The 55696-nt window shown below is 60.9% G+C and carries 56 protein-coding genes, 2 tRNA genes and 1 pseudogene (1 of these 59 only partly in view); 26 read left to right on the top strand and 33 right to left on the bottom strand.

Annotated features, from left to right (window positions below):
• Positions 1-76 (bottom strand) — tRNA-Lys (locus RLDS_RS50205).
• Between the two features lie 62 nt (positions 77-138).
• Positions 139-225, bottom strand: a tRNA-Tyr gene (locus tag RLDS_RS50200).
• 103 nt (positions 226-328) lie between these two features.
• On the opposite strand from RLDS_RS50200, the gene rlmB reads away from it, so the two are divergent.
• A complete protein-coding gene (gene rlmB, locus RLDS_RS50195; RefSeq protein WP_021228009.1) occupies positions 329-1078 on the top strand; it encodes a 23S rRNA (guanosine(2251)-2'-O)-methyltransferase RlmB in 750 nt (249 codons plus the stop codon).
• Between the two features lie 11 nt (positions 1079-1089).
• Positions 1090-1821, top strand: coding sequence for a hypothetical protein (locus RLDS_RS50190; RefSeq protein ID WP_021228008.1), 732 nt, complete (start codon positions 1090-1092; stop codon positions 1819-1821).
• 7 nt (positions 1822-1828) lie between these two features.
• On the opposite strand, the gene RLDS_RS50185 is transcribed toward RLDS_RS50190, so the two are convergent.
• Positions 1829-2146 carry a 2Fe-2S iron-sulfur cluster-binding protein gene (locus RLDS_RS50185; RefSeq protein WP_021228007.1) on the bottom strand — a complete coding sequence of 106 codons (318 nt, stop codon included), beginning with the start codon at positions 2144-2146 and terminating at the stop codon, positions 1829-1831.
• A gap of 77 nt (positions 2147-2223) precedes the next feature.
• On the opposite strand from RLDS_RS50185, the gene RLDS_RS50180 reads away from it, so the two are divergent.
• Positions 2224-2853, top strand: coding sequence for a DNA-3-methyladenine glycosylase family protein (locus RLDS_RS50180; RefSeq protein WP_031298926.1), 630 nt, complete (start codon positions 2224-2226; stop codon positions 2851-2853).
• Between the two features lie 106 nt (positions 2854-2959).
• On the opposite strand, the gene RLDS_RS56115 is transcribed toward RLDS_RS50180, so the two are convergent.
• Together RLDS_RS56115 and RLDS_RS50175 are read right to left on the bottom strand one after the other, a co-directional pair.
• Entirely contained in the window at positions 2960-3298 is a 339-nt protein-coding gene (locus RLDS_RS56115; RefSeq protein WP_152528123.1) for a hypothetical protein, read from the bottom strand.
• A 57-nt stretch (positions 3299-3355) separates the two neighbouring features.
• Positions 3356-4807 (bottom strand): hypothetical protein, encoded by a 1452-nt coding sequence (locus tag RLDS_RS50175; protein ID WP_021228004.1) that lies wholly within the window; start codon positions 4805-4807, stop codon positions 3356-3358.
• 126 nt (positions 4808-4933) lie between these two features.
• Between RLDS_RS50175 and RLDS_RS50170 the strand changes: the two genes are divergently transcribed.
• The 7 genes from RLDS_RS50170 (at position 4934) to RLDS_RS50140 (ending at position 10521) form a co-directional block, all read left to right on the top strand.
• The gene (locus RLDS_RS50170; protein ID WP_021228003.1) at positions 4934-6490 is read left to right on the top strand and encodes a hypothetical protein; all 1557 of its coding nucleotides are present in this window, start codon (positions 4934-4936) and stop codon (positions 6488-6490) included.
• Between the two features lies 1 nt (position 6491).
• Positions 6492-7235, top strand: coding sequence for a hypothetical protein (locus RLDS_RS50165; RefSeq protein ID WP_021228002.1), 744 nt, complete (start codon positions 6492-6494; stop codon positions 7233-7235).
• A gap of 217 nt (positions 7236-7452) precedes the next feature.
• On the top strand, positions 7453-8658 hold the full coding sequence (locus tag RLDS_RS50160; protein ID WP_021228001.1) for a hypothetical protein: 1206 nt from the start codon (positions 7453-7455) through the stop codon (positions 8656-8658).
• 211 nt (positions 8659-8869) lie between these two features.
• Complete coding sequence (locus RLDS_RS50155) at positions 8870-9424, top strand: recombinase family protein (protein WP_021228000.1); 555 nt, start codon at positions 8870-8872, stop codon at positions 9422-9424.
• A gap of 121 nt (positions 9425-9545) precedes the next feature.
• Positions 9546-10004, top strand: coding sequence for a hypothetical protein (locus RLDS_RS50150; protein ID WP_021227999.1), 459 nt, complete (start codon positions 9546-9548; stop codon positions 10002-10004).
• Positions 10001-10339: a DUF3768 domain-containing protein gene (locus RLDS_RS50145; protein WP_021227998.1), complete on the top strand. Its 339-nt coding sequence runs from the start codon at positions 10001-10003 to the stop codon at positions 10337-10339. The genes RLDS_RS50150 and RLDS_RS50145 overlap by 4 nt, the downstream gene beginning before the upstream one ends.
• A gap of 2 nt (positions 10340-10341) precedes the next feature.
• Entirely contained in the window at positions 10342-10521 is a 180-nt protein-coding gene (locus RLDS_RS50140) for a hypothetical protein (RefSeq protein ID WP_021227997.1), read from the top strand.
• Between the two features lie 9 nt (positions 10522-10530).
• Here RLDS_RS50140 and RLDS_RS50135 read toward each other — a convergent pair whose 3' ends face one another.
• The 6 genes and pseudogenes from RLDS_RS50135 to RLDS_RS50105 all read right to left on the bottom strand — a co-directional run bounded on the left by RLDS_RS50135 (position 10531) and on the right by RLDS_RS50105 (position 22408).
• Positions 10531-13215, bottom strand: coding sequence for a DEAD/DEAH box helicase family protein (locus RLDS_RS50135; RefSeq protein ID WP_040603921.1), 2685 nt, complete (start codon positions 13213-13215; stop codon positions 10531-10533).
• Positions 13216-13228: 13 nt separating this feature from the next.
• Positions 13229-15052 (bottom strand): site-specific DNA-methyltransferase, encoded by a 1824-nt coding sequence (locus RLDS_RS55545; RefSeq protein WP_021227995.1) that lies wholly within the window; start codon positions 15050-15052, stop codon positions 13229-13231.
• Entirely contained in the window at positions 15049-16518 is a 1470-nt protein-coding gene (locus RLDS_RS57050; protein WP_021227994.1) for a GcrA family cell cycle regulator, read from the bottom strand. Before RLDS_RS57050 ends, RLDS_RS55545 begins: the two co-directional genes overlap by 4 nt.
• 4 nt (positions 16519-16522) lie before the next feature.
• Positions 16523-19267, bottom strand: coding sequence for an SNF2-related protein (locus tag RLDS_RS50120; RefSeq protein ID WP_021227993.1), 2745 nt, complete (start codon positions 19265-19267; stop codon positions 16523-16525).
• A gap of 287 nt (positions 19268-19554) precedes the next feature.
• A pseudogene (locus tag RLDS_RS55535) lies at positions 19555-20312 on the bottom strand (IS5 family transposase).
• 470 nt (positions 20313-20782) lie between these two features.
• Positions 20783-22408: a recombinase family protein gene (locus RLDS_RS50105; protein ID WP_021227990.1), complete on the bottom strand. Its 1626-nt coding sequence runs from the start codon at positions 22406-22408 to the stop codon at positions 20783-20785.
• Between the two features lie 98 nt (positions 22409-22506).
• Here RLDS_RS50105 and RLDS_RS50100 point away from each other — a divergent pair, with 98 nt between their 5' ends.
• Together RLDS_RS50100 and RLDS_RS50095 are read left to right on the top strand one after the other, a co-directional pair.
• Complete coding sequence (locus RLDS_RS50100) at positions 22507-22725, top strand: hypothetical protein (protein WP_021227989.1); 219 nt, start codon at positions 22507-22509, stop codon at positions 22723-22725.
• Between the two features lie 97 nt (positions 22726-22822).
• Positions 22823-23257 (top strand): response regulator, encoded by a 435-nt coding sequence (locus tag RLDS_RS50095; RefSeq protein ID WP_021227988.1) that lies wholly within the window; start codon positions 22823-22825, stop codon positions 23255-23257.
• On the opposite strand, the gene RLDS_RS50090 is transcribed toward RLDS_RS50095, so the two are convergent.
• Positions 23205-24731, bottom strand: a complete 1527-nt coding sequence (locus tag RLDS_RS50090) for a PAS domain-containing protein (protein ID WP_021227987.1) — start codon at positions 24729-24731, stop codon at positions 23205-23207. The two genes, RLDS_RS50095 and RLDS_RS50090, sit on opposite strands and share 53 nt — an antisense overlap.
• Positions 24724-26007 carry a UDP-N-acetylglucosamine 1-carboxyvinyltransferase gene (gene murA / locus RLDS_RS50085; RefSeq protein ID WP_021227986.1) on the bottom strand — a complete coding sequence of 428 codons (1284 nt, stop codon included), beginning with the start codon at positions 26005-26007 and terminating at the stop codon, positions 24724-24726. The genes RLDS_RS50090 and murA overlap by 8 nt, the downstream gene beginning before the upstream one ends.
• A gap of 195 nt (positions 26008-26202) precedes the next feature.
• On the opposite strand from murA, the gene RLDS_RS50080 reads away from it, so the two are divergent.
• Positions 26203-26940, top strand: coding sequence for a Crp/Fnr family transcriptional regulator (locus RLDS_RS50080; RefSeq protein WP_021227985.1), 738 nt, complete (start codon positions 26203-26205; stop codon positions 26938-26940).
• A 16-nt stretch (positions 26941-26956) separates the two neighbouring features.
• Here RLDS_RS50080 and RLDS_RS50075 read toward each other — a convergent pair whose 3' ends face one another.
• Positions 26957-27523, bottom strand: a complete 567-nt coding sequence (locus RLDS_RS50075) for an HNH endonuclease (protein ID WP_021227984.1) — start codon at positions 27521-27523, stop codon at positions 26957-26959.
• Between the two features lie 95 nt (positions 27524-27618).
• Between RLDS_RS50075 and gluQRS the strand changes: the two genes are divergently transcribed.
• From gluQRS to egtD, 6 genes are all read left to right on the top strand, one after another.
• On the top strand, positions 27619-28509 hold the full coding sequence (gene gluQRS, locus RLDS_RS50070) for a tRNA glutamyl-Q(34) synthetase GluQRS (protein ID WP_021227983.1): 891 nt from the start codon (positions 27619-27621) through the stop codon (positions 28507-28509).
• 9 nt (positions 28510-28518) lie between these two features.
• Positions 28519-28755 carry a twin transmembrane helix small protein gene (locus tag RLDS_RS50065; RefSeq protein WP_021227982.1) on the top strand — a complete coding sequence of 79 codons (237 nt, stop codon included), beginning with the start codon at positions 28519-28521 and terminating at the stop codon, positions 28753-28755.
• Between the two features lie 18 nt (positions 28756-28773).
• Positions 28774-29343, top strand: a complete 570-nt coding sequence (locus RLDS_RS50060; protein WP_021227981.1) for a cob(I)yrinic acid a,c-diamide adenosyltransferase — start codon at positions 28774-28776, stop codon at positions 29341-29343.
• A 128-nt stretch (positions 29344-29471) separates the two neighbouring features.
• Positions 29472-30332 carry a GGDEF domain-containing protein gene (locus RLDS_RS50055; RefSeq protein WP_021227980.1) on the top strand — a complete coding sequence of 287 codons (861 nt, stop codon included), beginning with the start codon at positions 29472-29474 and terminating at the stop codon, positions 30330-30332.
• 73 nt (positions 30333-30405) lie between these two features.
• Positions 30406-31674, top strand: a complete 1269-nt coding sequence (gene egtB / locus RLDS_RS50050) for an ergothioneine biosynthesis protein EgtB (RefSeq protein WP_021227979.1) — start codon at positions 30406-30408, stop codon at positions 31672-31674.
• A gap of 2 nt (positions 31675-31676) precedes the next feature.
• Positions 31677-32636 carry an L-histidine N(alpha)-methyltransferase gene (gene egtD / locus RLDS_RS50045; protein ID WP_021227978.1) on the top strand — a complete coding sequence of 320 codons (960 nt, stop codon included), beginning with the start codon at positions 31677-31679 and terminating at the stop codon, positions 32634-32636.
• A gap of 18 nt (positions 32637-32654) precedes the next feature.
• On the opposite strand, the gene RLDS_RS50040 is transcribed toward egtD, so the two are convergent.
• The 3 genes from RLDS_RS50040 to RLDS_RS50030 all read right to left on the bottom strand — a co-directional run bounded on the left by RLDS_RS50040 (position 32655) and on the right by RLDS_RS50030 (position 35849).
• Entirely contained in the window at positions 32655-33380 is a 726-nt protein-coding gene (locus tag RLDS_RS50040) for an HAD family hydrolase (RefSeq protein WP_021227977.1), read from the bottom strand.
• 34 nt (positions 33381-33414) lie between these two features.
• The gene (locus RLDS_RS50035; RefSeq protein ID WP_031298918.1) at positions 33415-34461 is read right to left on the bottom strand and encodes a DUF1176 domain-containing protein; all 1047 of its coding nucleotides are present in this window, start codon (positions 34459-34461) and stop codon (positions 33415-33417) included.
• 68 nt (positions 34462-34529) lie between these two features.
• The gene (locus RLDS_RS50030; RefSeq protein WP_021227975.1) at positions 34530-35849 is read right to left on the bottom strand and encodes a NupC/NupG family nucleoside CNT transporter; all 1320 of its coding nucleotides are present in this window, start codon (positions 35847-35849) and stop codon (positions 34530-34532) included.
• A 180-nt stretch (positions 35850-36029) separates the two neighbouring features.
• Here RLDS_RS50030 and RLDS_RS50025 point away from each other — a divergent pair, with 180 nt between their 5' ends.
• Genes RLDS_RS50025 through RLDS_RS50015 form a run of 3 tightly spaced genes read left to right on the top strand, consistent with a single transcriptional unit; the run spans position 36030 to position 39018 of the window.
• Positions 36030-36926 carry a dioxygenase family protein gene (locus RLDS_RS50025; protein WP_021227974.1) on the top strand — a complete coding sequence of 299 codons (897 nt, stop codon included), beginning with the start codon at positions 36030-36032 and terminating at the stop codon, positions 36924-36926.
• A gap of 41 nt (positions 36927-36967) precedes the next feature.
• Positions 36968-37708, top strand: coding sequence for a response regulator (locus tag RLDS_RS50020; RefSeq protein WP_021227973.1), 741 nt, complete (start codon positions 36968-36970; stop codon positions 37706-37708).
• Positions 37705-39018: an ATP-binding protein gene (locus RLDS_RS50015; protein ID WP_021227972.1), complete on the top strand. Its 1314-nt coding sequence runs from the start codon at positions 37705-37707 to the stop codon at positions 39016-39018. The genes RLDS_RS50020 and RLDS_RS50015 overlap by 4 nt, the downstream gene beginning before the upstream one ends.
• Positions 39019-39022: 4 nt before the next feature.
• On the opposite strand, the gene RLDS_RS50010 is transcribed toward RLDS_RS50015, so the two are convergent.
• The 5 genes from RLDS_RS50010 to typA all read right to left on the bottom strand — a co-directional run bounded on the left by RLDS_RS50010 (position 39023) and on the right by typA (position 42949).
• Positions 39023-39508: a helix-turn-helix domain-containing protein gene (locus RLDS_RS50010; protein WP_031298917.1), complete on the bottom strand. Its 486-nt coding sequence runs from the start codon at positions 39506-39508 to the stop codon at positions 39023-39025.
• On the bottom strand, positions 39486-39905 hold the full coding sequence (locus RLDS_RS50005) for a hypothetical protein (RefSeq protein ID WP_021227970.1): 420 nt from the start codon (positions 39903-39905) through the stop codon (positions 39486-39488). The genes RLDS_RS50010 and RLDS_RS50005 overlap by 23 nt, the downstream gene beginning before the upstream one ends.
• A gap of 61 nt (positions 39906-39966) precedes the next feature.
• Entirely contained in the window at positions 39967-40317 is a 351-nt protein-coding gene (locus RLDS_RS50000) for a hypothetical protein (protein ID WP_021227969.1), read from the bottom strand.
• Positions 40318-40383: 66 nt separating this feature from the next.
• Entirely contained in the window at positions 40384-40875 is a 492-nt protein-coding gene (locus RLDS_RS49995) for a LuxR C-terminal-related transcriptional regulator (RefSeq protein WP_021227968.1), read from the bottom strand.
• Positions 40876-41128: 253 nt separating this feature from the next.
• Complete coding sequence (typA, locus tag RLDS_RS49990; RefSeq protein ID WP_021227967.1) at positions 41129-42949, bottom strand: translational GTPase TypA; 1821 nt, start codon at positions 42947-42949, stop codon at positions 41129-41131.
• 204 nt (positions 42950-43153) lie between these two features.
• Between typA and RLDS_RS49985 the strand changes: the two genes are divergently transcribed.
• Positions 43154-44704, top strand: coding sequence for a S10 family peptidase (locus RLDS_RS49985; protein ID WP_021227966.1), 1551 nt, complete (start codon positions 43154-43156; stop codon positions 44702-44704).
• Between the two features lie 36 nt (positions 44705-44740).
• Here the strand turns inward: RLDS_RS49985 and RLDS_RS49980 are convergent, their stop codons facing one another.
• Both RLDS_RS49980 and RLDS_RS49975 read right to left on the bottom strand, forming a co-directional pair.
• Entirely contained in the window at positions 44741-46435 is a 1695-nt protein-coding gene (locus tag RLDS_RS49980; RefSeq protein WP_021227965.1) for a cation acetate symporter, read from the bottom strand.
• Positions 46432-46749 carry a DUF485 domain-containing protein gene (locus RLDS_RS49975; RefSeq protein WP_021227964.1) on the bottom strand — a complete coding sequence of 106 codons (318 nt, stop codon included), beginning with the start codon at positions 46747-46749 and terminating at the stop codon, positions 46432-46434. The genes RLDS_RS49980 and RLDS_RS49975 overlap by 4 nt, the downstream gene beginning before the upstream one ends.
• 191 nt (positions 46750-46940) lie before the next feature.
• On the opposite strand from RLDS_RS49975, the gene RLDS_RS49970 reads away from it, so the two are divergent.
• From RLDS_RS49970 to RLDS_RS56575, 3 genes are all read left to right on the top strand, one after another.
• The gene (locus RLDS_RS49970) at positions 46941-48152 is read left to right on the top strand and encodes a toxic anion resistance protein (protein ID WP_021227963.1); all 1212 of its coding nucleotides are present in this window, start codon (positions 46941-46943) and stop codon (positions 48150-48152) included.
• A 115-nt stretch (positions 48153-48267) separates the two neighbouring features.
• Positions 48268-48978 (top strand): hypothetical protein, encoded by a 711-nt coding sequence (locus tag RLDS_RS49965; RefSeq protein WP_021227962.1) that lies wholly within the window; start codon positions 48268-48270, stop codon positions 48976-48978.
• Between the two features lie 18 nt (positions 48979-48996).
• On the top strand, positions 48997-49152 hold the full coding sequence (locus RLDS_RS56575; protein WP_009822724.1) for a hypothetical protein: 156 nt from the start codon (positions 48997-48999) through the stop codon (positions 49150-49152).
• Here the strand turns inward: RLDS_RS56575 and RLDS_RS0128875 are convergent, their stop codons facing one another.
• From RLDS_RS0128875 to RLDS_RS49930, 9 genes are all read right to left on the bottom strand, one after another.
• A complete protein-coding gene (locus RLDS_RS0128875) occupies positions 49153-49461 on the bottom strand; it encodes a PilZ domain-containing protein (protein WP_052034199.1) in 309 nt (102 codons plus the stop codon).
• A gap of 79 nt (positions 49462-49540) precedes the next feature.
• The gene (locus RLDS_RS49960) at positions 49541-50266 is read right to left on the bottom strand and encodes a class I SAM-dependent methyltransferase (RefSeq protein WP_021227960.1); all 726 of its coding nucleotides are present in this window, start codon (positions 50264-50266) and stop codon (positions 49541-49543) included.
• Entirely contained in the window at positions 50266-51393 is a 1128-nt protein-coding gene (gene prfB, locus RLDS_RS49955; protein ID WP_031298914.1) for a peptide chain release factor 2, read from the bottom strand. The genes RLDS_RS49960 and prfB overlap by 1 nt, the downstream gene beginning before the upstream one ends.
• Positions 51394-51502: 109 nt before the next feature.
• A complete protein-coding gene (yihA, locus tag RLDS_RS49950) occupies positions 51503-52150 on the bottom strand; it encodes a ribosome biogenesis GTP-binding protein YihA/YsxC (RefSeq protein ID WP_031298913.1) in 648 nt (215 codons plus the stop codon).
• 139 nt (positions 52151-52289) lie between these two features.
• On the bottom strand, positions 52290-53996 hold the full coding sequence (gene yidC / locus RLDS_RS49945; protein ID WP_021227957.1) for a membrane protein insertase YidC: 1707 nt from the start codon (positions 53994-53996) through the stop codon (positions 52290-52292).
• A 34-nt stretch (positions 53997-54030) separates the two neighbouring features.
• Entirely contained in the window at positions 54031-54243 is a 213-nt protein-coding gene (gene yidD, locus RLDS_RS49940) for a membrane protein insertion efficiency factor YidD (protein WP_021227956.1), read from the bottom strand.
• The gene (gene rnpA / locus RLDS_RS49935; RefSeq protein ID WP_021227955.1) at positions 54240-54635 is read right to left on the bottom strand and encodes a ribonuclease P protein component; all 396 of its coding nucleotides are present in this window, start codon (positions 54633-54635) and stop codon (positions 54240-54242) included. The genes yidD and rnpA overlap by 4 nt, the downstream gene beginning before the upstream one ends.
• A gap of 35 nt (positions 54636-54670) precedes the next feature.
• Complete coding sequence (gene rpmH, locus RLDS_RS55530) at positions 54671-54805, bottom strand: 50S ribosomal protein L34 (protein WP_021227954.1); 135 nt, start codon at positions 54803-54805, stop codon at positions 54671-54673.
• A 171-nt stretch (positions 54806-54976) separates the two neighbouring features.
• On the bottom strand, positions 54977-55696 hold the 3' portion of the coding sequence (locus RLDS_RS49930) for a DsbA family protein (RefSeq protein WP_021227953.1). It continues 48 nt past the right edge of the window; only the last 720 of its 768 coding nucleotides appear in the window; its start codon lies off the right edge, out of view; its stop codon occupies positions 54977-54979.

Here is a 55696-nt window from a genome sequence, read left to right as displayed (position 1 = left end):
TGGTGGACGCACTAGGGCTCGAACCTAGGACCCGCTGATTAAGAGTCAGCTGCTCTACCAACTGAGCTATGCGTCCACACTGGCCTGTCTGTTTTCCGCCCCAGCCGTGAGGAGGGATGGCTGCACCGGCCGATGCAGTGGTGGACAGGGCTGGATTCGAACCAGCGTACGGGAAACCCGGGCAGATTTACAGTCTGCTGCCTTTAACCACTCGGCCACCTGTCCAGTGCCCTGCGCGTCGAAGAAAGCCTTCCTCGCCGCGCTGGAGGCGGCCTAATGGCGAATGGAGGCTTGCCTGTCAATGGCCTGATGTGAAAAGAGCGGAGCCATGAAAAAGACGCATCGTTCCGCCAAGCCCAAGGGCGCCTTCCCTCGATTCTATGGCCGCCACGCCGTGACGGCGGCGCTCGCCAACCCCAACCGCACCGTACGCAAGATATGGGGCACGCGCGAGGCGCTGGGCGCGCTCGACCTGCCGCCGGTGCTGCCCATCGTCTATTCCGACGTCGCCGACATGGGGCGGATGGTGCCGTCCGACGCGCCGCATCAGGGGATCGTGGCGGAGGTCGAGCCGCTGGACGATGTCTGGCTGGGCGATGTGCTGGAACAGGGGCAGGACGACAAAAGGCCGATCTTGGTACTGGATCAGGTGACGGACCCCCATAATGTCGGCGCCATCCTGCGGTCGGCGGCTGCGTTCGACGCGCTGTGCATCGTGACGCAGGACCGGCATGCGCCACCCGAATCCGGCGTGCTGGCGCGCGCGGCGTCGGGCGCTCTGGAAATTGTGCCCTGGGTGCGGGTAGTGAACCTGGCCCGCGCGCTGGATGAGATCGCCGAAGCGGGCTATTGGCGCATCGGCCTGGACGGCGAAGCGGACACGACGATCGGCGAGGCGATCGGCCAGTCGCGCGTGGCGCTGGTACTGGGAGCCGAGGGCGAAGGGCTGCGCCACAACAGCATCGCCCATTGCGACATCATCGCCAAGCTGCCGATCAGCCCGCGCATGGAGAGCCTGAACGTATCCAATGCGGCGGCGATCGCGCTCTATGCGGCGACCAATCGTCAGGACGGGTAGAGGGGAAAGAGATGCGGGGGCTCGCGCGGATCGCCGGAGCGTTGGCGGGACTGCTGACGCTGTCGGCATGCCTGGTGACGCCGGGGCAATTTGAATCCAGCCTCGACATCCGCGCCGACCGCCGCTTCGCCTTTGCCTATAAGGGCGAGATATTGGCGTCGGACACGAGCCCGGCGGGATGGACCGGAGTCGATCCGGACGCGGATATGCAGGACGGCGAGGCGGCCGAACCCACGTTCTTGCCAGTCGCGGCACAGGCGGAAGAGGATTTCAGCGCGAACGGCGCAGACGATGACGATGCGCAAATGCAGGCGATTGCCGCGGCCTTGTCACGCGAAAAGGGATTCCGCTCTGCCCGCTATCTGGGCGATCACACGTTCGCGATCGACTATGCGACGAGCGGGCGGCTGGACCATGCCTTCCTCTTCCCGTTCAACATCGACGCGCAGATCATATTACCCTTCGTCGCGGTGGAATTGCGCGGTGACGACAAGGTGCGGGTGAAAGCGCCGGGCTTTGCCGCCGACTTTGACAAGAGCCAGGGGCCAGGCGGCCTGGGCGGCGCGGGTGACAAGGCGGCAAAGGCGCTGAACGGACGCTTCATCCTGACAACCGATGCGCAGATCATCAGCCAGAATCAGGAAGAGGGCGCGCAGGACACGCCAGGGGGCCAGCGCATCGTCTGGACGGTTACGCCGCTGAGCAGCGACGCGCCGATGGCGACGCTGCGCCTGGCCCCCTGAAATCTGATCAGTCTTCCGGCGCGATGGTGACGCGCAGGCCGTCCAGTTCGTCGCTCAATACGACCTGGCAGGACAGGCGGCTGGCATCGGTGCGATGGTCGGAACTGTCGAGCAGATCATTTTCGTCCTCGCTCATCGCCGGCAGCGCGTCGGCAAAGGCGGGATCGACATAGACATGGCAGGTCGCGCATGAACAGCAACCGCCGCACAGCGCCAGCAATTCGTCAAAGCCATTGTCGCGGATGACCTCCATCACCGACAGGCCCTTGTCGCCATCGACAGCCTGTTCCTCACCCGCACGGTTGACCACGATCAGTTTCGGCATCTATCCAATCCCCTAGAATTTTCTTCGCCGCTGTGGCGGAGGGACGCCGCGAAATCAAGGGCTCGCTGGACGCAGAGATGGTGACGACGGCAGAACAGATGCGCGAAAGCCTGGACGCGATCGCGGCGGTGGAGCCTGGCTTTGCAGCGGCGATCGCGCGGGTGGGCTATCCTGCGCCCCGCGTCCGGGCGCCGGGCTATGAGACATTGCTGCGAACGATCGTGGGGCAGCAGGTGAGCGTGGCGTCGGCGGCCGCCGTCTGGCGCAAGCTGGAGGCGGAACTGGGCGAAGGCTGTGCGCCGCAAGCGCTGCTGGCGCGCGACTTCGACGCGCTGCGGGCTTGCGGCCTGTCGCGGCAGAAACAGGGCTATGCCCGCAGCCTGGCGGAATTGGTGGTGTCGGGCGGCATTGACCTGCATGCCCTGCCCGCCGATGATGAGGAGGCGATCGCGCAGCTGGTTCAGATCAAGGGCATTGGCCGCTGGTCGGCGGAAATCTATTTGCTGTTCGCCGAAGGCCGCCCCGACATCTGGCCGGCGGGCGACCTGGCCGTGCAGATCGAGATCGGGCGCATTCTGGGCCTGCCCGATCGGCCGAGCGAAGCGTTGACCCGACAGGTTGCTGAAGGCTGGCGCCCGCATCGCGGCGCGGCCGCCATCATGGCCTGGCACCATTATAATAACGGCATTGATATGTTAAGCAGTTGAATTGAGCTAATTTATATTTTCTTATGCATAAGCAAGCACATCGCTTCGAGCGCCTGCATATTCCGCCGCTGAGTAATTTTGTCATCTCGCCGACCAGCGAAGTGATTTATGGCTGAATTGCAACCTTTGCTAAAACCCGCCACTTGTCCTCTCGAAATTCGTTAAAATCACGCGCAACTATGTAGCGATGGGCGGCATCTAAAGAATCCTGATAGATTGCCATGTTAGACCTGTAGCTCCTCTGGCGATTTTCAGGCCATTGATCCATACCCTCACACTCTTTTGCGAACCTCCATATTGCGGCCTTATTTACCAACCACTCGTCAGGAGAGATATTTCTAAGATTGGTTGGAATAATACCTCGCTCATTTGCCATGAACGGCATTAGAGGATTAATTTTCTCAACAAATTCAGCAAGCAATTTTTCCAAATTATGGTCATTCATTCTGTAAAATTTCCTTCTCTCAGATAGGAATTATAACGCGATCGAAATTTTATTTGACTATGCCGCTTGCCCTATATTGTAGCCTATCCGTGATGTTGGCCGTGTGCGTTGAATCGCAAGCCTATCGAGCCAAATTTGGCACCGCTTGATATGGCTAATTGGATCGCGAACTGGCGCGTAAACGACGCCGCCCATGGCGCTCGTAATCGGCTCCCCTCTAAACATCACATCAATGGCGCCCGCGATGCTTAATGTGTCGAGCGGTATCCGCCATTGCTCCGGCCCGAAGAACACCTCATGCGCCTTTGCATGTGCTGTGACGAAAGCCTGCACATTATGGTACATCAGGAGATAGCTGCCATCGACATCAAGGCCAGATCGGTCACGCTGCCCCGCAATCTTGGCTTTACCGACACACAAATCAGCCATGCCGATCCTGTTTCCGGTAGCGGTGCGGGCTGCGATCATCTCACGCCCGAGGCGATCAGTTTTCCTGTGAAGCTTGGAAGTACAGAAATCGCTGACCGATAACGGCAAGTCATTGCTCCCGACTGTGGCAATGCCAGCAGTGCGGATCGTCCAGCCGTAAGCGTCCAGCGTCTGCCCAATAATCATTCCATTATTGGCGGCGTTGATGAACGGGCTGGCGCTGTCGAAGCTGATCTGGAAATCGGGATAGCCCCAGTGTTCCCGGACGCACCGCTGCACCTTGGTCAGCAGGCAACCGATGTCGAGGGTCGAGACGCCCAGAACGTGGACCCACGCACATTTTTGCAGTTGGCCGTCGATGTGAAGATCATAGAGACGGCGCAGCAATAAGCTGAAATGATTCTGGTGTGCACCCGCAAACGCGATGCCTTCAAACGGATAATGTTTGACTGCCTCATACCACGCCTTGCTCTCGGCTTCGTTTCGTCCTTGTAGCACGTTGAGCAGGCCGGTAGCCCCTGCCGTGCGCTCAGCCACAAACTGGTCGTTGTTGATTTGGGTCTGGAGCAGACAGGCATTGAAATCGAGGGACTGGCCATTGGCCTTGCACATCGCTGAGAGATCATGCCCCTCCGCAATCAGACGTTCGACATGGGGCTTCATGAAACCGGGACCGATGCCGCCGGTTGGAAAGTCCATAACCATGGACCAGTCGGCCACGCCCTCCATCCATTTCAGCATCCGGCGTGCCGTTGTGTCCTTCTCGAATTCAATGGTGCCACGAGACACCTGAAAGCCGCCGCTGTCACCCAGGACGATAGTTTCATTGCGATCTCGCTGAGCCACCATACAGGCCTTGGGCAGCTTATTGGGCGTGCGGATTACCTGCCCCGCGCTGTAGAGTGCGAAAGGGTAGGCAAAATAGCGATTCGATGGATCGAGGAAATCAAGATCGGCAGGGATCAGGCCACCAACCTTGCGCTTGAAGGCCCCGTTCCTCGCGAAATTAGCATAGTTGGCACTGATCGCGGGTAGATAGATTGCGCGGTTCTGGGCCAACAGGTCAGCTTTGGTCAGCATGGGTGACGTCTCCTTCGATGGCCTGCCATGCCCGTGCGCAGATTTAAAAATCGTAAGCGTAACGACTGCAACCCTTTGAAAAGATTTTAGCCGGTAGAGATTCTGAGGACATCATCCGAGGACCACATGCCGCTTGTATTGAAAAGCAACTCACCCGACGCGCAGTTTGACGAACTGCAAGACGCCTTCGCTGCAATCCGGCAAAAGGCGCAGGACTATGAGCAGCATGAGAAAGGCACGGTTGCCAAACTGTATGCCACGTTGGCCGATCTTTATGATTTCGGGGAGATGGCGCGCGCCATATTCGACGGGAAAGATCGGCCGTTAACGCAACAGTTTATCGAGCATCGCAACGGCAAATGGAATAAACCCGCACAGGGCAATCCCTATATCGCCTTGTTACCCTATACGTTCACGGACCTGTCCGCCTCGCTCAAATCCCAATATGCCCAAGTATTACACCACGCGCACCAGATGAAGGTGTCCGTGGAAGATTTTCGGCAGTGGCTGATGGACAAAGGCATAAAAGCGCGGCTGGAAGAAGCGGCGGAATTCGCCAACAGCACGGCCCGACAGATCAACGCCAGCGCCAAGCAATCGCGGCTGGAGCGAGCTGGATCAGTGCTGACGAGCGGGCCGCGCTCCCCATCTGTCGCCATGCCCGAGGCGACGCAGCATAAAGGCTTTGCCACTGTGCTGGTGGAAATTGACGGCAGCAATAATGCGTCGATCCTGCGGCTGCTCGACACGGACAGCAGCAAGATTGATCCGCTGTTGTTGAAACTGGTGCCGACGCAAGCCACCCAGCAGGAGAAATCGGCAGAGCGACCGCTGGGCCGCCTGCATCGCGCCATCGACCTCATCTTGGGGCTAACCGATGCTCAAGGCCTCAGCGACTACTATTTGCGGATTGTCAATCGCATGGAGCGTGGAAAAGCAACCTGCCATGTCGATGCGGTTTCCACAGCCTATAGCTTTATGTGGGCGGGGATGGTGCTGGAAGGGCATCTTCCAACCCTTCCCATCGATCATGCGGTTGCGCTTGGCCTCGTCGAAGCACAGGATTTGCAGGCTAACTTCGGCCGATTTGATGGCTGGAGTATTGCCAAGAACAGCGGCGACACAGAAGCTTACACCCTGACTGCAACGACGCCCACGCATAAGGTCATTTCCCTTGCTCCGCTTTCAGCGGACAAGACGTTCCGCATGGGCGCGCCGATCATGAAGGGCCAGCATGGCGTTTCTCTCAACCATGCCGTTCTCCCCAATATTCTGGCCTTTATCGATTTATGGCGAGCTGACACGAAACGGCTAAACGCGCAGCGCAAAGTGCTGCGGAATCCGCCCCGCCGATTGGCGATGAATCTGAATGGAAAGGCGCTGCAAATCGTTAGGGAAGATGCCCCTAACATTGCAGCCGATTTCCTGAGCACTACGCGAAAGACCGAATTTGTCGAACCTCGTTGGCTTGCCATCACCGATGTCGAGCGCATTTGTCGAACGCTCAGCAGCTGCGAGTGCGATGCCACGGGCTGGTTTCTGAACAGCGATGTCGCGGATGCAACCATTCAGTTCAATGTCGCTTTCCCGGCAGATGGCGACAAGCATGACATGCTGATGACACTCCTGCCCATGGTCATCAGCAACGGCATGCATTATGCGCAAGTATGCAAGGAAATATGACATGCAGCAGATGAACGGTTTGCTGCACAGGCAGGGCGCGGAACTCGTAGGCAAGGAACTGGCACGCTGGCTTCCAAAGCTCAGGCACATATACACCGCAAACCATAAGCTCAGCGCTAAATTTCCTGGAACTGCGCCTGAAAAGAACATCGCCTTTCGCAAGGAAATGCATGAAAAATGGCGCAACGCTTCGGCTAAACGTGATATGGCTGAACGAATTGCGCTTGCGAAACATTATGTTAGCGATTGGGGTGGCGTAAAATCAAATAACCCTGAAACCCTCGAACGATATTCTGGCATGCGCTCTCGCGATCTCATCGGTCTTGGCATGCAGGGCGTTTCTTCGTGGTCTAAGATCATATCCATCCACAGTCCCCGTACGTATCCGATTTACGACGCGCGGGTAGCGCTGTCGCTCAATGCCATTCAGGCTGTGATACTTGGAGAAATACGGGTTTGGTTCCGCATCCCGTCGACCCAAATCAAAACGATTCCGGTTGAAGCTGCGCGGCTACAGAACCTCTGCATCGGCGCGTCCAGCATCCCGCGCAAGGACGCATATAAGGCATATTTGGCGTATCTCAATCAAATGGGGCTGAGCAATCGCCGTCAGCGGACAGAAATGTTGCTATTTGCAGCATCGCCAACTCTCGTTGATTTGCTGGCCGCAATACCAACCGCCTCATTCAACAGCGCAACGTTGCAAGCCCTCCTGCCCACACTTCGGCAGACCTTAAAAGTTTAGCGGCTAAATTTTCCTGAGATGAATAATGACGCGGCGCGGCCACATTAAATATCATGAGGTGAGGCGGGGGGATAAATCCCCGCGCTAAATAATCTGAACGGTGGGTGCATTCGCTGTTCGAGCGTCGATCCATCGTTCCTGTTTTCCTGAATCTGGACCTGCTTGGCGACATGCACCCCGCCGAGCAGGTTCATTCATATTGGGAGAACAGAACATAATGACAAAGAAATCCTACACGCCCCGTTGGCTTGATCTGCGCGATGAGGTCGCGAAAAGCATCGGCCTGCTCAATGGCCATGTTTCCGACCGCCAGACCATCAACGTCCTGAACAGCGTAACCCGCACATTGATGAATAAGCAGGCATTGCCCGAGCGCCTGAGAAAGACCTTCATCGACAATATCCGGCATCGCACCCGGCACACCAGCTTTACCTATGACGGCGAAATCAGGCTGACGGACAATCAGATAAAATATGCTCGACACAAAGGCAGGGACCAGATGATCTCGTTGCCGACGCCCGAAACAATTTCACCCGCATTTCAACCCGAGGATGAAAAGGATGAATTGCTGACCGCATTTCAACGCCATTTTATCCATATTTCATCCCACATCCAACCTGATTTCACCCTACTTTCATCCATTTTAGGGCTGAGAGCCGTAGAATTGCTGGAGTTCTGGTGGCGCAATGAAATGAAATCAAATGAAATAAATCATGATAGAACCATGACTTTTCCTTCGCATGACATGAGGCTCGCAGGCTCGCCAGATGTCCATGATTTCGCCAATGACGACCGTGAGCCTGCGGCGCTGCCAGGACATGCCATGATAGCCCATGAGCCTGCGGCTGCTGGCTTTGCCCAAGCCAGGACAATCATAGAGAAAGATGGTGGTGATGAGGAAGTGACGCAGGAGGTGGCAACGCCGGTCATCGCCCTGCCCCGCAAAAAGCGCCGCCCTGAAATCGCGATCAGCTATTTCCACAATGACCTGGCCAAAGCGCCCAGCGCGATGTTCGAGTTTGGCGACGAAAAGTTTAGCCTATTGTTCGCGACCGCCGACAGCGCGGAAGAACGCCTGCGTTCGGTTTCAAACGCAGAATGGATTGGCTGGCTGGAACAGTCTGGCGGTAGCGAAATCCGGGAGGCGAGCAGAAAAGCGTCTGCTGCCGGGCACCTGTCACGATATGTGATGTCGCCCCTATACGCCGCCGCCGACAAATATGGCTACAAGGCCCCGGTCGTAGAAAATTGCGTCGTAGTGCTGGGTTGGGAGGCCGATACGCCGGTCAAAGCAATGTTGGTTGCAGGACACGAAGTGTACCCGATTGACCTGGAACGCTGCTCATACGGCGAAGGCAGGAAGCCATTGTTTAAGGGGCGTGCTGCGCTTCCAGTGCAACAGGACGCAGCTATGGCGGCCTGATTACCCTATGAAGCGCGCTGAGGGCGGTAGTATCGGGCAACTGCGCTTTAGATGCCATCCCTTCAGCGACCCGCGCAGGGGCGCACAGGCACAAATAGACTAAAGCCTCCCAAGACATTGTTCCGACTGCGGAAAAGCGTCTTGGGAGACTTGCTCTTCCCTCCAAAAGACACAATCGCAGCAGGGTCTTGAACCACCCGAAGGAGGAGCCATGCTTGTCGGCTATGCCCGCGTATCCACAACCCATCAATCGCTCGACGTGCAGATGGAGCAACTTGCTGCCCATGGCGTCGAGAAAATCTTTCAAGAGCAGATAAGCGGCAAATCGGCATCGAACCGGCCACAGTTGAAAGCCGCCCTCGATTTTTGCCGGGAAGGCGATACCTTCCTTGTCACCCGGCTCGACCGCTTTGCCCGATCCGCGCAAGACCTGCACAATATCGTCGCTACCCTGACAGCGAAAGGCGTCGGGTTCCGCTGCTTGCAACAAGGCGGCCTCGATACGACCACTAGCCATGGCAAGCTCATGCTGGGCATCTTGGCCGCTGTCGCGGAATTTGAACTCGACATCAGGCAGGAGCGACAGCGCGAAGGGATCGAGAAAGCCAAGGCGCGCGGCGTTTATCGCGGCGGTAAACAACGGTTTGATCCGGCGATTGTCCAGAATCTTTATAATGAAGGCATGAAACCCCGCACCATTGCACGTAAAATTCAATGTAGCGCAGCTACAGTTTATAGAATTATGGGCAGCAATTCTTCAAAATAAGCGGCGGCGATATCAGAATTATTTTTGCTTATTTTTTCTGAATTTTAACGCCAATCTCCAGTCGCTCTTTGGACAGACGACATTATCGCTTGCCTTATCAGAAACAAGGCAAGGAGATACAATGTCGATCCTCAAATCCCTCAGGCTTACCACCGCCAGCCCGGTCCATGCCAGCGGATCGCAGCATGGCTTTCGTGTGAAGCTGCTGCGTTATCTGGAAGAGCAGAAGGCGCTGGCCGAAGCTGAGATCGCCGGGACGACCTTTACCGCGACCAAGAAGGTTACGCGCAGCAATATGGAAGGCGAGAAAATTCGCGTCGATGCGCCGCGCACCGTTCGCAAGGGCTGGTTCACCGATGCGACCGGCAAGATGTTCTTCCAGTTGCGCTATGGCAGCAAGCCGCTGGAATTCGCCAAGGGCATGAACGCCGTCGCGGTCGAAAATCTGGCCGAGGTGCCCGGCATCATCGCGTCGATCATCGAAGCTATCAACGCAGGCGAACTCGACCCGCAGCTGACAACCGCCATTGCGGAGCGCAAGGCCAACTTCAAACCCAAGGCCAAGAAGGCTGGCGCGTGATCGATGATGTCGAGAGGCGGGCGACTATTGCCCGCCTCAATGACCATCTTCGCTGCACAGGCGAAGATGGCTGGATACTACTGTCCGCTGGCGTAGCCGGGCTGCCGATAGCGACCAAGGATGCCGTCATTTCGGCTATCCGTCATTTCGCGGATTTCAACGATGACAATGATCCGCATGGCGAGCACGATTGCGCGCTGCTGACGGTGGGAAACATTCAGATCATCTGGAAAATCGACTATTATCCGCGCGACCGCAGCGCCGAAGATGCTGATCCGGCCGACCCCTCGACGATCAAGCGCGTTATGACGATTATGCTGGGGGAGGAATACTAACGATGTGGCGCTACGAGGTCATCGACATATCGGAACAGCAATATCGACGCCTGCGCCTACTCATTCACATCAAGGCGGCGGAGGCGCACTTGATAGTCAGGTCGCGCCATCCGTGGCCCCTTATCGTTCCCAGCAACGCGCGCGAACATGCCGCGATCATTCGTGCCGACGCTATTAATTAAACGCGCTTACTATTCGCTGGCGTGAGCCAGAAGGCCCGCAAAGGTCAGGCTTTCGGTAACATGCGTGTCAGCCAGCAGGACGTAGAGCCACAGCTTGCCATCGCCGTCCGCCGCGAACTCGTTGGCGTTTTTGACCCATGCTTTCGCCGCCCGCTGCTTTTCCAGAACAACCGGATCGGATAGCTCGCGCTCGGCCTTGACCTCGACGATCAGCTTGCAATCGTCGCATTCCACCACGAAATCCGGCTCGTAGCGCCGTCCACGATCATACTCGATGTCGAACTGCCCGCTGGCGGGCCGCAGCCATTTCAGCACCATCGGCATCCGGTCGCTGTCGATCATCGCGGCAAAACGCCGCTCCGGGTCGCTGTCGAATTTCTGGAACTGATACGGACATTTCTTCGACCCGTAGAACAGATAGCTCGGCGTAGATGACAGCGGAGTAGCCGCCTCGGTGAGCGGCAGCCGTTTGGTCAGGCTCACGCCAAGCTGCTGGGGTTTCAGCGCCTTGAAGGAGCGGACCCGCCGTGCGCGATATTCCACCGGCGTTTCCCGGTAATGGTCGCGCATCTGCCCGAAGATGATAGCCGCAATCTTCTTGCCTTGCTCCAGTGCGACCGCTTCCACTTCCTCTTCGGTCGCCAGATAGCTCCGTAGCCGCTCGACCGCCTGCCCGGCCAACTTATAGAGTAGGTCTGCCTGACTGTCATAATCCACCTCCGGGAAGTCCATGAGGTGGCGGATGATGTAATTTTCCACACGGGTTTCGCGTGGGCCATCTTGCGACCGGGCCAGTTCGCGCTGTGTGTCCGTGCGAAGATTGCGGATCAAGATGGTGTCGGAACTTGCCTGAAACCGGATGGCTTCAAGATTGGCGAGGTCGAAATCGTCGAACCAGAAATTTACCTCCCGGCTGGGAAGGACGACAATCTCAGGGATTTCAATGCTGTTGTCGGCGATGGCAATGGCGATCTGAGCCACCAGTTGCTCAACATCGGCTTCTGGCAGGATCGTTTCAAAGCTGCCCTGCGCCGCCTGTGTGGCCTGTCGCACGTCACGGGCAATCTGCGCCTGAACTTCGGGTTTGCGAAGATCGGCAAGGCCGCCCGACAAGGAGCGTTCATATTTGTCACGGATGAATTGCATGGTCGTGTCCGCACAGGCCACCTGTTCAGGCGTGGGCGGCACATAAGCGGCGCGTTCCTCGGCCACCTGCCCCGGAAGATCGAGCTGCCAGCCGGTGAAGATCGCCTCGGCGGCGGTCGGCACGGAAACGACCTCTCGGTGTTCGGGCGTGATGTCGCCGCCTTCGCCGATCGTGAGCGTTTTCATGGCGATGACGGAATCGGGCTTGCGGGCCTCGCGGATCACCTCGTCGAACCGATCGTGCGCGATGATGGTCAGCGTATCGACCATCTCGTTCCCCGTCCGTGCGCCATAGGGCAGGCGAAGGCCGCGCCCCAAGGTCTGCTCGGTCAGGATTTCCGACGCCGACGCGCGCAGCGGCACGATCGTATAGAGGTTGGTGACGTCCCAGCCTTCTTTCAGCTTGTTGACGTGGATTACGATGTCCGTCTGCGCGTCATGCTCCAGGCTGACGAGCCGCGCCATCGCCTCGTTGCTTTCCTCGCCGGTCTGGTTCGAGTGGACCTCGATCACCCGTCCGCGATAGGCCGCGTTGAAGAAATCGTCGCTTGCCAGATAGCTGTGCAGGTCTTTCGCGTGGCTGGTGTCGCGCGCGACCACGAGCATGAAGGGATGGACCGACTGGCGGCCAGATTGGCGGGCATAAAGCTCCAGCTCCACTTTGACCTGTTCGTGATAAGTGACGCCATCTTCCAACATGATCCGTTCGAGCTGGGCATCGTCGTAATCGGCGCGGCGGAAATTCTCGCGTGTGGCGACCGCTGGCTCCTTCACATAGCCATCGGCCATCGCCTGACCGAGACCATATTGGTAAATGACGTTGCGGAAGTCCTTCGGGCTGGCCCCCACGGTTTTGGGTGTGGCGGTCAATTCCAGCCCCAGCTTGGGCTTGAGGTCATAGACCGCGTTCGCGGCTGCCTTGGCGCGATAGCGGTGCGCCTCGTCCATCAGCATCACAAGGTCGTCGAGGCCAGCCAGATAATCGAAATAGCTTTCGCCCAGCGTCTCGCGGAAGCTGCGGATGCGGCCCTTTTCCTTGTTGATCTTGTCGACGTTGAAAATGTTGATGATGGCGTCGCCGATGAGCTGGCTGCCCCGGATGCCGCGCCCTTCATCCCATGTATCGCCGGTAACGATGATCGGCGGCGTTTGCGCGAACTCGGCCACGCCCCGGAACACATATTTGGGTGACGACTGGCGCGAGAAATCCTCGACCAGCTTGTCGTAGATCGTTGTGTTGGGGGCAAGCAGGAAGAAGTTTTTCGACCGGCCTGTCAGATACAGATAGGTGATGAACGCGCCCATCAGGCGGGTTTTACCCACGCCCGTCGCCAGCACGAAGCAGAGCGAGGGGAAGGCCCGCTCGAAGATTTCGACAGAGGGAAAGGAGGCGGCAATATCTGCCAGCAACGCCTGAGTATCCACCTCTCCGCGCCAGTCAATGCGGTCGGCGATGTCGGCAAGGATCGTCAGCGCCTCCTCTTGCGGTTTTCGCAAGGAGAGCCGCTGCGCGACCTGACGGCGGATACGTTGGTTGGGCGTCAACATGATAGGGTTTGCCTCAGCCATCGGCGCGGTCTCCCGTCGCGAGATCGAAGAGCGGCCCGGCGCTTTCCGCCTTTTCCGCTTCGGCCTCGGGCAAGGCGGCTATGTTCAGCGAATAATCGTCGCGACCCCATTCGCATTTTGTGAGTATGGTCGAAGGTATCTTGCGGCAAGTGAGGTTGGGGAAGGCATCAAGATTGCCGCTGAACGCGCGCCCGCAGACCATTAGCGTGCGATGCTGCCCGACTTCCTCGGACAGCAGCCGCAACGCCTCATGCGTCAGGCTTTGCGTGGTGACATAGAGGAAGTCCGTTTCGCTGGACTGGCCATGCCGCCAATACTCCGCTTCGTCATGCGATGGCTCATAGGTGAAGCCTAGGTGTTTACACATTGCCTCCGCCAGCATCGTCGCATTATATTCGCGGGCGATCACCCAATTGCCCCAGCGGTCCTTTTCGAGCAGCGATGAGGCAAGGGTGTAATAGCGGAAGCCGCCACCACCTTGCCAATCAACGGCCTTCGAAATGCCGCCTTGGTCGGTGCCGTCGATCACCCTTTTCAGGCGCGGAACGATGTGCGTGTCGGCATGGTCGCCAATCTCGACCATAATCCAGCGGCGGCCCATCTTTTGCGCGACAGCGCCCGTTGTGCCGGAACCCGCGAAGGAATCGAGAACCAAGTCTCCTTCATTCGTGGCGAGATGTAATATTTTTTGAAGCAAAGCTTCCGGCTTCTTACCGTTAGGAAACTGCACACCACCTTCTTTGGTAAGATTATTGAGAGGAAATCCTTCCCAGAAGGTTCCAACCTTTTCAAGCTTCACCACTCGGTTGTGTTTTTTAACAGCCACGTCGGACAGCCATGCAATCAAGTCGCAGTTGACGCCCTTATAATATAACGTCGTAAGCTTTCCTTTGTTTTTTCCAGATCGAGGAAAGTATTCAATACTAAAAAAATCACCTGAACCGGACACGGCTTCCATTACACGTGTGCGAATTGAACTTTGAGCATTAGTATCTCGAAAAATCTTTTCGAAGTATTTTTCATAGCACTCCCGCTCTGTCAGACCATCTCTCTTCATTATCGCGCTTATTGGTTCAATCTCGACGTTATCATGACGAAATATTTTAATCGTCTCGCCAGAGCCATCTTTAATTTCACGGACGAAACTTCGCTGTCCAAAATTTTGGATAACGCGCGTGTATTTCCAACTCTTTCCTTCGCCCCTCATGACTTCTATTAAATCAAACAGATCTTCTTCCTCATAAAGATCGTTGAATTTATTAAATCCACCATCCGTATCGCCATTTTTGCAATAAACTAAAGCGTATTCTATATTTTTCTTTAGTTTTTTGTCCTCACCGCCTCCCGATGCTCCTGAAGTTAACTTCATTTTCAAGCTGACTTGATTAATAAAATTTGCACGACCAAAAATCTCGTCGCACAACACTTTGAGATAATGCGCCTCATTGTCATCAATGGTGATCCACAGTGTGCCGTTCTCAGACAGCAAGCCGCGAATTATCTCCAGTCGATCGCGCATTAGAGACAGCCAAAGCGAATGTTCCAGCCCGTCATCATAATGTGTGAAGGCCGACCCCGTATTATAGGGCGGATCTATGAATACGCACTTCACCTTGCCCGCATAATCCGCTTCCAGCGATTTGAGGGCGAGCAGATTGTCGCCCTTGATGAGTATATTTTCGAACAGATCACCCTCGCGGCGGGCGGCGGCATGATAGCTCTTGTCGGGATGCTCGATCAGGATGCGCGGCTCCAGCTTGGGGCGCTCTTCCTTGCCGGGCCAGGTGAGTTCGAGTTTGGTCTTCTTGGTTGTCATGTCGAGGTCGTTAGCCCGTTTTCCAAATCATGTCGCGCCTGTGATTGCATCGGCAAGCCAATTCGTTTCGCCTTCCCAATGACGGCATTACGACGGACCCCGCCAAGCTGTTTTGCAATTTCTGCCGCTGGTACGCCCTGTATCCATAGCCTCCGCAGCAACTCAACGCGCTCGGCTGACCATGCTCCTGTCGAGATTGTCGGCGGATCGGCGGGCATCTGCTCACGACCTCGTGAGGAGGCTTCCGGCAGTTGCCCCTCCGTCCGCGCGATCAAACGCTCCAATGCGGTAATACGGCGTGACAATTTGACACGATCATTGTGATTTCTCAGATATTTGCGCGATCCCGCGAAGAATTTTCGGCCTTCTTCCTCAAGCTCTGCAAGCATGTGCGCCAGCATGTCGCGTTCCACACGAAGCTTTCCCGATTTCGAGTGGGGACCCGATTTCGAGTGGGGAGGTGGATTGACTGCCAATTTCGCGGGTTCGGGTGGCGGCTTAGGCGCACCGGAGTTTGGCTTGACCGCCGATAAGGCCAGCTTGCGGAGGGCTGGCGATGCCTTGGGAAGGTCGTTCAACGGACGGGACGCCAAGGCGCTGTTTTCCGCAAGCTTCGCTGCCTGGGCCTCCTCGTCACGTTTTCTGGCCGCTGCGCGTGCCATCTCAGCGGCCCGCGCACGTTCGGCCTCCTCCCGTGCCCGTCGCCGTGCCAGTTCGGCTAACTGTTCGCGGTGGAGCCGGAACAGACTGATCCCACCGGAACCGCCAGTTTCTCGCAAGGGGTTCTGGCGACGCATCGCCCCAACCGCACGCCATTGGACGACAAATTTTGGTTCGACCTCGATCAAAATATCGGTGCGTTGCCATAGAGCCTCTTCGGCAGCATCGGCTTGGCGGCGCAGTTCTGCCCGCCGCCGGGTCATATGCGACATGGCCTGATCGTTCGCGGCCTCAAGCTCCGCGATGATCGCGCCGAGTGTGGATCGCGCCTCTATCGAGATTTCGGGCATCCGCCGTCGCCGTCGCAGATCGGCAATTTGGCGTTCTACCTCTCGGCTGCCAACGGCAAACCTTGCTTCCAGCGTCTCAATATTCCGCTGAACGCGGTCATAAAGACCGGCGAGTTCAGAATTCATCTCGCGCTGCCAGCGGGCATAAAATGCCCCTTCCTCCTCACATAGTAGGTCATCGAGCGCCGTGGGCGGTTCGTCATAGCAATGCCCACGGTCGCGCCACCGGCAGTCGGTGAGATGCGCGGCGCGCCATGCCGGGATTTCATTGCCATATTCATCACAGGCCGCGATCAACGTCGCGGCGAGAATATCATATTCGCTCTGGATCGTTACGCGGGCGTTAATGAGCCAGCCGGATTGGTCACGAAAAGCCGCAATGTGTGTCCACGGCCCTTCGTAGGAAGTCAGATCGAGTTCGACATGGCGTGGAGCCTGACTGAACCCGTCCAGCATCGCGTCACGCTACCGTCCAGCGCAGCGTGAACATCTCCTCCAGCCGGGGCTGCTGATCCAGCAAGGCGGAGAATTCATCGAGCTTGTCGTTGATGTCCTTGCTTACCTGCTTCTTGGTGTCGAATTGGCTCATTTTCAGTTCGTCGCGCGCCGTTTCCTTCTTGCGGATGTCGCGCATGACAGAAACCTTCTCCTCCATACTGAGATGGGGCGAAAGCTTCTGGCGCTGCAATTCCTTCAGCTCGGCGTCTAGCGTCGCTATCTGCGCCTCAATCTCGATTTCCATGTCGCGGGCGTAGCGGCCCAAGCGTTCTTCTTCCTCGATCAGCCATTTATAATTCTCCTCCTTCACACGCTCGGAGAAATGGCCGAATTCAAATTCTTGGAGCTGGGCCAGCCGGTCATGGGGGATGGCGCCATCGGCCTGCCCCAGCGATTGAGCGGGAGCCATCATCATCTTATCGCAGACCAGCGGCTTCACCATCTCGCCGCCATCGGTTTCTGCGATGACAATCACCTCTTCGCGTTCGGCTCCCGGCGTCGGCATAATGGCCCTAAACGCGCGTAACCATCCTGACTGCCCGGATAGGTCGGTCACGCCGCCAAGCTGTCCGGCATAGGCATAAGCGGCGGGATCGAACCGAACTGCCTCCGCGCCGTCGCCGACCGTGCGGGCTTTCGCCTGTTCGATCAAATCATGCCCCAAGCCCTCGTTGACGCGAAAGAACTGCCAATCATTTTCGTCCGCCAAGGGCCATTTCGTGGTCCATTGCTTGCCATTCCAGCCGAAGCATTCGCTGTCCGGGGTCAGGAATTGCGCTTCGGGCAGCTCGGCCTTGGCGACCATCAACAGGCGTTGCTTGAACTCCGGCAATATCTGCGCCAGCGCCTCATTGCGGCGGTGGAGCTTGGCGATGACATCGGCGTCCATGTTTTCGAGAACCTTGGCGCGGGCGGCCGCGAGATCGGTGTCGATGCTGTCCTGAATGCGCGCCGTCAATTCGTCGAATTCACGGTCGGCTTCCTCCGCGCTGCGGCAGCTCTGGACGATCCGTAGCACTTCCTTTTCGAAATCGATACCATCGGTCAGGATGCCCAGCACCTCGTCACTGGACCCGAAAACGCCCTCGAACAAATGCAGCTTCTGCTCCAGCAATTGGTGGATGCGCGCTTCGGCTCGGTTCTTCATGTTCAGCATGTTGACGACCATCACGTCAACCAACTGTCCATATCGGTGGCATCGACCGATGCGCTGCTCAACGCGCTGCGGATTCCACGGTAGATCATAATTGATGAGCAGCGAGCAGAATTGGAGGTTGATGCCTTCCGCGCCACTTTCGGTGGCTATGAGGATCGCTTTGTCGTCGCTTTTGAAAGCCTCGACAATCGCGGCCTTCATATCCGCCGTTTTTGATCCTGATATGCGGTCGGTGCCCGCGTGGCGCCCCTTCCAAGCACTATAAATTGCCCTGCTCTCATCGTCATTGTTCGAGCCGTTCATGAGAACGATCTGACCCGCGTAACCGTTTTCAGTGAGCAACTGGCTTAGATACTTCTGGGTGCGGACGCTTTCGGTGAAAATCACTGCTTTACGCCTGCCTCCCTTGGCCTCAATTTGGTCGAGCACTTCGGGCAGATTGCGGATCAGCTTTTCGCCCTTTGCATTGACGCCGATGTCTTGTGCGAGGTTGCGCATCGCCTCGACCAGTCCGATTTCGTTGGCGAGCTGAACCGGGTCCACGAAATCATCGACATGGCCATCGCTGCCATCGTCGCCGTTCAAGGTTTCCTGTTCCTCCTCGAATGCGTCCTCAAAATCGTCCGTCATGTCCGGGGAGGCGGCTTGCTTTCGGCGGAGCCGTTCCAGCAGCGTATCAAGATACCGGGCAACAGCAAAAGTCGAAGAGCCAAGACTTTTGCGTGCCTGCAATACAACGAGCGCGTTGCTCCTGCCGCCGTAAGCGATAGTGCCAGGGTCTTGCAGATATTCCGACAGCATCTCGTAAAGCGTGGTTTCCTGATCGTATGGCTCGAACTGGAACGTCACAGCGTTTCGTTGCCGAAAATTGATATGGCCGGCTTCCTGAACCTGACGACGCAGAGTGCGATGGCAAATTGGGTTCAAGCGTTCGCGCAACATTTCTTGCGATGCTGGCGTCGCTGCGGCACCGGCATATTGTGCACGGAAGGCATTTTCCCCGCCGAAATGCGCGTCATCAATCATCGAGACTATGCCGAACAATTCCATCAGCGAGTTTTGAAGCGGTGTTGCCGTCAACAATATCTTGAAGGAGCCATCCGTTGCTCGTTTCAGCGCCTTTGCCCCCTGAGCCGTGTTGTTACGATGGACGTTGCGCAGGCGATGGGCTTCATCAAATACCACCAAGTCCCAGCGAACAGCCCTAATTTCATCCGCCTTGCGGGCTGCAAATTCATATGAGCTGATGATAATGCCGTCGCCAATCTCGAAGGGCCGCGATTTTCCATTTTTCCGCAAATCATTGTAGGTTTTTGCTTCGAGGATGTGGCTGCGTAGCGAAAATTTTTCAAACAGTTCCTGTTGCCATTGCTTGCGAAGTGACGCTGGAACCACCAGCAGGATGCGTTGCTTCTGTTCGGCCCATTTTTGGGACATGACAAGGCCGGCTTCGATCGTTTTCCCCAGACCCACTTCATCGGCCAGAAGCACACCCTTGGCATAGGGAGCCTTCAGCGCGAATAGGGCAGCATTGACTTGATGCGGATTCATTTCCACACGAGCGGAGGTCAGCGACCGCGTGAAAGCGTCCTCAGCCGTTCCAGCGACAGTCAAACGATGGGCGTGATAATGCGCTTGGACCGGTAGATACTCAGACATAAACCCCCAACGAACTTTTCTCCGCTGAGCCGATAATGCTCAAACGATCAGCCTATAGATAGAGAGGGTTAACCGAATTGATAGGTGGCTTGAAGAGAAGTCGCGAGGTTTGCGTGAATGCAGGCCTGTTAGCTCTAGGCGATCAAGATCGAGCGCTAAGTATTAGGGTTGAGACTCAATCAGAGCCAGAAGGCCAGCGCGGTGACAAGGGCTACGCCTGACAGGAAGTTGTCGGCGAGTTTGTCGTAGCGTGTGGCGACGCGGCGGAAATCCTTGATGCGGCAGAAGGCGTTCTCGATGAGATGTCGGCCTCGATAGCGTTGCTGATCGTAGCGAATGGCACGCTTGCGGTTACGCCTGCCGGGGATGACCGGGCTGGTGCCGTTGTCTCGCAGGGCCTTGCGCAAGCTGTTGGCATCGTAGCCCTTATCACCAAGCAGGTAGCGCATGCGGCCCGCGCGTTCGAGCAGCGCCGGGGCGGCCTTCACGTCGCTGACATTGCCGGCGGTAAGCATCAGCGCGTAGGGGCGACCGAGCACATCGGTCAGGGCATGGACCTTGGTTGTCCAGCCACCGCGAGAACGCCCGATCGCCTGCGTCTGGCGCCCCCTTTTCCCCCGAACGCCGAGCGCTGGGCCTTGATGTAGGTGCTGTCGATCGCGGTACTCTTCGTGACCGCGCCCGCTTCAGTCAGCGTGTCGAGCAACTTCGTCCAGAAGCCCCGCCGCGACCAGCGGTTGAAGCGGTTGTAGATCGTTGTCGAAGGCCCGTAGTCCGCCGGGCAATCGCACCAGCGGCAACCAGACTTCAGCACGTGGAAGATGCCCGAAATTACCCGCCGATCATCGACGCGCCGTGCTCCAGGCTGGTTCTTTGGCAAGTGCGGTTCGATCGCCAGCCAGGCTTCGTCCGACAACCAGAACAGCGAGCGCGACATCGACAGGGCCTCCCTCCATTGTGGAAGCCCATTGAATCAACCTATGCACATACTTTCAAGAGGCTGATTGGGTTTTAACCCTAAGGCCGGCAAGATATCGCCCGTTCCCAAAAATCTCCCGGTACGGTCGCGGGTTTCGTTTCGCGCAGGATCGTACCAGCCGACCAGATAGCCGGTTCGGTCCCTGCCGCTGATCCTGTTTCCCGATACCTCGCGCCATCCGCGCAACGCACCTGTCCGATCCCGGTATTCCTGTCGCATGCCCATGCCTCCATCGTTGAGGCTATCGGATCAAACGCCATCGGTGTGCCGCGTCAACCACGTCAACGTCAGCTTCGCAAGTTTAACGGCTAAACTTTTCTCGCCCCTGTAAGGGGCCTCACACTCCCGACGGCGGCAGCGGCATAGCGCGTCACAGGTTCAAGGATCGACCTTCTGTGGCCCTTTGCAGGGAAGATTTGACGCAAATTCTATGCATCCGTCCGAGCTTCCCATTGGTCCAGCATCATTCGATGAGGCACATCAGCTCCGATCGTCGCAGCGACGGTTTGCGTCCTCCCATCTGGATCGAGCAACATGGCTTTCGCGTCCACTTCAGCAACCTTGTCACCATGCTTGTCGAGCTTGATTGCTGCCAGACCTCCAAGAAGGATCACCGTCGCTTCCATGTTGATGGGATTCATCACTATGGAAGTCACCAGCGAGCGGAGCAGTTGGTTCATATGCGATCGGCTGTCGTCATCGACCATCTTGCTCCGCAACGCTGCCGCCCGTTTGAGCAATTCCGTTGGTGCTGGCCTATTTGCCGCCTCCCGCTCTTGCTTCCGCAGGTGAGCAAGATCGTCTTCTCCGACACTGATTTCCCGCTCAAGAGACAATATGCCGCGCTCCATGGCTGCGCTGCCGGTACGTGAGTAGCTATCAACCAGCTTTTCGAGCCGCCCTTTCCTCTCCTGCAAAGATAGTTCGAGATTTGTTATCGCGCCCGCTGCACGACCCGGCCCCGCCTGCTCCGGCACGGCAATGTGAAGAACATTGTCCAGCACACCCCGCTCCAGATTCGGATAATGATAGGTCGTCCGCGCATCGCAACCGGAATTTTGATGCCTGTTTCGACATATCAACCGCCGGGCACTTTTTGTGTTTGTGCCAAGAAAGAGCGGACCAAAGCAGGCACCGCATACGACCATGCCAGCCAAAATGTTGATGCGCCGGTTTCGCGCGCTGGGACTGGCACTTGCACGGCGCTGTAAGGCAGCCTGCGCCGCTTGCCATGTCGGTTCGTCAATGATCGCAGGATAGCATTTGGTCCAATCTCCCGCAGGAACGCGCTTGCCGTTCTGATCCTTGGTTTGCGGCAGATATTCGCCCAGCACGTTCCGAGCGCGAATAAGCTGGCTGATATTTGGTGCAGCCCAACTTCCAGCGGTCCAGCGCGATTTAGGATCAGCATTCAGTCGCCGCGCTACGCCCATCAGCGACACTCCTTCGATGCACCAACGAAATATCGACCTGATCCATTCAGCCCGTTCTTCGATTATCCGGTAATGGCCATCAACCACTTCCATCCAGCCGGGCATAATGCGCGGGTCCGCCAAGCCATCCTTGGTTGCCCCGCGCTCGCGCGTGGCTGCCCATGCGCTCTTGATGCGCTTGCTCTTTTTGTCACTTTCATCGAACGCCAGACCGGCTCGAATGAAGGCTTCCAGCAAATCGGTCCAGCTCGACCGAACGCTCTCATTGTCCCATTTGCGCCCGGTGGAAGTTTCGAAGATCGTGACGCCTGCGCCGGTGAGGCTGGTAATGAGGTTGAGTGTCTGGATGGGTTGCTGGCGGCTCAGCCGGTCCAGCTGCTCGACCAACAAGACCCATCCATCCAGTTGGCCGAGGCGCGAACGCTCTTCTATTTCCGCCAGCTTGCCACCAGCATCACGATTGCGGCCATGATAGGCGGATCGACCATCCTCGATTAACGTTTCGCGGATAATCCAACCACGATGTTTCGCGGCGTCCTCGCCCAGCCGCAATTGCCGCCTATGGCTGTCACCTTTGTTCTGCTCTTGGCTTGACCATCGGATGTAGAGGAGCGCATCCACTGAAAAGTCCTTTCTTTTCAGCGAGTGCTATCGTTAAAACCTTAACGCAATGCTCTTATAGCACTGGCACCATTATAACACCGAGGTATTGTAGACCCATGACCCTGCCCCACGCCCGTTACATCGTCCTGCAACATGAGGGCGTCTGGAAGATCAACCTCGACAATAAATATTATGGCCCCTTCCCCAGCCGGGCGCAGGCCGTCGACAGCGCGAGCGGGACGGCGCGCAAGGCGGCGGACGCAGGCTATCCCGCATCGGTGCTGGTGATGACGGGCACGGATTTTGAAACAGTGTGGACCAATGTGGAATCGTGAAAGGAATATTCAGCCTGTTCGTCGATTCTTGAGAAGACGGCGGAACCTTCCCTAAAGTCGCGCTGTTTTCTCGCTCCAAGAGGGCCGGGTTGGAAAGATGGACAAGAAAGTTCTTATTGTCGAAGACGAGATATTCGTCGCGCTGGAGATCGAGCAGATCGTGGAAGATGCCGGCTTTGGCGTGGGCGCTATCGCAGCCGACCGCGCAGCTGCTCTAGCCGCTGCGCAGGATTGCGACATCGCGCTCGTCGACCTCAATCTGCGCGACGGGCCGACCGGCCCGCAGATCGGCATGGAACTGGCGAGCCAACATAGCATCCGTGTGATCTACGTGACGGCAAACCCCGCACAGATCGGCGAGGCGGCCGTGGCGGCGCTGGGCGTCATTACCAAGCCGTTCCGCCCACAGAGTATTACGGCGGCGCTAAAACTTGCGGCAGCCGAACAGCCAGAAATATTGGCAGCGGAAATTGCCGGCTTTACGCCTTTTCCGCCACCCGGCTCATGGAACGGGATGGAATCAAGAGGGTAAGGCATAGGCCGTCCGAGCGCCAGTCGCGCTCAAGCCGGCCGCCCAGCTGTCGTTCGACGCTGAGCGTCATCAACCGACTGCCGAATCCTTCCGTATTGGCAGGCGCCGTGACCGGGCCGCCCTGCTCGCGCCATTCGAGCCGAACATCATCCCCTTCCCGACTGACGTGCAGATGCACGCGCCCGTCGGCCACCGACAAGGCGCCGTATTTGGCGGCGTTCGTCGCCAGTTCGTGGAAAAGGAGCGCGAGCGGCGTCGCCGAACGGTCGTCAATTGCAGGATCATCGCCCGACAGCAGGATGCGCGACCCGTCGACGTTGCGATAGGGCGCGAAAATCTGATCCAGCACGCCCCACAGATGACCCTGCCCCTGCCCCGCGCGCGGCGCGGATTCGGCGCTGTGCGGGCGCACAAAATCATGCGCGCGCCCGAGCGCCAGGATGCGATCGCGCAAATCATCGGCAACGGGCCGGATGGCCGGGTGTTCGCGCGCCGACAGACCGACAAGGCCGGCAATCACCGAAAAGATATTCTTGATCCGATGGGACAATTCATGCGCGATCAGTTCGCGCTCTTCCATCATCAACTTTTGTTCGTGAATATCGGTGCAGGTGCCGATCCAGCGAATAATCTGCCCTTTGGAATCGCGGATCGGCAGGGCGCGGCCCAGGGTCCAGCGATATTGCCCGCTATGATGACGCAGCCGATATTCGATCTCATAGGGCTGGCCGGTTTCCAGGCTGTTGCGCCAGCGGCCCCACGCCGCCTCCTGATCGTCAGGGTGAAACATGCCGTTCCAGGCGGCGCCATCCGTCGACCCGACTGGAACGCCGGTATATTCATACCAGCGCGCGTTGTAATAATCATGATAGCCGTCGGGAAGCGTAGACCAGACCATTTGCGGCATGGTGTCCGCAAGCGTCCGGAACATGCGGTCGCTGTCGGCCACGGCGGCCGCGTCCAGACGCTGCTTGGCGATCATGTCGCGATCGCGACGGCGCCCCTCCAGTTCCATCATCACCTGACGCGCCAGCAGTTCGAGCCCTTCGCGCTGAAGCGGCGTCAGATCCGCCCGCGGCGATGTGTCAATGACGCACAGGGCACCCAGCGGTTCGCCATCACGACCGATCAGCGGCGCGCCGGCGTAGAAGCGGATATGCGGATGGCCGGTGACGAGCGCATTGTCCGCAAATCGCGGGTCCGATGTGGCGTCGGGCACTATGAAAACTTGCGCGCCCAGCATGGCATGCGCGCAAAAGGACACATCGCGTGGCGTTTCCTTCGCGTCCAGCCCGACCCGGGCCAGAAAGCGCTGGCGCACATCTTCAACGATGCTGACCAGAGAGATGGGGGCATCGCACAGGCGCGCGGCAAAGGCCGTGATATCGTCCAGTGTCCGGAAGCCGCCGGCATCCAGATCATAGAGCGCAAGAAGTGCCCCGCGATCGGTCGCGAGCCCTGTGTCGTCAGCCATCGCCGACGCGTTCGATATCCGCGCCCACGGCCGAAAGCTTCTCCTCCAACCGCTCATAACCGCGATCGAGATGATAGACACGGTTGACGCGCGTTTCGCCCTGCGCCGCGAGGCCCGCAAGGATGAGGCTCATCGAGGCGCGCAGGTCGGTTGCCATGACGGGCGCGCCGACCAATTGCGCCACGCCGCGCACCACCGCCGTACGGCCATTGACTGCAATGTCCGCGCCCATGCGCGCCAGTTCGGGCACATGCATGTAGCGATTTTCAAAGATCGTCTCAGTCAGCACCGATGCGCCGTCGGCCAGCGTCAGCATCGCCATAAACTGCGCCTGCATGTCGGTCGGGAAGGCAGGAAATGGCGCGGTCGAAAGCGTCAGGGGCCGCAGCTTGCCATCGGAGGAAATGCGGATGCCCTGCTTGTGCGCGTCCACCTGAACCCCGGCGTCGCGTAGTGCCGCCAAAATGGCGTGCATGTCGTCGGCATTGGCGCCGATCAGGTCGAGCGATCCACCCGTGAGGGCAACGGCGCAGGCATAGCTGCCCGCCTCGATCCGGTCCGGCATGACGCTATAGGTTGCGCCATGGAGGCGGGGCCGCCCATGGATCACCAGCCGGTCGCTGCCAATGCCTTCGATCTCCGCTCCCATGGCGACAAGCAGATTGCAGAGATCGACGATCTCCGGCTCGCGGGCGGCGTTTTCCAATGTGCAGGTGCCTTTGGCGAGCACGGCCGCCATGACGGCGTTTTCCGTTGCACCGACCGATACCACGGGGAAGGTATACATGCCCCCAGGAAGACCGCCATCGGGCGCGCTGGCGCGGACATAGCCGGCGGCCAGCTCGATCTTTGCACCCAGCGCCTCAAGTGCCTTCAGATGCAGGTCGATCGGCCGGTTGCCGATCGCGCAGCCGCCCGGCAGCGACACCCGCGCTTCGCCGGCGCGCGCGAGCAGCGGGCCCAGGACGAGGATCGACGCGCGCATCTTGCGCACGATATCATAAGGGGCTTCGGTCGACGTGACCCGGCCTGCGCGGAGCGTCATGACGCGTCCGAAATCCTCGGGCCGCGCGCCTTCGATCATGGTCGAAACGCCAAGCTGGTTGAGCAGATGGCCAAAACTGTCGACGTCGGCGAGACGCGGCAGGTTGCGCAAAGTCAGCGGCTCGTCCGTCAGCAGCGCGCAGGGGAGCAGCGTCAGTGCGGCATTTTTCGCGCCGGAAATGGGAAGGCGGCCGTTCAACGCGTTACCGCCGCGAATATCAATGCGGTCCATCCCGCAGGGTTAATAGCGGCAAACGGGCCGCGCGCAAGGCGGCTGAGGCGGTCCGTTCAACCCGTTTATCGGGTTGCGTAAGGAAATTTTGCCGAGCGGTCGAGAATTGATCGAGTTTAGTGCAGAAGCTGGAAATGCAGCCAAATAGCGGCCGAGGCGTTTTGCCATCGTAACGACTATTTTTTACAAGAAGGTATGTTGGTGCCAGATAGCTGTTTTGCAGAACAGTTGACGCGCCATTTGCGCTTGACCGACGCGGAACAGGCGGCATTGGCAAGGCTGGAGGAGAATCCGCGCAAGGTGAAGCGCGGAGCGATCATCCAGCGGGTCAACGATCCGATTACGGAGCTATTCGTTTTGCGCGAAGGGCGGGTGATGAGTTTCGTCATCCTGCCCGACGGCAGCCGGCAGATTTTGCGCGTCTATTTTCCAGGCGACTTCATCGGTTCGGCCAGCACAATCTATACGCGGGCACCCGAATCCTTGGTAGCGGTGTCCGATTCGGTGATCTGCCCGTTCGACAAACATGCGTTGCGGCGTTTGCTGGAAGAACATCCGCGGGTGGCGGCGCTCCTTTTTCTGCTTTCCAATGCCGAGCGGGTATCGATGACCGATCGGCTGGCGTCCTTGGGCCGCACGTCCGCCAAGGCGCGGGTCGCCGCCTTCCTGCTTGATATGTTTCATCGGCTGCGGGCCACTGACGACAGCATTGAGGACAGTTTCGATCTTCGGCTAACGCAGGAGGAGATTGGCGATTCCATCGGCCTGACGTCCGTGCATGTGAACCGCATGATCCGGCAGATGGAGCAGGAAGGCTTGATCAGCCGCACCAATGGCCGTTTCCGGTTGCTGGACATGGAGCGGCTGGAGGATATTGGGCATTATACCAATCGGCACAAGGATATGGACCTGGACTGGCTGCCGGTCGGCTGACGAAGGCGGGACGCTCTCAGGCGAGCAATTCGACATCCCAGTAGAGCCAGTCGTGCCAGCTTTCATGCAGATAGCCCGGCGGAAAGCCGCGGCCATGTTCCTGTAGCTGCCAGCTGGTCGGGCGGATCGGCTGAACATGCAATTGCATATGCGCCTCCTTGGGCGTGCGACCACCCTTTTTCAGATTGCACGGCGAACAGGCCGTGGCCACATTTTCCCAAGTCGTCCGCCCGCCTGCGCGGCGGGGCACGACATGATCGAAGGTGAGGTCGCTGGTCGATCCGCAATATTGGCAGGCGAACTTGTCGCGCAGGAACAGGTTGAACCGGGTGAAGGCGGGATGTTCGGAAGGCTTTACATATTGTTTGAGCGCGATGACCGACGGGATCTTCATCTGAAAGCTGGGACTATGCACCTCCCGCTCATAGGAGGAGACGATATCGACCCGCTCCAGAAACACGGCCTTGATCGCCGTCTGCCATGGCCAGAGGCTCAATGGATAATAGCTGAGCGGCGTGTAGTCCGCGTTCAAAACCAGCGCCGGACAATTTTCCGGATGTCGTATCAGGTCGGGATGGTACATGGAAAAACGTCTACCCCCTTGCCGAAGCCGCTGATCCATCAGCAACATGACGCGCACATGACAGCATTAACGAATATTGTTCGTCAAGAGCCAGTATGACGCCGCCCGTCGCACCACAGCATATGGTGACGCGCTTTGCGCCGAGCCCGACGGGGCGGCTGCACGTCGGCCATGGCTGGTCCGCGCTGATGGCGATGGACCTCGCGCGATCTTCAGGCGGAACGATGCGCCTGCGGATCGAGGATATTGACGGCACGCGCAGCCGGCCCGAGCATGTCACCGGCATTATTAAGGACCTGCGTTGGCTGGGCGTGGAATGGGATGGCGACATCCTGTTCCAGTCGCAACGGATAGGGATATATGAGGCAGCGCTCGACCGGTTGCGCGCCATGGGCCTTCTCTATCCCTGTTTCTGCACGCGCGCGGATATTCAGGCCAGCCTGACCGCGCCGCACGGGCCGGAAGGCGCGGTCTATCCCGGCACCTGCCGCGCGCTGAGCGCCGATGTTCGGGCGCGCAGGATCGCGGCGGGCGACGCCCATGCGTGGCGGATCGACATGGCTCGCGCGGCAGCGCGCGCGGGACCACTCAACTGGCGGTCCTTCGACGAGAATGCCAGCAGTGCCGTCTCTGCCGATCCGGGCGTTCATGGCGATGTCGTGCTGGCGCGCAAGGATGCGCCGGCCAGCTATCATCTGTCCTGCACGCTGGACGATGCGGCGATGGGCGTGACGCATGTCCTGCGCGGCGACGACTTGCGCAGCGTCACGGATATTCACCGCTTAATCCAGGCTTTGCTCGACCTGCCCTCCCCGGCCTACCGTCACCACCCGCTTCTGATGGACGCGCAGGGTCAGCGCCTGGCCAAGCGCAGCGGATCGCTATCGCTGGCGCAATTGCGGGTGCAGGGTGTCGATTCAAGCATTCTGGCCGCAGACCTGCGCGCCGGGCGCTTTCCGGTTGGCATCAGCTACGGAAAGGCATAGGCTGCGCCCATGAACACCGTCCTTGTCATCGCCCTCATCCTTGCCATGATCGCGACGCTGGTCGCTCTGATCCGGGGCGTCATCGCCTTCCTCCAGACCACCAAGGAGGATCTCAACGCGCCGGAGGGCAGCGGCCCAAGCCCGGCCCGCCTCAAGCAGAACCGGATGATGATCAACCGCGTCCTCTTTCAGGCGGGCGCGATCATCATCGTTGCCATCCTGCTGATGGCCAAGGGGCATGGCTGAAGACAGCAGTCGCACGCCATGGTGAAGCTGAACAAAATCTACACGCGCACGGGCGATGGCGGCACCACCGGGCTGGCGGATGGATCGCGGTTGCCCAAATATGCCCCTCGCATGCAAGCCGTGGGCGATGTCGACGAGGCCAACAGCGCGATCGGCCTTGCTATCGTCGCCATGGGCGACCGGGCCGAAACGCGATGGCTGACCACGATACAGAATGACCTGTTCGACCTGGGCGCGGATTTGGCGACGCCCATTCCGGAAGGTGAGGACGAACCTTGGGCGCTGCGAATCGTGGCGAGCCAGGTCGCGCGACTGGAGGCGGAGATCGACGTCATGAACGCCGAACTGGCGCCGCTCGACAGTTTCGTGCTGCCGGGCGGATCGGCCGCTGCCGCCGCTGTCCATCTAGCGCGCGCGATCACCCGCCGGGCCGAACGCAGCGCCATGGCGGCCGCCGCCGACGTCGCGCTCAACCCGCAGGCGCTGGCCTATCTCAATCGCCTGTCCGATCTGCTGTTCGTGCTGGCGCGGCGGTTGAACGACAATGGCGCTCGCGACGTCAAATGGGTGCCGGGCGCATCGCGCTGATCCGAGGCAAATCCGCCGGACTCGGACACGCAACGGATTGACGCATTCCGCGCAATTAACCCTTTTTCTTCAATAAGCCTTCAGAATCCGCAAGGATTTCTCCCGAGGTTATTTCAACGGGATCGCTCATGCATTTCTATCTCGCCACGTCGTTCATTTTCCCGCGCTCGCTACGATTGCGCCTCTTCGCCATCTGCTTTGTCGCCACACACCTGCCCTTGCTTTGCTATATCGGGTGGGGCGCAGCTACCGCGCGGTTGGCGCTGGCCGAAGTAGTTACGCTGACGTTGGCGACAGTCGCGGGCACCGGGCTCGCCCTTTACGGCATCGGCGCGCTGCTAAGCCCGATACAGACGCTGGCCGAAGCCCTGAACGCGCGGCCCGACGACAGCAGATCGCTGCCGCAGGTGGGCGACGTAATCGCCAGTCTCTACGCGGGTGTGCAGCGGGCCGCCGCGACGACGCAGGCTCATATGAACGATCTGGCGATCGCCGCCCATGAAGACCCGCTGACCGGCGTCGCCAACCGGCGCGGATTCCTGGCCCAGATAGAGGCGCTGCCGACGGCGCAGCGCAAGGGCTGCATCGCCCTCATCGACATAGACTTCTTCAAACAGGTCAATGACATAAAGGGACATGACGAGGGCGATCGGGTGCTAGCGGCCTTTGCCGGACGCCTGGCGTCGCAGGTGCGGCGCGCCGACCTGGTGGCGCGATGGGGTGGTGAGGAGTTTGCGATCTTCTTCCGCGATGGTGCCGAGGATGAAGCCAGTTGGGCGCTGGCGCGCATCGCCCAGCAGATGCGCCGCGAGCCGATCGGGCGGGTCAATGGCCGCATCATCAGCTTTTCCGCAGGTTTGAGCCGCTGGACCGGAGGCCCGATCGAGGAAGCGCTGGCGGCGGCCGATGCGGCTCTTTACGATGCCAAACAGTCCGGCCGCGACCGCGTGTGTCGCGCCCCGGTGGCGATTTCGGCGACCTGCCCCTAAAGGAAGGGGAACCGTTAGGCTTTCCACGCGCTTTCCTTAATTGGAGCTGCATAAGCGATTGGAAGGGGCGCGAATGGCCAGAAGCTGGAGCGATGCACGCCAGAATGATCTGGCGACGCGATATCGCGACGTTCGACAGCTGACGCAAGCGATCGCCGCGCCGCTGTCCGATGCCGACGCGACGGTGCAGTCCATGCCGGACGCGTCGCCCGCAAAATGGCATCTGGCGCATGTTACATGGTTCTTCGAAACATTCGTGCTGCGCGACCACGCGCCTCGTTATCGCCCGTTCGACCCGCGCTACGCCTATCTGTTCAACAGCTATTATGACGCGGAAGGCCCGCGTCATGCTCGCCCGATGCGCGGCATGCTGACCCGTCCTGCGCTCAGCGACATCATGGCCTATCGCGCGCATGTCGACGCGGAAATGGACGCAGTGCTGCCCCATCTCTCCCCGCCCGCCCAGCAGTTGGTGACATTGGGCCTGCATCATGAGCAGCAGCATCAGGAATTGATGCTGACGGACCTTCTCCATCTTTTTTCGCTCAATCCGCTGGAACCGGCGCTGTTCGAACCGCGCAGCGCGCAAGCGGTCGACCTGCCCGGGCCGTTGCACTGGATCGAAGGGCGTGAAGGGTTGACGGAAATCGGCGACGATGGCCGCGCCGGCTTCGCCTTCGATTGCGAAGGGCCGCGCCACCGCGCCTTGCTCCACCCCCATGCCTTGGCGCACCGCCCAATCACCAATGGCGAATGGATCGCCTTCATCGAGGATGGCGGCTACGCAACCCCTTCGCTGTGGCTTTCGGACGGCTGGGCGTGGGTGCAGCAAGAGGGCGTTCAGGCGCCGCTTTACTGGAAGCCGGGTGAACAGGGGTGGAGCCGCTTCGGACTCGATGGCCGCCAGCCGGTCAATCCGGCAGCGCCTGTGACGCATATCAGCCTGTATGAAGCCGACGCCTATGCCAGCTGGGCGGGCGCACGCCTGCCCACCGAAGCCGAATGGGAAAGTGCTGCTCAGAATATCGCGCCAGGCGGCGGCAATCAGTTCGACGGGTCCACATGCCCTCGCCCCTATCCGGCAGCGCCCACCGATACGCTCAAACAGATGTTCGGCGATGTGTGGGAATGGACCGGCAGCGCCTATCGCCCGCATCCCGGTTTTCGGGCAGCGGACGGGGCCGTAGGCGAATATAATGGCAAGTTCATGTCCGGCCAGTTCGTGCTGAAGGGCGGCAGTTGCGCCACCCCGCGTGGCCATATGCGGGCCAGCTACCGCAATTTCTTCTACCCCCACCAACGCTGGCAGTTCACCGGGCTGCGGCTGGCAAAGGATTTGTGACGATGCTGCTGACCGAGGATGCCCCTGCCAGAACGCAACGGATAGACCCGGCCTTTCGCCGCGATATATTGGAGGGGCTGGCGCAGGAACCGAAAGCCACGCCGCCCATCTGGTTCTATGACCGGCGCGGCTCCGAACTGTTCGAGCAGATCACGGACTTGCCCGAATATTATCCGACCCGCACCGAAACTGCTTTGCTTAAGGCGCATGGCCCGGACGTGGCGCGCGCAGCGGGCGCGGGTCGCGCGGTGGTGGAATTTGGCGCGGGCAGTTCACGCAAGACCCCCCATCTGTTGCGCGCGATTGATCCGGCAGCCTATGTGCCCATCGATATCAGCGGCGATTTTTTGCACGACAGCAGCGCCGAACTGGCGCGCGCCTTCCCGCATTTGCCGGTCCTGCCGGTGGTGGGCGATTTCAATCAGCCGCTCGACCTGCCGGAAGAAATAAGCGGCATGCCGCGCCTGGGGTTCTTCCCCGGCTCCACAATCGGCAATATGGACCCGGGGGCCGCAGTCGATCTGCTGCGCGCGATGCGTCGGCTGCTGGGAGACGATGCCATGCTGCTGATCGGCATGGACCGGATCAAGGACCGCGATCGCCTGATCGCGGCCTATGACGATGCGCAGGGCGTGACCGCGGCCTTCAACCTCAACCTGATTGAGCGGATCAACCGCGAATTGGAAGGCGACATGCCAGTTGACGGCTTTGCCCATCGCGCGGTCTGGAACGACGAGAAAGCCAGGATCGAAATGCATCTCGAAGCCCTGCGCGCCCTGGATTTCCAAGTTGCCGGCGCGCGCTTTCACATGGACCGGGGCGAAACCATCCACACGGAAAGCAGCCACAAATATGGGACGCGCGATGAGCGAATTCTGCTGCGCGCGGGCGGCTGGGACCCGGTGGAAGAATGGACCGACGCCGAGGGCCTGTTCGGGTTGGTGCTGGCGCAGGCGGCCTGACCTCTCGGCCAGTTCCCATCAATCCGTCGCGCGGAGCAGGTCGCGCAAATCGGTCAGGCTCGGCAGTACATGCGTGCAGGCCAGCGTCAATTCCTCGGTCGCGGGCAGCAGGTCGGGCACCATGACAGTGGCGATCCCGGCCGCCGTAGCGGAACGAACGCCGGCATGGCTATCCTCTACGGCAACGCAATCAGCCGGATCGAGGCCCAAGCGCTTGGCCGCCAGCAGATAGGGCTCGGGATCGGGCTTTGGCCGCTCCACGTCGCTACGCGTAACGATGATATCGAAATAGTCGATTAGACCGCTGCGTTCCAGCCGCTGCTGCGCGAACGGTGCGGCGGTGGACGTGGCGAGCGCCATGGGGATGCCGACGCGCGCCAGATGACCGAGCAACAGGTCCGCACCGGGACGCAGCGGAATGCCCGCATCCACCGCCGCTTCGAACAGCGCGTCACTGTCGGCATAAAATTGTGCCAGCGGGAAGTCCGGGCCGAGGCGCTGCGCTAGCATCCGCTCATTTTCGTCCCGATGGATGCCCACCATGGAGAGGAGCAGGTCGTCCGCCAGCGGCCAGCCGAGCGCATCACCGGTATCGACAAAGGCGCGCCGATGGGCGGCCTCCGTGTCGATCAGCGTGCCGTCCATATCGAAAATGACGGCCCGGATCGGATCGGGAAGGCTCAACGAAGCTGCGGGCGCGGTCAGGATTTCAGAAGCCATGCCTGCCATATAGGCACGGCCCATGGCGCTGCCATTGCAAAGAGCGGCGGAGTGATTGTCAATCGCTGACCCGCGCCGACCAGGTCCTGATCCAATGCCAGGCGCCGCGGCATTCGCCCATGCTGGTCGCTTCGGTCAGGCGGAAGCGCGATCCGTCCCAGACATAGGTTTCGCTGCCGCCGCAATCGCCAATGCCCCGCCCCTTGGCAAAGCTGGACAATTCCGACTTTTCCGGCACCCAACCGGCGTTGACCAGCATCGGCTTGGCCTCTTCCTCGCTCCAACCGGGCTTGTAGTCGAAGGGCGCGAAGTGGAAGGCGCGACGCCCGGCGATGCCGGTGGCGATCACCGGAATGGTCGTGAAATTATAGGCGCCGCTGCCGCAGGGCACAAGGATCAGCGTCTCCGTTTTGGACAGGCGATAAAGTTGGGGCGGCTCGGCTTCGCGCATGTCTTCGGTGCAGCCTGTGAATGTCCCAAGAGCGGTTCGTTCCTCCCGCCACAGAGCGACAGGCGCGCCACCGGCGGGGACCGGCGCGCGCTTGATGACAGGGGCGGGCGGCGCCGCACGCACGGCCAAAGGACCAAGCGGCCCCGTCGCCACGAGCGCAGTGCTGGTCCCGGCCCGGCCCTGCCGCGCATCCATATAGCGCAGCGCCGCGCCCGACCCGGCAAGCGACGGGCGGCCCAGAAGGCGGTTGCCGGCACGCAATTCCATCTGGTTGCCCCGCGCCATGGCGATCACCAACGCAGCCGCTTGCGGCCCGCGAACCGTCGCATCGCCATTGCGGGTGCGCGCCGTGGCGAGGCGGCGGCCATCGACGATGAAACTGACGTCGCCATCGCCCTTGGCATCCCGACTGACCCAGACCTCGGCTTCAGCGTCCGGTCCAGCATCGCGCGAGACACCGACCATGACGGGATTGTCCGGCCACTCGCCGCCTTCGGGCAGCAAGGCAACGGCTTCGCAGCGGTTGCGATTATCGCACCCGATCGTCCAATCCTTGTAGGTTTCCAAGGTGCCGGGCGTCGGCGCTTGCGCCGCGCTCATGCCCGTCCAGCTCAGGGCCGCCAGCGCGGCCGCAAGAAAAGTCTTTGCCCCCATGGCGTTAACCATAGCCTATTTCAGGCGAAAGAAACAGGGTTTCTGTTACGCTTTCGTCCCGATCGGTCTTAGAGGCTCAGCATCAGGCCCGCCAGCGCCGCGCTCATCAGATTGGCGAGGCTCCCCGCGACCAGCGCCTTGATGCCCAGCTTGGCGATCATCGGCCGCTGGTTGGGAGTAAGATTGCCTGTCACCGCCATCTGGATCGCGATCGAGCTGAAATTGGCGAAGCCGCACAGCGCAAAGGTGACGATGGCGATGGTGGTGGGCGACAGCGCGCCCTGAACCTGGCCCAGATTGATATAGGCGACAAATTCGTTGAGCACGACCTTGGTCCCGAACAGGCCGCCCGCCACCTGCGCTTCGGTCCAAGGGATGTTGAGCAGATACATGACCGGGGAAAAAACATAACCCAGCAGCATCTGGAAGCTGAGATCAGGATAGCCGAACAGCGCGCCGATGCCGCCCAATATGCCGTTGGCGAGCGCCACCAATGCGACGAAGGCCAGCACCATGGCGCCGACCGCGACAGCGAGCTTGACGCCAGTCTGCGCCCCTTGCGCGGCGGCCATGATGATGTTGGCGGGCCTTTCCTCATCATGGGTGGCGGGCGGCATGGGCTCGCCCGGGGTCGTTTCGCTCATCAACGCGGCCGGGCCGGCGCCGCTCATCCGCGCGTCGGGCAGCGGAAGGTCGCGATGCGCCTCCAGCGGCAGTTCCGGTTCCCGCTCGGGCTCGTCGGGCATGATGATCTTTGCCATCAGCAAGCCGCCGGGCGCGGCCATGAAGCTGGCAGCGAGCAGATAGTCGATGCGGATGCCCATGGAGGCATAGGCGGCCAGGATGGTGCCGGCGACGCCCGCCATGCCGCTGGTCATGACCGCGAACAATTGGGCGGGGTTGAGCGCGGCGAGATAAGGGCGGATGACCAGCGGGCTTTCGCTTTGCCCGACGAAGATATTGGCGGCCGCGCACAGGCTTTCGACCTTGGACACGCCCGTCACTTTCTCGATCGCGCCGCCAACCCAGCGGACGACGAACTGCATGATGCCCAGATAATAGAGGATCGACACGAGGCTGGCGAAGAAGATGATGACGGGCAGCGCGGCTATTGCAAAGCTCGCCCCGCCGACATCCGGCCGGGCGAGCGGCCCGAAAATGAAATCGGTGCCCGCCTGCGCATAGCCGAGCAGGTTGGACACGCCCCGCGACATGCCCGCGATGATGGCGCGGCCGGCCGGCACGTACAGCACCAGCAGCGCGATGCCCGCCTGCAACAGGAACGCCGCGCCGACAACGCGCGGGCGGATGGCGCGGCGGTTGGACGAGAGGGCAAAGGCGATGGCGAGGATGAGGACGATGCCGGCAAGGCCGATGAGAAGATGCATGAAGCGCTTTCGCGGGAATAGGGCAAACGCGGGCGACTATATGGAGAGCGACGCGCCGAAGCCAGCCTTTTGGAATGCTACAAAGACGCTACATCGGGCAATCGGCTGGAGACACGCCATCCCTATCCTGCGGCCTGGGCCTGAACAGGCGGATCGAGGAACGGGACAAAGGTCGGGACGATGCACGAACATGATTTGGATCATGACCACGGGTTACTGCATGATCTGGAGCGGATACAGACGCTGGCGCGGGAGAATATCGGCCGACGGCGGACATTACGCCTGCTATTTTCCGCGAGCGGGGCGGCGCTGATCGGAGCATGCGGCGGATCGGGATCATCGAGCGGATCGACCACGACGACGACGGCGACACCTACCCCAACGCCAACGCCAACGCCCACACCAACTCCCACGTCCAGCGACACCTGCGTTGCCGATCCGGAAGAAACCAACGGCCCCTATCCGGCTGACGGATCCAACAGCAGCAACGGGACGCTGGTCAATGTCCTGGACGATAGCGGCATCCAGCGCAGCGACATCCGGTCCAGTTTCGGATCGTCGAGCGGCACGGCGCAAGGCGTGACGATGACGCTGACCATCACAGTGGTCGATGTCAATAATGGGTGCGCGGCGCTGGAAGGCTATGCCGTTTACATCTGGCACTGCACCCGCGACGGTCTCTATTCGCTCTACACCGTGCCGAATGAAAATTACCTGCGCGGCGTGGGTGTCACGGACGCCAATGGACAGGTGACATTCACCAGCATTTTTCCGGGCTGCTATGCCGGGCGCTACCCGCATATCCATTTCGAGGTCTATCCCAGCCTGGCGCGGGCGACAAGCTACAGCAACCGGTTACTTTGTTCGCAGTTCGCGATGCCGCAAGCGGCCTGCGACACGGTCTATGCCAGCAGCGGCTATTCCAGCAGTGCAAGCAATTTTGCCAGCACCACCACCAGCAATGACAATGTGTTCGGCGACAATAGCAGCGCACAAGTCACGGCCATGACGCCGGTCATGACTGGCGACCTTACAAACGGCTACACCGGCACAGTGACGGTCGGGCTTGCGATCTGAGGGGCAAGGGAATGATTTTGCAGGCTGACAGGATAGCAGATATGCTGCCCCCCATCATGGACAGTTCGCGCATTCTGGTAATCGACGATGATGGGGATATTCGGTCCCTGCTGTCGGATTTTCTGGAACAGCACGGTTTTGACGTGACAGCGGTTGCGGACGGACAGGCGATGGACCGTGAACTGGCGATCGGCACCTTCGACCTGGCGGTGCTGGACGTGATGATGCCAGGGGAAGACGGGCTTTCCATCCTGCGGCGTTTGAGCGCGCGCGGTGGCCTTCCCATCATCATGCTGTCTGCGATCGGAAACGATGTCGACCGTATCGTGGGACTGGAAATGGGCGCGGAGGACTATTTGTCCAAACCGTGCAACCCGCGCGAATTGCTGGCGCGGATTCGCACGGTCCTGCGCCGCCACCGACGGCAGGAGGAAGGGAGTGCCAACGCCTCAACGCGCAAGCTGCGCTTTGTGGGATGGCAAATCGACATGGGCGCCCGGCTGCTCACTGACCCGGACAATGTCGTAGTGACGCTGACCGATGGCGAATTCCGGCTGTTGCGCGCTTTTATCGAACATCCGCGCAGGGTGTTGAGCCGGGATCAGCTGCTCGATTATTCGGCGGGCAGTGACGCCGAAAGCTATGACCGGGCAATCGACGTACAGGTCAGCCGTTTGCGCCGCAAACTGGAGCGCGGCGCGCGACGCCCCGGCATCGGCGATCTGGTCCGCACCGTGCGCAACGAAGGCTATATGTTCACCGCCGAGGTGCTGCCCGCGTGACTGATCGCGCCGAGCGGTTCAACCCATCGATCCTGACCCGTATCGTCGTATTGGTGGCGGCGGCGTTGCTGTTGGCGCTGGCAGCGATGATGCTGGTCACTTTTCGAGGACCCCCGCCGCATGCGCGGCCGATGTTGCTCGGCGAAGCGGCCCAGTTGCTGCGGGGCGCTGGCGTGAGCGAGGCGCCAGGCTCTGCGTGGAGCGTCACGCGCTACATATCGGATCGCGCGCCGAGCCCCGAGGCCGACCAGCAAATCGATCTGCGTGCAGGCGCGCAGGTGGCCGATCTGGTCGGCGTGCCGGCCCGCGACATTCGCCTGATCCGCGAAAAACCACCCGAAGCCATGCGGGGCATGCCCCTGCCCGATCAACAGCAGCCGCTCCATCGCGCCTTCACCCTGGCACAGCGCAACGGCGCGCAGTGGCACGTCATTCAAGCCTGGCAAGGCGCCAACCTGCCTTGGTATGCAGTCACCCTGTCGCTGATGGCTGGCATTTTTCTGCTGCTGCTGGCGCCCGCTTATTGGGTTGCGCGGCGGATCACCCTACCCATCCGCAGGCTGGCCGAGGGCGCTGCGACCGAGCGGCCCGAACAGGCTCAACCCCTGCCGCTCACCGGCCCCCCCGAAGTGCGCGCGGTCGGCGCGGCCTATAATCATATGCGCGCCCGCATCGCCGATTATCTGAACGAGCGCACCGCCATGCTGGTCGCGATCGCCCATGACCTGCGAACGCCGATGACGCGGCTGTCCTTCCGGCTGGAACAGCTGCCCGACGGGCCACGCGCCAAGGCGCAGGCCGATGTCGAGGAGATGCGAGCGATGGTGACGACGCTGCTGGACTTCATGCGGCAGGGCTCCGAACCGATCAAGCGGGTGCGGATCGATTTGTCCGCGATCGTGGATACACTGGCCGACGACCTGGCGGATATGGGGCAGGATGTGAGCGTGCGGCGTAGCGCGCGCGCCGTTATCTTCGGCGACGCTGGCGCGCTTCGCCGGTGCATCGCCAATCTGGTTGAAAACGCGGTTCGCTATGGCGGCAGCGCCGTCATCGACGTCGATGTGGCCAGCGGCCGCGCGTCCATCAGCGTCGAAGATCAAGGCCCCGGCGTCCCCGACACCATCATCGATCGGCTCTGCGAGCCCTTTTATCGGGGCGAAGCCTCTCGAAACAGGGAAACGGGCGGCGTCGGCCTTGGCCTCTCGATCGCGCGGACGATTGCCGAAAGTCACGGCGGACGGCTGGCCTTCACCAATCGCGCGGAAGGCGGCCTATGCGTGAAACTGACGTTGCCGCTTGCCCGCTAGGACATCAGGCGGCCGCCCCCTCCTCCGCGCCGAAGGCAATCGACAACCAGGACGTCATCGCGTCCACCGCGAGCGGCGTCAGGCGCATGACGCGGCGGCGTTGACCACGAGGCGAGAGGTCATGCTCAGCCAAAAGGCCGCGCCGTTCCAATATGCCGACATGGTTGAGCATGACGTTCATCGACAGTCGCAGCGTTTCGGTGAGTTGTTCCAGCGTCATCGTGCGGTCTTCCAGCTCCGCCTGGAACAATGTCAACAGCAGGTCCCAGGCCGGATCGGCAAACAGGCCCTGGCCAAAGAGCATGGATCGCGCCCGCCGCGCTTCGATATATCGGGCGAGCATGGTAAAGCCGTCGCCATCCTGCCCTTCCAGCACGGGCGGCTCTTCCTGCAGAGCATGAAAGCGGGTGAGGCAGCGTTGCAGGGCGACCACCAGGTCGACGGCCTGCTGGCTGGGCATCGCGCGTTCAGGTGGCATATGCGCGGTCATGACGGGCCTTCCGATCGAGTTCGATGCCGATGATGGTGAAGAGAAGCAGCGGGATGACCCAGACAGTGCTGAGCCCGGCGTAGATGCGGTCGGAAAAATTGCCGAGAAGCAGTGTCACACAGTGCGTAAGTACCGTCAGGAACTGGCTGGCTGCGGCCCAGATCGGCCAGTAGCAGGTCGCCCGAAGCATCAACCATATCAAGCCGACCAACAGCAACAGATCGACCATGGCCAACCAGAATTGCGTGGCATGCCAGGATCCGGCCAACTGCGCCGGAATGGTGAGCACCACGCTAGAAAGGAACAATCCGACAAACCATCGCCCTTCCCGGCCACCAAATATGGCTGCGAAGAGGCAGGCCATCAGGGTCAGGAGCCAGAAGGAAGCCGCCAGCATTCGAATCTCCGTTTGTGAGAGGGGTCAAACATCCGGTCGAAGGCCAGCGACTTCCGCCCGGTCAGGCGACCAGGGTCAGGTGATGCGCGGTTTCGCGCTTGTCTTCTTCCTGCTCGAGTCCAATCGGGCAACCGACCGAGGTGACGGGAATGGCGCTATGTTCAAGGCAGCGCGTGAGGAGCGCGGTAGCGCGGATCATATCTCCGCGACCTTCGATAATCTTCGTCGCGCTGTCGTGAATCTGCTTGAGGATGCGTTGGCTTTCGCTCGCGGTGAGGCCAGAGCCCTGAGAAGCGGCGACGAAGGCGGTGGTCAATTGGGCGGCATCGACAAGAGCTGTATCCAGCGCGGCGAAGGCCTGACGGGTCTGGGCGGCGACAGCCTGTGTCTTGACGGGGTCGAGGTTCAGCACAAGTCTTCTCCTTCGCACACGCCAAGTGAAGCGGTGCGTTCTATCAGCAGGGCATTTCAGGAAAGATCAGGCCAACAGCCGGAATGCTCCGGCGAGCAACAGCAGCAAAGCGACGACGCCGACGCCGGTCAGAATAGCGGCCCGGACCATCGCCAATATGCGGCCATCGATACTCAGTTCATTGGTCGATCCCCCTAGCGGCGGGCCGAAGGCGAGGATGCGTTGCAAGAGCGTCTGGCGCTGCTGCTCATCATCCGATCCGTCCGGCTGAGCCATGGATGACGCAGGTTCGGGATCGGAGGCAAGCGGTTGCGATTGATATATCAATGGCTGATATGTGCCGTTCTGGGGCGGTAGTTGTTCGGTCGAAACGAACAGGCGCGCCGCTTCCTTGCGGGAAGGGACACCGAATTTGCGCAGGGTGATGCGCACACGCTGGTCGACCGTATGTTCGGACACATGCAGCTGGCGCGCGATTTCCTTGGAGTTGAAGCCCTGCGCCACAAGCCGCAGGCACTGCTTTTCTCCTTCGCTCAAGGCTGGCAGGGTCTCCGCCACTCCGTCTATCCTCCTGCGTGCGACCATGGTGTCCAACGATCAATTGCGATCATAGCACCCATCTCGCACCTTGCTTGCAAAACCATCGGTTACGATTCGGTTCGCTGTAGGACGCAAAGATGACATGACAGGGCGAGCCGACGCAAATGCGGGCCGCCAGGCATCACGCGACCTGTCCCATTTTGAGTCGTGCCCCAAAAGCGAAGGGGCCGGCGCCTCGCGGCACCGGCCCCCCGAACAATCTTTGGGCTGATCAGGCCGCCGCCTTCGCCCGGCTCATGCGCTTGCGCTCATTGGGATCCAAGTAGCGCTTGCGCAGGCGGATGGTCTTGGGCGTCACCTCGACCATTTCATCATCGTCGATATAGGCGATGGCCTGTTCCAGCGTCATCTTCTTGGGCGGGGTCAGGCGGATCGAATCATCCTTGCCGCTGGCGCGGAAGTTGGTCAGCGCCTTGGACTTCATCGGATTGACCTCAAGGTCTTCGGGCTTGGCGTTCTCGCCGATGATCATGCCTTCATACAGCGCTTCGCCCACGCCCACGAACAGGATGCCGCGTTCCTCCAGCGGACCCAGGGCATAGGCATTGGCTTCGCCCGCGCCGTTCGAGATGAGGACGCCATTCTTGCGCCCTTCGATCTTGCCCTTGTGCGGGCCATATTTTTCGAACAGCCGGTTCATGATGCCCGTACCACGCGTGTCGGACAGGAATTCGCCATGATAGCCGATGAGGCCACGCGAGGGCGCCGAGAAGGTGATGCGGGTCTTGCCGCCGCCCGAGGGCCGCATGTCGGTCATCTCGGCCTTGCGGATGTTCATCTTGTCGACCACCGTGCCGGAAAATTCGTCATCCACGTCGATGACGACGGTTTCATAAGGCTCGGTCTTGTTGCCATTTTCGTCTTCGCCGAACAGCACGCGGGGACGGCTGATGCCCAGTTCGAACCCTTCACGCCGCATGGTTTCGATAAGAACGCCCAACTGAAGCTCGCCGCGGCCGGCGACTTCGAAACTGTCCTTGTCCTCCGATTCTGTGACCTTGATGGCGACGTTGGACTCCGCCTCGCGAGCAAGGCGGTCGCGGATCATGCGGCTTGTCACCTTGCTGCCTTCACGGCCCGCCATGGGCGAGTCATTGACGGCAAAGCGCATCGACAGCGTCGGCGGATCGATCGGCTGCGCCTTGATCGGCTCGCTGACCTGCGGGTCGGCGATGGTGTTGGCGACGGTCGCGACGGTGAGGCCGGCAAGGCTGATGATGTCGCCCGCCTTCGCCTCGTCCACTGGCACGCGGTCAAGGCCGCGGAAGGACAGGATCTTGGACGCGCGGCCGGTCTCGATCACATTGCCGTCGGCATCGAGCGCGTGGATCGGCTGGTTGACCTTGAGCGTGCCGGACTGGACCCGGCCGGTCAGGATACGACCCAGGAAATTGTCGCGATCGAGCAGGGTCACAAGGAAACTGAACGGCGCGTTTTCGTCCAGGGCGGGCGGCGGGACATGATCCACGATCTTCTGGAACATCGGCTCCAGCGTACCCTCGCGGCGCTGCGGGTCTTCGCTGGCATAGCCGTTGCGGCCCGACGCGTAGAGGACCGGGAAGTCGAGCTGCTCGTCATTGGCGTCCAGCGTCACGAACAGGTCGAACACTTCGTCCAGCACTTCCTGAATGCGCTCGTCCGGGCGATCGACCTTGTTGACGACGACGATGGGCTTCAAGCCCAGCGCGAGCGCCTTGCCGGTCACGAACTTGGTCTGCGGCATCGCGCCTTCCGACGAATCGACCAGCAGGATGACGCCGTCGACCATCGAGAGGATGCGCTCCACCTCACCGCCGAAATCGGCGTGGCCGGGCGTGTCGACGATGTTGATGCGGATGCCGTTCCATTCGACCGAAGTGGGCTTGGCCAGAATGGTGATGCCGCGTTCCTTTTCCAGGTCGTTGGAATCCATCGCGCGCTCCTCGACGCGCTGATTGTCGCGGAAAGTGCCGGACTGGCGGAAAAGCTGGTCGACGAGGGTGGTCTTGCCATGGTCGACGTGCGCGATGATGGCGATATTACGCTGGGACATGAACGGCCTTTGGGATCGGGTTTCCCGGTTCGGCACCACGCCGGGACGGGACTATCGGGCGCGCCCCTACAGGAAATGCCGCGCTGCGGCAAGGGCGGGCCGAGGGGGCACAGCTATGTGACAAAATAACCTGGACAGTTGCACGCCCGTATAACTGCCCTATGGAGGCAATACAGGATCGCACCATGAAAGGACGAATTGCCCATGCGGCTGCCCATTTCCCTGACGCTTGTTTCCCTGATCGCGCTGAACGCCCCTGCCTTGGCGCAAAAAGATGCGCCCGACGCCCAGAAGCAGCATGCCGAAAAGGTCGCGGAGGAAGTCGCGGCCAACTGGGCCAGCGCGCCGGTCGAGGAAGTGACGCAGAGCAGCAAGGGCACGGCGCGCGTGGATGGCAAGAGCATCGCCTATACCCAGACGGCAGGCACGCTCACCATTCGCGATGAGCAGGGCAAGCCGATGGGGAGCATGTTCTACACCGCCTATACCGCAGCGGGAAAGAACCGCCCCGTCACCTTCTTCTATAATGGTGGGCCGGGGTCTTCGTCGCTGTGGCTGCGCATGGGCAGCTTCGCGCCGATGCATGTGCGCACCACCGACCCGCAGGCAGTCAAGCCCGCGCCCTTCGACGTCGGTCCCAATAATGACAGCCTGATCGGCAGCACCGACATGGTGTTCCTGGACGCGATCGGCGCGGGCTATTCGCGACCGATCGGCGACGCCAAGGGCTCGGACTTTTACGGCGTGGATCAGGATGTCGATGCCTTTGCCAAGGCGATCATCCGCTACACGACCAAGAATGGTCGCTGGGGCGACCCCAAATATATTTTCGGCGAAAGCTATGGGACGACCCGGTCGGGGGCATTGGCCTATCAGCTGGAGGATCGCGGGCTGGCGCTGAACGGCGTGGTGCTGCTGTCGTCGATCATGAATTATGGCGTCCGCCAGTCGGGCTTCGACACGATCCATATCGGCTATCTGCCAAGCTATGCCGCCACCGCCTGGTATCACAACAAGTTGCCCGGCGGCCGCCCCGCCAGCCTGGAGGCCTTTGTCGAAGAAGCGCGGCAATTTGCGAACGGTCCCTATGCCACCGCGCTGCTGAAAGGGTCCGACATCACGCCGCAGGAGACGGACGAGATGGCGCGCCAGCTCAACCGCTATACCGGCTTGTCGGTCGACTACCTCAAGCGTGCGAACCTGCGCGTCAACCTGTCGCGTTTCCGCAAGGAATTGCTGCGCGATGAACATGCGACGCTGGGCCGGTTCGACAGCCGCTATACCGGCATCGATGCCGACACCGCTGGCGAGGAACCGGAATATGATCCGTCGAGCACCGGCATCACTGGGCTCTATGTCGGCAGCTTCCTGGATCAGGTGACGCGCCAGATCGGCTACAAGACGGACTTGTCCTATCGTCTGAGCGCGCGTGAAGGTGGCGACTTCAAATGGGATTGGAGCCATCAGCCGCCCGAAGGGGGCAAGCAGAATGTCGCCGACGTGACCGCCGACCTGTCGGCCGCGATGCGCACCAATCCGCATCTGCGCGTGCTGTCGCTCAATGGCTATTATGACATGGCGACGCCCTTCTTTTCGACCGAGCGGGACTTGAAGCACATGATGCTGGAGCCGCAGCTGCGCGGGAATTTGCAGTTCCGCTATTATCCGGCCGGCCATATGGTTTACCTCAACCCCGAGGCGCTGCACCAGATGCGGCTGGATATGGAGCGCTATTACGCCGAAGGCGCGCGCTGACGCGAAACCGGGCGGTGGTGATCCACCGCCCTTTTTTTAATGGTCGCTGGCGGCAAAAGCGCCGATCCCCGTTTCGGCGCGGACGCGCTGCGCTGGGTAGCCCGCCTTGTCGATCGCCGCGCGGGGCGAGCGGTCGACCAGTGAAATGAGCCAGATGGCGAGGAAGCCGGCCGGCACCGAGACGATCGCGGCCGAACTATAGGGGAAAGGCGCGTCCCCCAGGGCAAAGGTCGTCGTCCAGACCGCCGGCGACAGCAGCGTCAGCACGAAGGCCGTCAGCAACCCGATCGTCCCGCCCCACGCCGCGCCGCGCGTGGTGCAGCCGCTCCAGAGCAACGAGAGGATCAGCACCGGGAAATTGCCCGACGCGGCAAGCGCGAAGGCGAGGCTGACCATGAACGCCACATTCTGTTTTTCGAAAACGAGGCCGAGCAGCACGGCAAGCGCGCCGAGCGCCAGCGTCGTGATTCGCGACACGCGCAGTTCGTCGGCGGAACTGGCCTGCCCGTTGCGCAGAACAGTGGCGTAGAGGTCATGGCTGACGGCGGAGGCGGCCGAGAGCGTCAGGCCCGCGACCACGGCGAGGATGGTTGCGAAGGCGACCGCCGAGATGAAGCCGAGGAAAGCATTGCCCCCGATCGCATGGGCCAGATGGATCGCCGCCATGTTGCTTCCGCCGCGCAAGGCCCCTTGCCCGTCCAGATAGGCGGCGTTGGTCCCCACCAGCAGGATCGCGCCAAAACCGATGATGAAGGTCAGGATATAGAAATAGCCGATCCAGCCCGTTGCCCAGAGCACGGACTTGCGCGCCTCCTTTGCGTCCGGGACGGTGAAGAAGCGCATCAATATGTGCGGCAGGCCCGCCGTGCCAAGCATGAGGGCCAGGCCGAAGGAGATGGCCGATACAGGGTCCTTGATGAAGCCGCCGGGGGCCATGATGGCGCGGCCCTGCGCCGCTGCCTGGTCCGCGCTGACGCCGGTGGCGAGCGCAGCCTGCGTCTTCACCTCGACCGCGCGGGCGAAAAGGGTTTCCAGGCTGAAGCCCGCCTGCGCCAGCACCATCACCGCCATGAAGCTGGCGCCGCCCAGCAACAAGACAGCCTTGATGATCTGGACCCATGTGGTCGCCCGCATGCCGCCGAACAGGACATAGAGCATCATGAGGCCGCCGACGATCACGACGGCGGCGGCATAGGGCAGGCCGAACAGCAATTTGACGAGTTGGCCCGCGCCGACCATCTGCGCGACGAGATAGAAGCTGACGACCAGCAACGTGCTGACCGCCGCGAAACTGCGGACCGGGGGCTGGGCGAAGCGGTAGGAGGCGACGTCGGCAAAGGTGTAGCGACCAAGGTTGCGCAGCCGCTCCGCCATCAGGAACAGGAGGATCGGCCAGCCGACCAGAAAGCCGGTGGAGTAGATGAGGCCGTCATAGCCGTCGGCAAATATCTGCGCCGATATGCCGAGGAAGGAGGCGGCGGACATATAATCGCCCGCCATGGCGAGGCCGTTCTGGAAACCGGTGATGCCGCCACCGGCCGTATAGAAATCCGACGCGGTGCGCGTGCGCGCGGCCGCTGCCTTGGTGATCCAGAGCGTCAGGCCGACAAAGGCGACGAACATGGCGATCGCCACCCAGTTGATCGGCTGGCGCTGTGCCTCCCCCTCCAGCGCGGCGGCAAAGGCGGACGCGGGCAGCAGCAGCGCCAATGCGGCGATGAGCGCCCTCATGCGCCATGATCCCGAACTATGGCGGCCATTTGCGCATCATGATGACGATTGGCCTGCCGCACATACAGGCCGGTCAGCGCGATCGCGAGCAGGATGAGGCCAAGGCCAAGCGGAATGCCGAGCGAGGTGACGCCGGCGCCGACCGGCATGGCCAGCAGCGCGGGGTGAAAGGCAATCAGCAGCAGATAGCCGACGAAGGCGATGAAGATGATCGCCGAAAGCGTCCAGCCCAATCGCGAGCGGCGCGCCACCAGCGCTGCATAGCGTGGATCGGCCGCAACCGCAGCCGCCAGCCTGTCCTGTTCGTCCTGCATCGACGCGCTCCCCCTTCCCATCATGCGACGAGCATCGCCATATGGCGGCCATGCTAGCCCGGCGGCGGGCGATTGCAATGGCGGGGGCGCAGGCCTTATAGCAGGGGCTGGAAAAACTGCGCAGACTTGCGACCTACTGTTTTATGCACATATAACAGTTCATGCCGCCCTTGGGCTTATCAGGAGATGACATGGCTTCGACCGCGCCCACCGCTACCGCCGACCCGCTCAATCTGATGCCGCCCGATCCGGTGCCGGCAGTTGCGCCCGACAAGGCTGCGGGACTGGTGCCGATCGACGAGGAGAAGAAGTCCAAGCTGGACGAGAAGGTCGACGCCTTTGTCGAGGATCTGGTCGCGCAGGACGCCAATTCGCCCGAATTCGGCAAGCGCGTGGATCAGCTCACCAATATGGGGCGCAAGGAGATCGCCGAGGCCGCCGGGCACAGCAACCGCTTCCTGGACCGGCCGGTGCGCGCGATGGACAGCGACAGCAAGGTCGGGGCGGACCTGGCCGAATTGCGCCGCACGGTAGAGGATCTGGACCCCGGAAAGCGCGGCAGCTTGCTCGCGCCGAAAAAGCTGTTCGGCATCATCCCCTTCGGCAACAAGATGCGCGACTATTTCGACGGCTATAAAAGCGCGCAGGGTCACATCAACTCGATCCTGGGGAGCCTCGCCAGCGGCAAGGACACGCTGATCAAGGATAATGCCGCGATCGATGTCGAGCGGCAGAATATGTGGGCCACCATGGGTCGTCTGGAACAGATGATCCATATCAGCAAGACCATGGACGCGCGGCTGGAAGCCAAGGCGATGGAACTGGATTCGACCGATCCAGCCAAGGCCAAGGCGATCCGCGAAAGCGCGCTTTTCTACATCCGTCAACGCACGCAGGATCTGCTGACGCAGATGGCGGTGACGGTGCAGGGCTATCTGGCGCTGGATCTGGTCAAGAAGAACAATGTCGAGCTGGTGAAGGGCGTCGACCGCGCGAGCACGACGACCGTGGCGGCGCTGCGCACGGCCGTGACAGTGGCGCAGGCGCTGGTCGGGCAGAAACTGGTGCTGGAACAGATCACCGCGCTCAACACCACCACCGCCAACATGATCGACCGGACCGGCGAACTGCTGAAAAGCCAGACCGCGCAAATCCACGAACAGGCGGCATCGAGCACGATCCCGATCGAGACGCTGCAGCGCGCCTTCCAGAATATCTACGACACGATGGACAATATCGACACGTTCAAGATGAAAGCGCTGGAGAATATGAAGACGACGGTGAATACGCTGTCGAACGAGGTGGAGAAGTCCAAAGGCTATATCGCGCGGGCGCAGGGCCAGGCGCAGGCGGCGCAGGAAGCGCGGGTCGACAATCCGCTGCTGAGCGCGATCGAGGGATGATATCAATGTCTCTCCTGTTACCGTTCGGGCTGAGCCCGTCGAAGCCCTGCTCTTTCTTTCAAGACAGGACAGCCCTTCGACAAGCTCAGGGCGAACGGATGCCGGAGCCTTGTCTATGAGCCGATCCGACCGCGTGCTGGCGGATGCCGAAGCCGTGCTGCGCCGTCACAGCGAGCGCGGACGGAGCCTGTCGGCGCGGGCGCGCGAGCGCCGCAATGCGTCGATCATGCGGCGGCTGGGGCGGATTGGCGGCGCGATATTCGTCATCCTGATGGGCGCGATGATCGCCGGATGGTTCGTGCCGCTGGGCACCAATGGCGTGATGATCGTGCTGGGGCTGTTGCTGATCGCGACATTGTTTTTCGCGCTGCTGCCCGGCGACCGTCCGGTCAGTGCCGAGAAGCTGGGGCAGACTGAACTGCCCGCCCTCCCCCTCAAGACCGAAATCTGGCTGGAAACGCAGCGCAAGGCGCTTCCCGCGCCGGCCGTGACGCTGGTCGACAGCATCGGCGTGCGGCTGGAGACGCTGGCGCCTCAGCTGGAGCGGCTGAACGAGCAGGACCCGGCGGCGCTGGAAATCCGCCGCTTGCTGTCGGACCATCTGCCCGAGCTTGTCACCGGCTATCAATCCATCCCGGCGCCCATGCGAAGGGAGGAGCGCAACGGCCGCGTGCCGGAAAAGCAGCTGGTCGAAGGATTGACCGTGATCGACGCGGAAATCGCGCGCGTGACCGAGAGCCTGGCAAGTGGTGATCTGGACAAGCTGGCGACGCAGAATCGCTTTCTGGAATTGAAATATCAGGAAGCCAAGGATTTGGGGCGTTAGCGCCGTCCTGGCTTCATCATGATCCACCTGACCCTCATCATCGTCGATTTTCTGACCGGGCTGCTCGCGGCCGGGGCCTGGGCGCTAGCGTCCGCCGGGGGCGCCATCGCGGCGGTCGTGGGTGGCGGATTCCTGGGGCTGTCGATGGTACGGCGCTGGCGCCGGAAAAGCTGATCAGCTCTGGTGCAGGACTCGGTCCAGGACGGACGCCGGCAGCGCCGCCTCAAAATGGAGCCCGAACCGCTTGCCGCCTGACCAGACCACACGCCCAGCGACGCCCAGACAATCCGCGTCGATCAGCACCCGATCCCCCGCGCGAAACGGCATGTCGCTATGGCACAGCGCGCCGGTCGCCGACAGATCGAGCAAATGCCCGCGCATGGATGCGCCATCATGCCAGAGGGAAACGGGTTCGAATAATTTATGGCGTGGTGCACGTTCAGGACCGAAAGTCAGTCCCGCCCTGGGTTCACTCTGCGTCATGCATGACCTCCCGATGCGCACTGTAACGCATCGACAGGCACATGGGACCATCTTTTCAGCCTGACCTTTGCGTTAACCTTTAGGATGGCTGGTTGATCGCGCAAGGGACGATGGCGGACGGGTCCGGCCGGGCGACGATGCGGCGAAATCGCGCGAAATAGCCCCCGGCCGTCGGTTTGGGGATGAGTTCTTCCATACGGAAACCCATGGTCGCCAGTTCGCAGGCCAGCAGGCGCGGTGGCGTGCCGTGCTGATCGGTCGGCCGATCCGCATCGACGACGATCAGTTCGCCGTCGGGCTTCAACGCCGGACTGAGATGCCAGAGGAAGGCGTAAGGCTCTGCAATCTCATGATACATGTGAACCATCAGAATGCGATCGAAGCTGTTTTCGGGCAGGCGCGGGTCTTCGGGCGCGCCCAGCTTGACGCTGACATTGTCCCATTCCTCTCGCGTGATGCGCCGCGACAACGCCTCTATGACTTCAGGCAATATGTCTTCGGCCAGGACCCGGCCGGTGGGGCCGACCCGCTGGGCCAGGCGCACCGTATAATAGCCTTCGCCAGCACCGATGTCGGCGACGGTCATGCCGGGGCGGATGCCGGCCCGGTCCATGATATCCTCCGCCTCGTTGACGCGATCGCGCGCTTCCTCGCTGGACCAGCGGGTCGACACGATCGGCGCCACCGGCCGATCGGCACGCGGAAAATCACGGGCGGCGACAGGGCGCTGGGACGTATTGCCGCCGCTCAACTGATCGCAGGCGGACAGCAGGACAAGCACGCCCGCCAGTGCCGCCCGGATCATCAGTCGACATCCTCCACATCGACCTTCTCGCCCGTCACCTTCTGGCTGAGCGCGGCCGCCATGAAGGGATCAAGCGCACCGTCCAGGACATCGTCGGGCGAAGTCGAAGTGACGCCGGTACGCAGGTCCTTCACCAACTGATAGGGTTGGAGCACATAGGAGCGGATCTGGTGGCCCCAGCCGATTTCGGTCTTGGCCTGATAGTCGCTCGACGCCGCTTCCTCCCGCCGGCGCAGTTCGGCTTCATAGAGGCGCGCCTTGAGCATATTCATCGCGGTGGCGCGGTTCTTGTGCTGCGAACGGTCATTCTGCGACGCGACGATGATGCCTGAGGGAATGTGGGTGATGCGGACGGCGGAATCGGTGGTGTTGACGTGCTGCCCGCCCGCACCCGATGCGCGATAGGTGTCGATCTTGAGGTCGCTTTCCTTGACCTCGATATCGATGTCGTCGTCGATCACCGGATAGACCCAGACCGACGAGAAGCTGGTGTGGCGGCGCGCGCTGCTGTCATAGGGGCTGATGCGGACCAGGCGATGGACGCCGCTTTCGGTCTTGGCATAGCCATAGGCGTTTTCGCCCTTGAACAGGAAGGTCGCCGACTTGATGCCGGCCTGATCGCCGGCCTGATAATCGACCAGTTCGACCTTGTAGCCACGCCGTTCGGCCCAGCGCCGGTACATGCGGCTGAGCATTTCGGCCCAGTCCTGGCTTTCGGTCCCGCCAGCGCCGGCGTGGATTTCCAGATAAGTGTCGTAGCTGTCGGCCTCACCCGCCAGCAGCGCCTTGATCTTGTCTTCATCGGCCCGGTCGGCCAGCGCCTTGAGCGCCGCAACCGCCTCGTCCACCATCCCCTCATCGCCCTCGGCCTCGGCCATCTCGATGAGTTCGGCGGTGTCGGTCTTTTCGCCCTCAATCGCGCGGGTCGCGCCGATCGCGCTGTCGAGCCGGGTGCGCTCGCGCATCACCTCCTGCGCCTGCTTGGCATTGTCCCACAGGGTCGGGTCCTCGACGCGGGCGTTGAGTTCGTCCAGCCGGCGCAGCGCGCGGTCCCAGTCGAGCGACTGGCGCAGCAGGGCGAGCGCGGCATCGATACGGTCGATATATTGCTGCGCTTCGGCGCGCATGGTCATGTCTCCAATAGGCGGCGCGGGGCCGTGTGCGGCCGCTGTAGCGGGTTGCGGCCGTCTTGTCGAAAGCGGGTTACTTCGCGATGTGCAGGCTGTTCGTCAAGGGTCAGCCCTGCGTCACGCTTTCCAGCACGGCGGCGCGCAGTTCGGGCAGGCCCATGCCCTTTTCACTCGACGTGGCGATGATGTCGGGATGGGCGGCCGGGCGCTTGCGGATGGCGTCGGCGGTCTGCTGCGTTACGGCGGCGAGCGCGCTCGCCTTGATCTTGTCCGCCTTGGTAAGGACAATGCGATAGCTGACCGCCGCGGCATCGAGCATGTCGAGCATGTCGGTGTCGACATCCTTGATGCCGTGGCGGCTGTCGATCAGCACCAGCGTGCGCTTGAGCGCGGCGCGCCCACGCAGATAGTCGTTCACCAGGAAACGCCATTTCTTGACCATGTCCTTGGGCGCCTTGGCATAGCCATAGCCCGGCATGTCGACGAGGCGGAAACGCAGCGGATCGCCCACGTCGAAGAAGTTGAGTTCCTGAGTGCGACCAGGCGTATTGGACGTGCGCGCCAGGCCGTTGCGGTTGGTGAGCGCGTTCAGCAGCGAGGATTTACCCACGTTCGAACGGCCCGCGAAGGCGACTTCGTTCACCGCCATGTCGGGCAGGAATTTGAGGTCCGGCGCGGATTTGAGGAAGGCGATCGGCCCGGCAAAGAGCCTGCGCGCGTCTTCGATCAGGGCAGTGTTGTCTTGCTCGGTCACACTCATTCTCCGTTCGCGCTGAGTAGCCGCTGAGCTTGTCGAAGCGGCGTATCGAAGGGCCGAAGGTCGCGATGCTTCAATACGGACCTTCGACTTCGCTCAGTCCCCACTCAGCACGAACGGGACTTGAGAGGTATATTTACTTCGCCGGCACCGCTGCCGCTGGCACCGGATGCTTGCGATAGAGCCACCACTGCTGCGCCATCGACAGGCAGTTGTTGGTGATCCAGTAGACCAGAAGGCCCGCCGCGAAGGGCGCCATGATGAACATCATCATCCACGGCATGATGCCCATGATCTGCTGCTGCATCGGGTCCATCTGCGTTGGATTGAGCTTGAACTGGAAGTACATGCTGATGCCCAGCAGCAGGGCCAGCACGCCGATGCCCAGAAACGCGGGCGGCGTGAAGTCGAGCAGGCCGAAGAGGTTGAGGATATGCAGCGGATCGGGCGCGGACAGGTCCTTGATCCACAGGACGAAGGGCTGGTGGCGCATTTCGATCGTCAGCATCAGCACCTTGTAGAGCGCGAAGAAGATCGGAATCTGGATGAAGACGGGCAGGCAACCGGCGAGCGGATTGACCTTCTCCTGCTTGTACAGCTCCATCATCTTGAGCTGAAGCTGCTGCTTGTCGTCCTTATGCTTTTCCTGCAGCGCCTTCATCTTGGGCTGGAGCGCGCGCATCGCCGCCATGCTGGAAAATTGGCGCTGGGCGATCGGGAACATGATCGCACGCACGACAAACGTCAGGCAGATGATGGCGACGCCGAAATTGCCGATATGTTCAAACAGCCAGTGCAGCAGGCCGAAGATCGGCTTTTCAAACCAGTAGAACCAGCCCCAGTCGATCGCCCGGTCGAACAGCGGGACGCCCGCATCCTGATAGGCTTCGAGCGTCTTCACTTCCTTGGCGCCGACGAACAGGCGCTGCGTTTGCGTCACCGCCTTGCCGGGCGCGACCATAGTGGAGCCAAGCGCGACATCGGCCTGATATTGCGTGCCCGCGCCCTTGCGGAACTGGCCGGCAAAGTCGGCGTCGGCAGCCGGCACGAGAGCAGACAGCCAATATTTGTCGGTGAAGCCGATCCAGCCGCCCTTGGACTGGAAGCTCTGGACCGACGGCCCCTTGTCCAGATCCTTGTAATTGACGTCATAATTGGCTGCGCCGTTGAACACGCCCATAGGTCCGACATGGATCGTCCAAGTATCGGGGTCCTTGGGAATGCCGGTGCGGCTGATATAGGCATAGGGCTTGACGCCCACCGTGCCGGCGCCGGTGTTCGACACCTTCTGCGCGGCCGTGATCATATAATTGTCGTCGACCGACAGGCGGATTTCGAAGAGCTGCCCCGCGCCATTGTTCCAGCTGAGCGTCACCGGGCTGGTCGGCGTGAGCACGCTGCCCTGCGCGGTCCACAGCGTGTTGCGATCGGGCGCACGCAGCCCTTCGCCCTGCCAGCCGAAACCGGCAAAATAGGCGTCCTGCGTGCCCGACGGGCTGTAGAGGCGGACGTCCGGCGAATCCTTGGCGATCGTTTCCTTGTAGGTCGGCAGCACGATGTCGTCGATGCGCGCGCCTTTGAGGTTGATCGAGCCAGTCAGCTTGGGCGTGCGGATGGGAATGCGCGGGCTTTCCCTGAGCACCAGCGCGCGGTCGCGGATCGCGGCGGGACTGTCGGCGGCGGGGTCCGCATCGGGCCGGGCGACAGGGACCTGCTTGCCGCCCTCGATCTTCGTTGCGGGCGGATTGGCCGTGGGGAAGAAATAGTTGGAAAGATAAGGCCAGCCGAACAGGATCGCCGCGGTCAGCAGCACCGCCAGGATGATATTCTTCTTGTCGTCCACGCTTTTGCGCTCCGCCGTCTTGTGATCTGTCGTCTCAGGGAACCGGGTCGTGGCCCGACCCGCCCCATGGGTGGCATCGCATTAGCCGCTTGAACCCCAGCCAGCTACCCTTGATCGCGCCATATTTGCGCACCGCCTGAATCGCATATTCCGAACAGGAGGGCGCATAGCGGCACGTGGGCGGCAGGATGCGCGATGGCCCAAGCTGCCAGAAGCGCGCAATCAGGATGAGCAGGCGCGCGATCATCGGGACTTAGCCGGGGCTCTGGTTCCGGACGATTTCGCCTTGCGGCGGGACGGGTCGCGCGGCGCGTCGACCGGCCGCGTCATGATCTTGCCCAGCGCCTTTTCCAGTTCGCCGCGCAACAGGGCAAAGTCCCGCTCAATCCCCCCTTCCCGGGCGATCAACACATGATCGGCGCCGGCAATGCCAAGGGTAGGCAGCAATTCGCGCGCCAGAACGCGAAAACGGCGCTTCATCCGGTTGCGGATGACAGCGCCGCCAATCTTTTTCGTGACCGTGATGCCATAGCGCATCGCCGGATCACCGTCACCGCGTTCGCGCACCAGCAGGACAAAGCCCGGCATCGGCGCGCGTCGCCCGCGATTCGCCGCCAGAAAATCCGCGCGCCGGACCATGATGGCCGGCGCGGCGGGCTGATCCGGCGATGATGTCAGGCGCAGAGATTCTTGCGGCCGCGGGCGCGACGGGCGCGCATCACATTGCGGCCGCCGGGGGTCGCCATGCGGGCGCGGAAACCGTGACGGCGCTTCCGAACCAGATTGCTCGGCTGAAAGGTGCGCTTCATCGTTCATTCCTCAAAAACAACAAGAGAATCGGGTGTGACAAAAAAGGGCCGCTTACGCAGCGGCCGCCAGTCAGGGGGCGTCCGATAGGGAAAAGGGATGGGGAAGTCAATGGCGGGGCGGCACCGCATCTCTTCATTTCATGTTCCTGCTTTCGCAGAAACAGGATGCCGCTACTTGCCGCGCGCGCTCGCCACGCCCTCCTTGAGCGCGTCAAAGCCGACCGCACCGCTTAGCACCTGATCGCCGATGACGAAGGTAGGCGTGCCGGTCGCCTGCAATTTTTGGGCGAGCGCGATGTTCGACTGGATTTCCGAATCATATTTGCTCGACGCCATCGCCGCTTGCGCATCCGCCTTGCTGATGCCGGCCTTGGCCGCGGCCGCCAGGATGGTGTCGCGCGTCACGCGCCCGGCGGCATAGAGCGCCTTGTGATAGGGCATATACTGGCCGCGCTCGGCCGCCAGCAGCGATACCTTGGCCGCATCGCCGCTTTCTTCCGACAGGATCGGCAGTTCGCGATAGACGATCTTAACCTTCTTGTCGGACCCCACCAGCTTGCCAAGGTCGGGTAGCGAGGCGCGGCAATAGCCGCAGGCATAGTCGAAAAATTCCACCACGGTAACGTCGGCATTGGCCGCCCCCTCCCATGCGCCGGCATAGGGAGTTTCGAGCGCGCTGCGATTGGTGTCGATGACACTGGAAAGACGCTTGGATTGCAGCTTCTCGATCGCCTGCGGGATGATTTCGGGATGCTCCAGGATATAATCATGGACGATCTGTTCGATCGCAGCCTTGTCCGTGGCGCCGACGCTGGCGGGAGCCTGGACGGCGAGCGCGGCGCCGGCGGCGGCCGCGATGAAGGCGAAGGCGCCAAGGGTCATCTGGATGGT

It is taken from the genome of Sphingobium lactosutens DS20, from assembly GCF_000445105.1.
GTDB classification, from domain to species: Bacteria; Pseudomonadota; Alphaproteobacteria; order Sphingomonadales; family Sphingomonadaceae; genus Sphingobium; species Sphingobium lactosutens.
This window is presented reverse-complemented; position numbering and strand designations above follow the sequence as displayed.

Excerpts from the sequence above, each read along its gene's own strand:
- RLDS_RS49965 (WP_021227962.1), top strand. The coding sequence starts at position 48,268 with ATGAGCCGATCCGACCGCGTGCTGGCGGATGCCGAAGCCGTGCTGCGC.
- RLDS_RS50135 (WP_040603921.1), bottom strand. The coding sequence starts at position 13,215 with ATGTTGACGCCCAACCAACGTATCCGCCGTCAGGTCGCGCAGCGGCTC.
- egtD (WP_021227978.1), top strand. The coding sequence starts at position 31,677 with ATGCTGCTGACCGAGGATGCCCCTGCCAGAACGCAACGGATAGACCCG.
- RLDS_RS50165 (WP_021228002.1), top strand. The coding sequence starts at position 6,492 with ATGCAGCAGATGAACGGTTTGCTGCACAGGCAGGGCGCGGAACTCGTA.
- typA (WP_021227967.1), bottom strand. The coding sequence starts at position 42,949 with ATGTCCCAGCGTAATATCGCCATCATCGCGCACGTCGACCATGGCAAG.
- RLDS_RS50170 (WP_021228003.1), top strand. The coding sequence starts at position 4,934 with ATGCCGCTTGTATTGAAAAGCAACTCACCCGACGCGCAGTTTGACGAA.
- RLDS_RS56115 (WP_152528123.1), bottom strand. The coding sequence starts at position 3,298 with ATGAATGACCATAATTTGGAAAAATTGCTTGCTGAATTTGTTGAGAAA.
- RLDS_RS50075 (WP_021227984.1), bottom strand. The coding sequence starts at position 27,523 with ATGTACCATCCCGACCTGATACGACATCCGGAAAATTGTCCGGCGCTG.
- RLDS_RS50065 (WP_021227982.1), top strand. The coding sequence starts at position 28,519 with ATGAACACCGTCCTTGTCATCGCCCTCATCCTTGCCATGATCGCGACG.
- murA (WP_021227986.1), bottom strand. The coding sequence starts at position 26,007 with ATGGACCGCATTGATATTCGCGGCGGTAACGCGTTGAACGGCCGCCTT.
- RLDS_RS50055 (WP_021227980.1), top strand. The coding sequence starts at position 29,472 with ATGCATTTCTATCTCGCCACGTCGTTCATTTTCCCGCGCTCGCTACGA.
- RLDS_RS50030 (WP_021227975.1), bottom strand. The coding sequence starts at position 35,849 with ATGCATCTTCTCATCGGCCTTGCCGGCATCGTCCTCATCCTCGCCATC.
- prfB (WP_031298914.1), bottom strand. The coding sequence starts at position 51,393 with ATGCGCGCCGAAGCGCAGCAATATATCGACCGTATCGATGCCGCGCTC.
- RLDS_RS50140 (WP_021227997.1), top strand. The coding sequence starts at position 10,342 with ATGTGGCGCTACGAGGTCATCGACATATCGGAACAGCAATATCGACGC.
- RLDS_RS50040 (WP_021227977.1), bottom strand. The coding sequence starts at position 33,380 with ATGGGCCGTGCCTATATGGCAGGCATGGCTTCTGAAATCCTGACCGCG.
- RLDS_RS49970 (WP_021227963.1), top strand. The coding sequence starts at position 46,941 with ATGGCTTCGACCGCGCCCACCGCTACCGCCGACCCGCTCAATCTGATG.
- RLDS_RS50190 (WP_021228008.1), top strand. The coding sequence starts at position 1,090 with ATGCGGGGGCTCGCGCGGATCGCCGGAGCGTTGGCGGGACTGCTGACG.
- RLDS_RS49960 (WP_021227960.1), bottom strand. The coding sequence starts at position 50,266 with ATGATCCGGGCGGCACTGGCGGGCGTGCTTGTCCTGCTGTCCGCCTGC.
- RLDS_RS50160 (WP_021228001.1), top strand. The coding sequence starts at position 7,453 with ATGACAAAGAAATCCTACACGCCCCGTTGGCTTGATCTGCGCGATGAG.
- RLDS_RS0128875 (WP_052034199.1), bottom strand. The coding sequence starts at position 49,461 with ATGACGCAGAGTGAACCCAGGGCGGGACTGACTTTCGGTCCTGAACGT.
- RLDS_RS57050 (WP_021227994.1), bottom strand. The coding sequence starts at position 16,518 with ATGCTGGACGGGTTCAGTCAGGCTCCACGCCATGTCGAACTCGATCTG.
- yidD (WP_021227956.1), bottom strand. The coding sequence starts at position 54,243 with ATGATCGCGCGCCTGCTCATCCTGATTGCGCGCTTCTGGCAGCTTGGG.
- RLDS_RS49975 (WP_021227964.1), bottom strand. The coding sequence starts at position 46,749 with ATGCAGGACGAACAGGACAGGCTGGCGGCTGCGGTTGCGGCCGATCCA.
- RLDS_RS50185 (WP_021228007.1), bottom strand. The coding sequence starts at position 2,146 with ATGCCGAAACTGATCGTGGTCAACCGTGCGGGTGAGGAACAGGCTGTC.
- rnpA (WP_021227955.1), bottom strand. The coding sequence starts at position 54,635 with ATGGTCCGGCGCGCGGATTTTCTGGCGGCGAATCGCGGGCGACGCGCG.
- rlmB (WP_021228009.1), top strand. The coding sequence starts at position 329 with ATGAAAAAGACGCATCGTTCCGCCAAGCCCAAGGGCGCCTTCCCTCGA.
- RLDS_RS55545 (WP_021227995.1), bottom strand. The coding sequence starts at position 15,052 with ATGACAACCAAGAAGACCAAACTCGAACTCACCTGGCCCGGCAAGGAA.
- RLDS_RS49980 (WP_021227965.1), bottom strand. The coding sequence starts at position 46,435 with ATGAGGGCGCTCATCGCCGCATTGGCGCTGCTGCTGCCCGCGTCCGCC.
- RLDS_RS49985 (WP_021227966.1), top strand. The coding sequence starts at position 43,154 with ATGCGGCTGCCCATTTCCCTGACGCTTGTTTCCCTGATCGCGCTGAAC.
- RLDS_RS50060 (WP_021227981.1), top strand. The coding sequence starts at position 28,774 with ATGGTGAAGCTGAACAAAATCTACACGCGCACGGGCGATGGCGGCACC.
- RLDS_RS56575 (WP_009822724.1), top strand. The coding sequence starts at position 48,997 with ATGATCCACCTGACCCTCATCATCGTCGATTTTCTGACCGGGCTGCTC.
- RLDS_RS50180 (WP_031298926.1), top strand. The coding sequence starts at position 2,224 with ATGGTGACGACGGCAGAACAGATGCGCGAAAGCCTGGACGCGATCGCG.
- RLDS_RS50175 (WP_021228004.1), bottom strand. The coding sequence starts at position 4,807 with ATGCTGACCAAAGCTGACCTGTTGGCCCAGAACCGCGCAATCTATCTA.
- RLDS_RS50080 (WP_021227985.1), top strand. The coding sequence starts at position 26,203 with ATGTTGGTGCCAGATAGCTGTTTTGCAGAACAGTTGACGCGCCATTTG.
- RLDS_RS50010 (WP_031298917.1), bottom strand. The coding sequence starts at position 39,508 with ATGACCGCGCATATGCCACCTGAACGCGCGATGCCCAGCCAGCAGGCC.
- egtB (WP_021227979.1), top strand. The coding sequence starts at position 30,406 with ATGGCCAGAAGCTGGAGCGATGCACGCCAGAATGATCTGGCGACGCGA.
- gluQRS (WP_021227983.1), top strand. The coding sequence starts at position 27,619 with ATGACGCCGCCCGTCGCACCACAGCATATGGTGACGCGCTTTGCGCCG.
- RLDS_RS50150 (WP_021227999.1), top strand. The coding sequence starts at position 9,546 with ATGTCGATCCTCAAATCCCTCAGGCTTACCACCGCCAGCCCGGTCCAT.
- RLDS_RS50020 (WP_021227973.1), top strand. The coding sequence starts at position 36,968 with ATGCTGCCCCCCATCATGGACAGTTCGCGCATTCTGGTAATCGACGAT.
- rpmH (WP_021227954.1), bottom strand. The coding sequence starts at position 54,805 with ATGAAGCGCACCTTTCAGCCGAGCAATCTGGTTCGGAAGCGCCGTCAC.
- RLDS_RS50100 (WP_021227989.1), top strand. The coding sequence starts at position 22,507 with ATGACCCTGCCCCACGCCCGTTACATCGTCCTGCAACATGAGGGCGTC.
- RLDS_RS50005 (WP_021227970.1), bottom strand. The coding sequence starts at position 39,905 with ATGCTGGCGGCTTCCTTCTGGCTCCTGACCCTGATGGCCTGCCTCTTC.
- RLDS_RS50090 (WP_021227987.1), bottom strand. The coding sequence starts at position 24,731 with ATGGCTGACGACACAGGGCTCGCGACCGATCGCGGGGCACTTCTTGCG.
- RLDS_RS50025 (WP_021227974.1), top strand. The coding sequence starts at position 36,030 with ATGCACGAACATGATTTGGATCATGACCACGGGTTACTGCATGATCTG.
- RLDS_RS50120 (WP_021227993.1), bottom strand. The coding sequence starts at position 19,267 with ATGAATCCGCATCAAGTCAATGCTGCCCTATTCGCGCTGAAGGCTCCC.
- RLDS_RS50035 (WP_031298918.1), bottom strand. The coding sequence starts at position 34,461 with ATGGGGGCAAAGACTTTTCTTGCGGCCGCGCTGGCGGCCCTGAGCTGG.
- RLDS_RS50095 (WP_021227988.1), top strand. The coding sequence starts at position 22,823 with ATGGACAAGAAAGTTCTTATTGTCGAAGACGAGATATTCGTCGCGCTG.
- RLDS_RS50155 (WP_021228000.1), top strand. The coding sequence starts at position 8,870 with ATGCTTGTCGGCTATGCCCGCGTATCCACAACCCATCAATCGCTCGAC.